At 31.4% G+C, this 57,671-nt stretch carries 34 protein-coding genes (2 of these 34 running past the window's edge); 5 read left to right on the forward strand and 29 right to left on the reverse strand.

All coding sequences use genetic code 11. From position 1 onward, the window contains the following. From PHEL85_RS15490 to PHEL85_RS15500, 3 genes are all read left to right on the forward strand, one after another. On the forward strand, positions 1–603 hold the end of the coding sequence (locus PHEL85_RS15490; protein WP_036827270.1) for a two-component regulator propeller domain-containing protein. Its footprint begins 3,504 nt before the window's first position; only the last 603 of its 4,107 coding nucleotides appear in the window; its start codon lies off the left edge, out of view; the stop codon is at positions 601–603. Positions 604–714: 111 nt separating this feature from the next. Then, a complete protein-coding gene (locus tag PHEL85_RS15495; protein ID WP_200882366.1) occupies positions 715–2,067 on the forward strand; it encodes a sulfatase in 1,353 nt (450 codons plus the stop codon). A gap of 324 nt (positions 2,068–2,391) precedes the next feature. Next, complete coding sequence (locus tag PHEL85_RS15500) at positions 2,392–3,543, forward strand: leucine-rich repeat protein (protein ID WP_036827275.1); 1,152 nt, start codon at positions 2,392–2,394, stop codon at positions 3,541–3,543. Positions 3,544–4,021: 478 nt separating this feature from the next. Here the strand turns inward: PHEL85_RS15500 and PHEL85_RS15505 are convergent, their stop codons facing one another. The 29 genes from PHEL85_RS15505 to PHEL85_RS15650 form a co-directional block, all read right to left on the reverse strand. Beyond that, entirely contained in the window at positions 4,022–4,207 is a 186-nt protein-coding gene (locus PHEL85_RS15505; protein WP_036827277.1) for a hypothetical protein, read from the reverse strand. 37 nt (positions 4,208–4,244) lie between these two features. Further along, complete coding sequence (locus tag PHEL85_RS15510; protein WP_036827280.1) at positions 4,245–4,487, reverse strand: Sip1-related alpha-galactosidase; 243 nt, start codon at positions 4,485–4,487, stop codon at positions 4,245–4,247. A gap of 28 nt (positions 4,488–4,515) precedes the next feature. Next, entirely contained in the window at positions 4,516–4,770 is a 255-nt protein-coding gene (locus PHEL85_RS15515; protein WP_162179441.1) for a hypothetical protein, read from the reverse strand. Between the two features lie 56 nt (positions 4,771–4,826). After that, positions 4,827–5,912, reverse strand: coding sequence for a glycoside hydrolase family protein (locus PHEL85_RS15520; protein WP_036827286.1), 1,086 nt, complete (start codon positions 5,910–5,912; stop codon positions 4,827–4,829). A gap of 55 nt (positions 5,913–5,967) precedes the next feature. Beyond that, positions 5,968–7,626: a hypothetical protein gene (locus PHEL85_RS15525; protein ID WP_156109259.1), complete on the reverse strand. Its 1,659-nt coding sequence runs from the start codon at positions 7,624–7,626 to the stop codon at positions 5,968–5,970. 11 nt (positions 7,627–7,637) lie between these two features. Next, positions 7,638–9,290, reverse strand: coding sequence for a hypothetical protein (locus PHEL85_RS15530; protein WP_036827290.1), 1,653 nt, complete (start codon positions 9,288–9,290; stop codon positions 7,638–7,640). A gap of 20 nt (positions 9,291–9,310) precedes the next feature. Further along, on the reverse strand, positions 9,311–10,948 hold the full coding sequence (locus tag PHEL85_RS15535) for a hypothetical protein (RefSeq protein WP_036827293.1): 1,638 nt from the start codon (positions 10,946–10,948) through the stop codon (positions 9,311–9,313). 204 nt (positions 10,949–11,152) lie between these two features. Further along, complete coding sequence (locus tag PHEL85_RS15540) at positions 11,153–12,664, reverse strand: sulfatase-like hydrolase/transferase (protein WP_316931390.1); 1,512 nt, start codon at positions 12,662–12,664, stop codon at positions 11,153–11,155. Between the two features lie 6 nt (positions 12,665–12,670). Beyond that, positions 12,671–15,007, reverse strand: a complete 2,337-nt coding sequence (locus PHEL85_RS15545; RefSeq protein WP_052108609.1) for a glycosyl hydrolase family 95 catalytic domain-containing protein — start codon at positions 15,005–15,007, stop codon at positions 12,671–12,673. 197 nt (positions 15,008–15,204) lie between these two features. Next, entirely contained in the window at positions 15,205–17,025 is a 1,821-nt protein-coding gene (locus tag PHEL85_RS18025; RefSeq protein ID WP_081965166.1) for an alpha/beta hydrolase-fold protein, read from the reverse strand. Between the two features lie 12 nt (positions 17,026–17,037). Next, positions 17,038–18,492, reverse strand: a complete 1,455-nt coding sequence (locus PHEL85_RS15560) for a sialate O-acetylesterase (protein ID WP_036827296.1) — start codon at positions 18,490–18,492, stop codon at positions 17,038–17,040. Positions 18,493–18,562: 70 nt separating this feature from the next. Then, positions 18,563–19,573: a family 43 glycosylhydrolase gene (locus PHEL85_RS15565; RefSeq protein WP_036827299.1), complete on the reverse strand. Its 1,011-nt coding sequence runs from the start codon at positions 19,571–19,573 to the stop codon at positions 18,563–18,565. A gap of 24 nt (positions 19,574–19,597) precedes the next feature. After that, positions 19,598–21,064 (reverse strand): GDSL-type esterase/lipase family protein, encoded by a 1,467-nt coding sequence (locus PHEL85_RS17465; protein WP_200882367.1) that lies wholly within the window; start codon positions 21,062–21,064, stop codon positions 19,598–19,600. Between the two features lie 75 nt (positions 21,065–21,139). Next, on the reverse strand, positions 21,140–22,720 hold the full coding sequence (locus PHEL85_RS15575) for a sialate O-acetylesterase (RefSeq protein ID WP_036827301.1): 1,581 nt from the start codon (positions 22,718–22,720) through the stop codon (positions 21,140–21,142). A 6-nt stretch (positions 22,721–22,726) separates the two neighbouring features. After that, positions 22,727–23,704, reverse strand: coding sequence for a glycoside hydrolase family protein (locus tag PHEL85_RS15580; protein ID WP_200882368.1), 978 nt, complete (start codon positions 23,702–23,704; stop codon positions 22,727–22,729). A 116-nt stretch (positions 23,705–23,820) separates the two neighbouring features. Next, the gene (locus tag PHEL85_RS15585; protein ID WP_052108611.1) at positions 23,821–25,791 is read right to left on the reverse strand and encodes a sulfatase; all 1,971 of its coding nucleotides are present in this window, start codon (positions 25,789–25,791) and stop codon (positions 23,821–23,823) included. A gap of 224 nt (positions 25,792–26,015) precedes the next feature. Next, on the reverse strand, positions 26,016–28,382 hold the full coding sequence (locus tag PHEL85_RS15590) for a PDZ domain-containing protein (protein WP_036827306.1): 2,367 nt from the start codon (positions 28,380–28,382) through the stop codon (positions 26,016–26,018). A gap of 23 nt (positions 28,383–28,405) precedes the next feature. Continuing rightward, entirely contained in the window at positions 28,406–30,013 is a 1,608-nt protein-coding gene (locus PHEL85_RS15595) for a sulfatase (protein ID WP_036827309.1), read from the reverse strand. A 4-nt stretch (positions 30,014–30,017) separates the two neighbouring features. Beyond that, complete coding sequence (locus PHEL85_RS15600) at positions 30,018–31,937, reverse strand: glycoside hydrolase family 97 protein (protein ID WP_081965167.1); 1,920 nt, start codon at positions 31,935–31,937, stop codon at positions 30,018–30,020. 30 nt (positions 31,938–31,967) lie between these two features. Then, positions 31,968–33,542, reverse strand: coding sequence for a sulfatase family protein (locus PHEL85_RS15605; RefSeq protein WP_036827961.1), 1,575 nt, complete (start codon positions 33,540–33,542; stop codon positions 31,968–31,970). Between the two features lie 10 nt (positions 33,543–33,552). After that, complete coding sequence (locus tag PHEL85_RS15610) at positions 33,553–36,153, reverse strand: fibronectin type III domain-containing protein (RefSeq protein ID WP_036827311.1); 2,601 nt, start codon at positions 36,151–36,153, stop codon at positions 33,553–33,555. 244 nt (positions 36,154–36,397) lie between these two features. Further along, positions 36,398–38,050 (reverse strand): T9SS type A sorting domain-containing protein, encoded by a 1,653-nt coding sequence (locus PHEL85_RS15615; protein ID WP_081965168.1) that lies wholly within the window; start codon positions 38,048–38,050, stop codon positions 36,398–36,400. Positions 38,051–38,063: 13 nt separating this feature from the next. Further along, positions 38,064–39,596, reverse strand: coding sequence for a T9SS type A sorting domain-containing protein (locus PHEL85_RS15620; RefSeq protein WP_036827316.1), 1,533 nt, complete (start codon positions 39,594–39,596; stop codon positions 38,064–38,066). Between the two features lie 427 nt (positions 39,597–40,023). After that, positions 40,024–42,159 carry a glycosyl hydrolase gene (locus PHEL85_RS15625; protein ID WP_036827318.1) on the reverse strand — a complete coding sequence of 712 codons (2,136 nt, stop codon included), beginning with the start codon at positions 42,157–42,159 and terminating at the stop codon, positions 40,024–40,026. A 50-nt stretch (positions 42,160–42,209) separates the two neighbouring features. Continuing rightward, complete coding sequence (locus PHEL85_RS17470; protein ID WP_052108612.1) at positions 42,210–44,378, reverse strand: glycosyl hydrolase; 2,169 nt, start codon at positions 44,376–44,378, stop codon at positions 42,210–42,212. Positions 44,379–44,845: 467 nt separating this feature from the next. Further along, positions 44,846–47,500, reverse strand: coding sequence for a glycosyl hydrolase (locus PHEL85_RS17475; RefSeq protein ID WP_052108613.1), 2,655 nt, complete (start codon positions 47,498–47,500; stop codon positions 44,846–44,848). A gap of 405 nt (positions 47,501–47,905) precedes the next feature. Next, the gene (locus PHEL85_RS15640; protein ID WP_081965170.1) at positions 47,906–50,074 is read right to left on the reverse strand and encodes an alpha/beta hydrolase fold domain-containing protein; all 2,169 of its coding nucleotides are present in this window, start codon (positions 50,072–50,074) and stop codon (positions 47,906–47,908) included. 27 nt (positions 50,075–50,101) lie between these two features. Continuing rightward, positions 50,102–52,273 carry an alpha/beta hydrolase fold domain-containing protein gene (locus tag PHEL85_RS15645; RefSeq protein WP_036827322.1) on the reverse strand — a complete coding sequence of 724 codons (2,172 nt, stop codon included), beginning with the start codon at positions 52,271–52,273 and terminating at the stop codon, positions 50,102–50,104. 43 nt (positions 52,274–52,316) lie between these two features. Further along, a complete protein-coding gene (locus PHEL85_RS15650; protein ID WP_036827325.1) occupies positions 52,317–53,852 on the reverse strand; it encodes a sulfatase family protein in 1,536 nt (511 codons plus the stop codon). Between the two features lie 291 nt (positions 53,853–54,143). Between PHEL85_RS15650 and PHEL85_RS15655 the strand changes: the two genes are divergently transcribed. Together PHEL85_RS15655 and PHEL85_RS15660 are read left to right on the forward strand one after the other, a co-directional pair. Further along, positions 54,144–57,215 carry a glycoside hydrolase family 2 TIM barrel-domain containing protein gene (locus tag PHEL85_RS15655; protein ID WP_036827328.1) on the forward strand — a complete coding sequence of 1,024 codons (3,072 nt, stop codon included), beginning with the start codon at positions 54,144–54,146 and terminating at the stop codon, positions 57,213–57,215. Positions 57,216–57,429: 214 nt separating this feature from the next. Next, positions 57,430–57,671, forward strand: partial view of a SusC/RagA family TonB-linked outer membrane protein gene (locus tag PHEL85_RS15660; protein WP_036827331.1) — the 5' portion only. It continues 2,845 nt past the right edge of the window; 242 of the gene's 3,087 nt are visible here — the first part of the coding sequence; it begins with the start codon at positions 57,430–57,432; its stop codon lies beyond the right edge, outside the window.

Raw genomic sequence — 57,671 nt, forward strand, 5'->3', positions numbered from 1 at the left:
TTAATGCCTATTGAAGATGGAATATCAATGCTAAAACGTATCAAGAAAAACCCAGAGATAAACAAAGTTCCAATATTTATGCTTACAGCTAAAAACTCTGAGGAAACAAAAATTGAGTGTTTAAGCTTAGGAGCAGATGATTATATAGAAAAACCATTTAGTCTAGAATTTGTAAAATGGAAAATTAAAAATGTATTAACTTCTAGAAAACTGCTTAAAGAAAAATATAGCAAGCAAATTAATATTGAACCTTCTGAAATTGAAGTTGATTCAAATAACGATAAATTCATTCGTAAATTGGTAACGATTATAGAAAACTCAATGAATGACAATCTATTAAGTGTAGAATTCCTTGCATCTGAAGTAGGAATGAGCAGAGCTAATTTGTATAGAAAACTACAAACTATTTTAAATGACACACCTGTAAATTTCATCAAAAAGATCAGGTTAAAACGTGCAGAACAACTCTTAAAGAAAAACGAACTTTATCTATCTGAAATAGCTTACATGACAGGTTTTAACAATCAAAAATATTTTGGAAAGTGTTTTCAAAAAGAATACGGAATGAGTCCAACAGAATATATAAAAAAACACACAATTTAAATAAAAATCATGCCTTTAAAAGCTAAAAACCTCCTATTTATACTTCTGCTCCTATTCATTATAAGCTGTAAAAAAGAACAAGAAAAAAAAATAAGAAAACCAAATATTATTTTGATTAATGTTGACGATCTTGGCTGGAAAGATCTTGGTTTTATGGGTAGTACTTATTACGAAACTCCAAATATTGACGCATTATCAAAAGAAGGGCTTGTTTTTAATAATGCTTATGCAGGCGCTGCAAATTGTGCTCCAAGTAGAGCTTGCTTAATTTCAGGTTTAAATACACCTAGACATGGTGTTTTTACAGTTAGTCCTTCTGATAGAGGAAACATAAAAACTAGAAAACTAGTTCCAATAAAAAACACAAAACACCTTAACAATACTATTTATACACTACCAGAAATGCTTAAATCTGCTGGATATATAACTGCTAGTTTTGGTAAGTGGCATGTAGGTGATAATCCTTTAAAACAAGGAATTGACTTTAATATTGGAGGTAGTAGTAAAGGAAATCCAGGTAAAGGAGGGTACTTCTCTCCATATAATATTGATTTTATTAAAAATGGCCCAAAAGGGGAATACCTAACTGATAGACTCACCAATGAAGCAATATCATTTGTAGAAAAATTTAAAGACTCAACATTCTTTGTTTACTTGCCATATTATACTGTACACACTCCTATAATGGGAAAAGAAAAATTGGTTGAAAAATTTAAAAACAAAAAAGGCTTCAAAGGTCAAAACAACCCAAAATACGCTGCAATGGTTGCTTCAATGGATGAAAATATTGGTAAGCTATTGACATCTATAAAAGCAAATAACTTAGAGAATAATACGTTAGTTATTTTCACTTCAGACAATGGAGGTATTCGTGCTATTTCTCATCAAGATCCTTTAAGAGCCGGAAAAGGATCTTATTATGAAGGAGGAATTAGAGTTCCGTTAATTATAAAATGGCCAGATAGTATTGTACCAAATACGTTTACAAATCAGAATGCTTCAAATTTAGACTTTTACCCAACATTGCAAAACATAGTTCAACCAGAAAAAAGAGCAACATTATTAGACGGTTTAGATTTAAATTCAGTGTTAAAGGGAGAACAAATAATCGATAGAGATATATTCTTTCATTTCCCAGTTTATCTTCAAGCTTACAAAAAAGGAAAAGACGAAAGTAGAGATCCTTTATTTAGAACAAGGCCTGGTTCTGTTATTATTTCAGGAAACTGGAAATTACATCATTATTTTGAAGATGATGCTATTGAACTTTATAATTTAAAAGATGATATAAGTGAAAAAAACAACATTACTGATTTACATCCTAAAATAACAAACGAACTTTATGAAAAGTTAGAATATTGGCGATTTAAAACAAATGCTCCTATTCCTTCGGAAAAGAACCCTAGTTATTCTTTAAAATTTGAAAAAAATAAAATAAGTAATATCAACAAAACAGATCTTTAATCATAAGTAATTGTAAGCCCTTTTAAACTTAATTCTAATGAAAATCAACCAATAAATGCAATTATTTATACGGTAACATTTTCCAGTACAGCAAAAGAATGAAATATTAGAAGTTATTAAATTAAGAAGAAATAAAAAATTAAATTAGTATTATTTAAAATCTGATTTAATAAACACTGGAATTATAAAACATACGCCTTTATAGGCTTAGCTTTATAATAATGCAACATTTTCACCCACAATATGATACCATTTTAGACTAAAAAAACTAAGTAATTTTTTAACTTTATACTTTATAAATTCTAATCTTAAAATATAAATAAAATGAAAAAAACATTACTATTATTTGTTACAATATTATCTGTAACATTAACGAAGGCACAAGCTATAGGTGATACATTTACAGTAAATGATATTAATTATGAAGTAACCGCTATTGACCCTACAAACGAGGTACAAATTGTAGGAAATAGTGTTACTACAGATGCATTAACGATACCAGCTACTGTAGATGATTCAGGAACTACCTATAACGTTACCTTTATCAAAAATAAATCATTTTCTAATGTAGCAATTACATCTTTAGTTGTTGAAGGTGATACTGAAATTGATTGGCAAGTGTTTAACGCTTGTCCTAACCTTGTAAGTGCAGATCTTTCTAATATTACTTCAGGTGTTGGTTTAAACTCGTTTGTAAACTGTCCTTTATTGGAAACAGTAGATCTTAGTAAAGCAACATATATTGGTAAACTATCTTTTAGTAAATGCCCTAAATTAACAACAATAGACCTTAGTAACTTAAAAGAAGTTGGTATACAAGCTTTTTTAAGTGCTACTTCACTCACATCTATAGATTTACCTGCAGCAACTGTTCTTGGCGGATTAGCGTTCTGGAAATGCACAAATCTTAGTGATATAAATATACCTGTAATGGATTCAATTGCTCCAGGTGCTTTTAATGCTACAGGAATTACAACTTTAACGTTACCTGCCACACTAAACTCTCTTCCAGGGACTAATACATTTAGAAACATTCCAGCTTTAGAAGAATTAATTGTAGAATTTGAAACTCCTTTTGTTCTTGAAATAGACGAAGATGGTCTTGATATGTTTTCTCATCAAGCTTTGTACGCAACGGCTCCTAAATTAATTGTACCTTTTGGTACTTCTACAGCTTTTGCTGCTGAAAACGGATGGGATATATTTAATATTGTTGAAGCAGATGAAATATTAAGCTTAGATTCTCAAGCTAAAATATCTTTAAATGCATATCCAAATCCTGTTGTAGATAAATTATACTTTTCTACAAATGATGTTTTTTCTGCAGAAGTTTATAATATTTTAGGAGCTAAAGTAAGTTCTCAAAAAGTTACAGATGGTGTAGATTTATCTCAACTTAATAAAGGTATTTATTTTGTAAAAGCTAAAAATAATGAAGGTTTAGATTTCAAAACGATTAAAGTTATTAAACAATAATTAGTTTTTCTTTAAAATAAGAAGGAGTAACTTTATAGAAAAGTTACTCCTTTTTTTTATGCCTTTACTTTGACTAATTCAATTTTATAAAGTATAATTACTTATGCAATTGGCAATCTTAACTAATAGAAATCATTTTAAATCTATCTAAGACATACAAATAATAATTATTAAGAAATACTTTTATTATATATAGATCATCTCTTAAAGGTTTAAAAGCCCCCGTTTTTAAATTCACCAACAAAACCTAATAATGGAAGAATAAGACAATCTTATTAAAGTAAAGACCTTCATATAAAAATTGAAATTATCTAAACATTACAGAATAAACAAGTTAATTTTGGAATTATAAATCATTCCAATAATAATTATTAATATAAATAGTGTTCTTCTCATCTTTATTATATATCTATATAGATGTTAGTTCCCAAAGTCCTTTATAAGGCTGTATCATTCCTTCTGCATTGGGGGTAATCTCTTAAAGATATTGAAGACTTGATAACGGTTCCTCTATTAAATTCACCGCCATAATAATAGCTGACTTATTTTTAAGCGGAGCAATTACTTTAAAAGCTTTTTTACCTACATAAGGATCTTGTTCTAAACTTTCTGGTAATGGAACTCCAGGAGCCAATGTTCCTATAATTTCTCCATCTTTATACATTAAAGGATTAAGATACGTGTCGTCAATATTTTTAGTTTCATCTGATAGATAAAATAGGTCCTCCAGAAATTGCTCTAGAAACAGCCATTAAACGTGCTGTTTCTTTAAAACTTGTATGAAACATATCTTGATCTAACCAATGTACATGCCCCAACCAAAGTGCATTGGTAAAGTTTTGTACAATAGTTAAATCTGTACGATTTAAATCGGTTTTATAATCAACGCTTGATCTAATTACATTGCTATATGTTTTATTAAAAACATTAAAATTCTGAAACATTATGAAACCAAAGAGCCTCCATTCTATTTCATGAGGCTTTTACTTCAGAAAAAGGACGATAATACATCCCTTTTTGATATTCTGGTAATTTTAAAACAATATCAGCAATAACACCGCTATTATTGGGCGTAAGTAATTTTTTTTCTATAGTAAAAACCCCATTTCCTGAAAGATTATTTAAATCTAAAGATTTTGGGATTTCTATTAACTTGTAATTGCTTATTTCCTTTTTATACTTTTTTTCATCGCAAGCATTCAAAAGAAATATTGAAAATACTATCAAAAAGATTCTCGAGTTGTTGCTAAAAATTATCATAAAAAATCTAATTATTTTTTCTTCTAATATTTTAACACATAATTATTTGTACCATCACTACCATCTAAAGCCACTCCACTAGGGCAATAAAGATATTCAGGTTCATTATTTGCATCCATTAATAACTGAGGTCTTTCTAACTTCACCTTTTTACCTCCGTAACGTACATTCGCTTCTCTTGGAAAATTGCCTTTCAAATAAAAATCTTGATAATTATGAAAACCTGATAAAGGTTCGGCGTTAAATTGAAGTCCATCTTCTGATACCCAAAGTAAACCACCACCTTTTTCTAATATTCCATGATTGTCTGTAGTCATTAAGCATATTTTATTTCTCCATAAAAAAGCATTCCCATCTTCTATTCTGACTTCATTAGTAGTAATTGGGTCTGGTTGGATAACATACGGTCCTTCTAACTTGCTAGAGATAGCAACTCCCATACTCACTTTGCCTTTAGTACCAGATTTCGCTTTAAAATACAAAAGGTATTTTCCATTAGGATGTTTTATCAAACTAGGGTTGTTAACACCAAGTCCACTGTTTGCACACCAAATAGCAGTATCGCTAGGAGGGCTAAGTAAAGGTGTGTTCTCATTAGGAACTGCATTCCATGGTCCATGAATACTATTACTTGTTAGCATTCCAATTCGCTGACTTGGTCCATGTTTTTTTGCGCCATCATTAGCTATAAAAACTAAAACGTATTTATGGTCTATTTTTTTAATACTTGGATTGTGAAAACCAGCAGCATTCCATGTATCATTACCTTTTCCTTTTGCTACAACTTCTACAAATTGAAACGGTCCTTCAGGTTCTTTTGATACATAATGTGCAATTTCACTATTGTAACGCCATGCTTTTTTAAACGGTGTTTCTGAAGACCATCTTGCAGAAAAAAGATGAACATTACCTTGCTCATCTCTTATTGGAGAGCTTCCCCAAACGTCATAACCAGGTTCATTGATTGCTTCACCAACAAACTTCCATTGATCAGACATGGCAGTTGGAGAGGCTACTTGTTTTATTGCTTCTTTTCTATTATTTTTTTGTGATTGACAAGAAACAATAAATATTGAAAGCAGAATGGTGCTTACTATTATTTTTTTCATTAATGATTTATTAAAAAAGTTTAGATTATTTAATTCAGAGCAAACTAGTGCTGTTTTATTCTGTTATCTTAAATGAAACATGGGTAAATGAACCTGTTGTTATGTCTATAAGAAATTGATTTTCTTCTATAGGTTTTATAACAAAAGATTCTCCTTCAGGTTGATCATCATCATCCCATTGTGTTACAGTTATATTACCATCAATTTTAAAACCATCTAGAATCCCTACAGGGTATTCTTCGTAAAAAGGTGGTATAAAAGTTTTACATGGACTCACAGTGTTAATAAAAAACACATTTACTTCGTTACCTCTTATATAGGCTCTACTATGAAGCTTCTCCCTACTTAGTACTTCTTCACCATCATGATCTAACATTCTTATAGGTTGTGAACCAATCAAAGCTTCAGTATATGCTCTGGTAATATAATTCCATGGAGCATTACCTCCAGATAGAGGGTAATCCCACCAGCTTACTAAATCTAATCCAAGATCAGTCCAATCAAACATACATCCAATAGCAAGTTCAGAAGTCCAAATTTCTCTATCTTTATTGTGGTCAGCACTACATCTAAGAGCATCCCAATGCGCTTCAGTAGCCCAAGCTTCACGATGTTTATCACTTTGAGCTAGTTCATATTCGTATTTTAAATCTGGATGATTAGTTGTATTATGATGATTCAAATAATAATGATTTCCAAATACGTCATAGCTATCTTGTCCATTAATATTGTATAAATCATCAAAAGATCCAGCTTGCCCCAATGGTTTATAGAATTCTGGAGCCACAATTTGTGGTACCACATAACCAAGTCTTGCTGTTCTTGCTCTTAATGTATCAACAGCTATCGTAAAATCTGTAACATCCATTCTAGCAGCCTCTTTATCAAAAGCAACATAGTTTACTTCGTGTCCATGTTCATGCATAAACTCAACATAGTCAACAATCAATTGTGCATATTTTATAGGATTAGGCACAGTTGGCGCCTCTGTTGTTACCCAATCAGGAAAATACTCAGCTTTGTCTGATGTTAAAACTTTTAAACCTAAAAAAATCATAAAAGGTTCCGTACCATAATAAGATGCTTTAGCATTTTCTATAGATGTTAAAAGAGTTGTGTAAACACTTTCTACCACCTCGCCTTCTGCAGGATGTCCTCCATAGGCATCACCACAATATAATGGAACTCTAAGACCATTCATTTTAGCTTGACCTTCACCTTGACCAAAAGCTAATTCTGCATTACTGATATTACCTAAAGTTCCAGCGTTATGATTTAAATCTAACATATGGTGTTTTGTAACCCTCCCAAATTTTTCAAGTGGGGATATGGTTGCTTTATTTACATATGTTGCCTCTTCATAATCAACAATTTCCACAGTGTAATCTTCAAAACCTTCACTAGAATGAAGTCTAAATTTTTCTGTAATGCTCCATTGACCAATTCTTGTATTTGGATTTGGAGTTATTATTGAAACATCATCTGAATATTTATAAGTAACAGACGTAATTTCTAACGGATCTTTTACATCGGGTAAGGATATCATTTTAGTATCATTATCTATAACTCCAATAGATTTTTCTCCAGATAATAATGTTACATCAAATTGAGTGAAATTCAATTCAATGTTGTCTATTTCCTCATTGTCTGATTCAGGTTTACTACAGTTTACAAATAGTAAAATCATGATGATTAACAGATAAATTTTTCTCATTATATAGTGAGTTATTGTACTATTTTAAATGTAAGTTGAGTTACAGAACCTGTAGGCATATCAATAAGTAGTTGATTATCTTCTACAGGTTTTATAACACTATACTCTCCTTCAATACTAGTATCATAGTCTGTATTTTCATCATTAATACTCTCTCTCCATTGCCTTGAAGTTACATTCCCATCAATTTTAAACGAATCAAGAATACCTATAGCGTAATCTTCATAAGACATCGGTACTAAACCTGCAGTGTTGGGGTTTATAACGTTAAGTAAAAACACATTTACTTCGTTACCTCTTAAATAAGCTCTTGTATGAAGTTTACCTTGAGTTAAGGTACTTTCGCCATCATGGTCAATCATTCTAATAGGGGTAGATCTATGAATAGCATCTGAAAATGCTCTCATAACATGATGTCTAAATTTAGAACCTCCTGATATTGGATAATCCCACCACATAAATGCTTCCATTCCAAGATCTGCATGATCAAACATTATTCCAAGTGCAGACTCTGCAGAAAAAAGGTCACCATCACCATTCCAATGTGGTTCTGTAGCCCATGCCGGACGTGTTTTATCCTTTTGTGAAAGGTCAAATTCATATTTGTATTTGGCAAAACCTTCTTCATTATGATCTCTTTGATAATAGTGATTTCCAAAAACATCATATCTGTCTTGATACCCTTTATCATATAGTTCATTCATCCAACCATTATTAGTGTCTCCTTGAGGATCCAAAAGTTCTGGAGCTACAATCTTAGGCACTACATATCCTAATCTTGCTGTTTTTGCTCTTAAACTATCTACAGCTATTTTAAAATTATCAACACTCATTCTAACTGTTTCTTTATCTATAGCAACAGCATCTATAGTATGTCCTTTTTGCCCCATAAATGTGATAAAATCAACAATTAATTGCGCATATTTATCAGGATTTGCTACATCAGATTCTTCTGTTGTAACCCAATCAGGGTAAATTTCATCTTTATTTGATGTTAATACTTTAATTCCTAGAAAAATTATAAATGGCTCACTTCCACTATAAGCCGCTTTGGCATTAGTTAATGATATTAAAGGTCTTTCATAAACACTTTCTATTACAACACCTTCCTCTGGATGCCCACCATAAGCATCTCCACAATAAAGAGGAAACCGTATACCATTCATTCCCTTCTCTCCAAAAGCAATATTTGCAGTAGCAACATTTGATGCTTTAGTTGCATCTCCGTTAAGATCTAACATATGGTATTTTATATAAGTCCCAAATGTCTCAAGAGGTGCTATAGTTGCTTGATTTTCATATGTAGGCTCTTCATAATCTGATATTTCTACAGTGTAATCTTCAAAAGTTTCACTAGAATGAAGTCTAAATTTTTCTGTAATTTCCCATTTACCAATCCTTGTATTTGGATTTGGAGTAACTAAACTAACATCATCTGAATATTTATATGTAACAGATTTAATATTAATAGGGTCTACTATACCAGATAGAGATATGTGATTGTTAACATCATCGATAACCCCTATAGATTTCACTCCAGAGGTTAATGTTACATCAAACTGAGTAAATTTTAGATCAGCATTGCTAATTCCTTCATTTTCTGTCTCTTTACTGCAACCTACAAATAGGAAAACGGATGTAAGTAATATATAAATTTTTTTCATTTTTGGTTTTATTCTTTGTTTTATTCTTTAATTTTAAACGTAAGCTGAGTAAAAGTACCTGTTGGTATGTCTAAGAGGAATTGTTTTTCTTCAATTGCATCTACTAAGATAACTTCTCCTTCAACTTCTGAACCAACTACTGAATCATCTTGCCATTGTCTCACTGTTACTCTACCATCAATTTTAAAACCATCTAAAATCCCTACCGCATAATCTTCATAAGACGCTGGTACTATACCTGCAATATTTGGATTTACAACGTTAATTAAAAACACATTTACTTCATTACCTCTTAAATAAGCTCTAGTATGAAGTTTACCATTCGTAAAAGTTTCCTCTCCATCATGATCAAGCATTCTAATTGGTATGGAACCAAGTATGGCTCCTGAGTATGATCTCATAATAGGTGATTTTATTGTAGTACTACCCTCTATTGGATACCCCCACCACATAAATGCGTCTAATCCTAGATCTGTATGATCAAACATTACTCCAAATGCAGATTCTGTTCTAAAAATACTTGAATCATTATTCCAGTGTGGCTCTGTGGCCCACTGTGGACGTGTTCTATCACTTTGAGCTAAATCGAACTCATATTTTAATTTAGCAAACCCCGCAACAGTATGATCTCTTTGATAATAATGATTTCCAAAAATATCATACCTGTCTTGATATCCTTTATCATATAGCTCATTCATCCAGCCATTACTAGTGTCTCCTTGAGGGTCTAAAAGCTCTGGAGCTACAATCTTAGGTACTACATATCCCAATCGTGCTGTTTTTGCTCTCAAACTATCCGCAGATATTTTAAAGTTATCAACACTCATTCTAACAGACTCCTTGTCAAACGCAATTGCATTTATTGTATGTCCTTTTTTGTCCATAAACGCTATGAAATCAACAAGTAACTGAGCATATTTATCAGGAATAATTCCATCATCATCAGTTGATACCCAGTCAGGATAATACTCATTTTTATTAGAAGTCAAAACTTTAATTCCTACAAAAATCATAAAAGGTTCACTTCCACTATAAGCTGCCTTTGCATTTTCAAGAGATTTTAAAGGTTTTGCATAAACATCTTCTACTACTACACCTTCCTCTGGATGTCCTCCAAAAGCATCTCCACAATAAAGAGGGAATCGGATACCATTCATTTTTTGATTACTAAAAGCTTCAAAAGCAGTGCTTTCTTCTTTAGCTTTATCAGGGTCGCCATTAAGATCTAGCATATGGTATCTTACAGTAGTCCCAAAAGTTTCTAGTGGAGATATTGTTGCTTGATTTTCATATACAGGTTCCTCAAAGTCAGGAATTTCTACAGTGTAATCTTCAAAGCTTTCACTAGAGTGAAGTCTGAATTTCTCTGTAATTTCCCATTTACCTATCCTTGTATTTGGATTTGGAGTAATGATTGAAACGTCTTCTGAGAACTTATATGAAACAGATACAATTTCTAAAGGGTCTTTTACATCATATAATGAGATGTGTTTGTTATCATTATCAATAACTCCAATAGATTTTTCTCCGGATGATAATGTTACATCAAATTGAGTGAAATTTAATTCAATATCACTTATCCCATCATTATCGGGTTCAGCTTTGCTACAACTTATAAAAACAAAAATGGTTATAATTAAGATGTAAATTTTATTCATAATTGGTTAGATTTTTTAAACGAAATTAAATTGTGAAAACACTATACTTATTAATCGACTAAAATATAATAATAGAGAGATATCCTTATCTCAAAAAAAGGGGGGGAAATGTTGCATTTTTAATAATTAAATTCACCTTTTGTCGTTTCTATCTCTTTTAATTCATGAACACAAAAAGTTATTACCATAATTAATACAAATACACTATTCAGTTCGTGACCATATATAACTATCATTCAAAAGTTCTTTATATCTTATTTCAAGTTCTTTGTACATACGATCAAATACTTCCGGATTTTTGAGAACCAAATCTTCTGTCTCATTAACATCTTGTTTGAGATTATACAACACAAAATCGGTTAGTACTGCTTCTTTTACAAGATTTTCATTTCCATTATGTATGTTTCTCAACTTAGGCAAATAGCCATCTTTATTTTTAAGTTGAGCCATAATTTTCCAATCTCCATCGCGCATAGCAATCACCTGACTGTTTGTAGCATTGTAAAAACTCCACAATAATGGTTTTTCACGTTGCATATCTCCCATGTTTAACAATTGAGTTATTGATTCTCCATCCAATGCTTTCATTGGTAAATTAGCCCCAGATAACTCTGAAAAAGTAGGTAAAAAATCTAATGCAGAAATCACTGCGTTAGAAGTTCCTACAAAAGTCTCTTTTCCTAACCAATTGATAATACAAGGGACTCTAAATCCCGCTTCATTAGTCCATAATTTCATTCCTTTTAAATTGCCCGAAGAGCCATAACTTTTGTTAGCCTTGGCGTATCTATTTAAAGTTTCTGGGCCATTATCGGAAGTAAAAATAACAAGCGTGTTCTCATCATATCCATTACTTTTTAGATATGAGATTAGCCTTCCAACAGCAATATCTACATTTTCTACATTTGCAAAATATTCAGCTTCCTCTCTGGTAGTTGCATACTGAAGATATTTCTCTACCAGAATTTCAGGTGATTCAACAGGTTCATGTGGTTCATGAAAGGCTACCTCTAAGAAAAAAGGATTGTCTCCTTTCTTTTGTTCAAGCCAATCGATAGCTTCATCTACAACTATTTGACTACTAAAACCATCTAAAGCACCCACAACTTCACCATTTCTAATAAAGTTATTTGGGTTTTTATGTGTTGGAGATGCATTATTATGAGTAGCAAACCAATGTTCAAAACCGAAGAAATCTGGTTGTGGCTGTTCTACAGAATTAAATAAAGAACTACCATGCCATTTTCCTACTAAACAGGTGTTATAACCAGCTGCTTTTAGGAGCCCTGGAATAGTTTCCTCTTCAGGCCGTAAATGCACAAGATCCTTTAAGTCACCTCTTTGATTTCCCCCACCAACAATAAAATCATACACACCAGCTCTATTTGGACTTCTTCCTGTTAATAATCCTATGCGAGAAGGAGAACAAACAGGAGATGTGCTGTAAAAGTCCGTCAATTTAATACCTGAAAGTGCTAACGAATCAATATTTGGAGTTTTTATATGTGGATGCCCATAAGAGGTAAGGTCACCATATCCCAAGTCATCGCATAAAAACAGTATAATATTGGGATGCTTGGGGTTTTCTATAATAATATTCGGCTCTTCCGAATCATCGTCTATTGTATTATTTTCCACATCTGTTTCACACGAAACAAATATTGAGAAAAAGATACTTATTATAACCCTTTTGAAATAATTCATTGATATATTCATATTGGTTTAATAATTAAATTCTAAAACCTCTCCTTTTTTAGTATCTATTTCTTTAACGTCATTGTTATATCGTAAATTTAAAGTATTCCCCAACTTAGATTTAATAGTTAAAGTTTTCAGTTTCCCTAACTCCCAGCTCATATCAATTTCAAACCCCTTTTTAGCAACGATTCCTTTAATACTTCCCGATGCCCAAGCTGAAGGTAAAGCAGGCAATACATGTACTTCTCCATTATGACTTTGCATTAGCATTTCTGTAATTCCAGAAACCACTCCAAAATTCCCGTCAATTTGAAAAGGAGGATGCACATCTAAAAGGTTTGGCAATGTAGATTTTCTTTGCAATGCTAAAATATTTTCATATGCTTTGTTCCCTTCTAATAAACGTGCATAAAAATTAATAATCCAAGCTCTACTCCAACCTGTATGACCACCACCTTTAGATAATCTTCCTGCAATTGTTTTTTTAGCAGCTTCAAACAATTCAGGTGTCTTTGTTTTCGAAATTTGATTTGATGGATGTAAAGCATACAAATGTGAAATATGTCTATGTCCTGGTTCGGCTTCTTTTAGCTCTCCTACCCATTCCAATAACCTACCATCTTTACCAATTTCAAGAGGAGGCATTTGTTCTATTTTCTGTTTTAAGATAGCACTAAAATCTTGATCTATATTTAAAATTTCTGCAGCCTTGATACAATTATTAAATAATTCAAAAACAATTTCACGATCCATGGTTGGCCCCATATTCAAAGTAGCTTTTTTACCATCTTTGGTTAAAAAATTGTTTTCTGGAGAAACAGAGGGACCTGTAACTAAAAGTCCTGTTTTAGGATCTTTCACCATAAAGTCAACAAAAAACAAAGCAGCTTCTTTCATAATAGGATAGGCATATTCTTTTAAATATTCGTTATCTTCGACATATTCATAATGGGTAAATAAATGTTGACAAGCCCAGGCGGCTCCCATAGGCCACATACCATATCTTGCCTTCCCAAAAGCAGCTGTAGCGTGCCAAATACCACTGGTGTGATGTGCTACAAAACCTCTAGTATTATATGTCTTTCTTGCGGTAATACGCCCCATTTCACGTAGGTTACCAATGTATTCTAAAAATGGCTCATGGCACTCCGCTAGGTTTGCCATTTCTGCCATCCAATAATTCATTTGAACATTGATATTGGTATGATAATCTGAATTCCATGGCGGTGTAAATCCTTTTGCCCAAATTCCTTGTAAATTAGCAGGTAAAGTACCCGGTCTAGAACTACTAATTAATAAATAGCGTCCAAATTGATATTGCAATTGTGTTAAGTAATTATCTGTAGCTCCCTTTTTTACTTTTTTTAAGCGTACATCTGTAGGAAGCTCGTCTCCATGACTATCAGAAATATTAAAAGAAAGTCTGTTAAATAAAGATTGATAATCAGAAACATGTCTTTCTAATAACTCTTGATAAGAAGAGTTTGCCATTTTATTGAATGTTTTATGATTTTCCTTTTCAGGATCTAATCCGCGATAATTACTAGAAGCAACCACTTTAATTAGGACTTCATCTGCATTGGAAATTATTAACTTTCCGTCTTTAATTTCAGAAGTTCCTCCGTTGGTTTCAAAATGAACAGTGGCATGAAATTTAACTCCATGACCATTTCCGACATGTTCAGAAAAATCAATACTATTTTCTGATAATGAAATTTTAGTTTGTTTATTTCGTTTCACCCAAGAAGAGATGTTTATTTTCCCTTGTTTATCTGCAGTGAATTTATACACCATCGCTTTATCAGAAAAACTAGAAAAATACGTTCTTGTATATTGAACATCATCATTTTTAAACTTTGTTGTAACAACCGATTTATTAATATCTAATTCTCGCTTATAATTACTAACAGCATCTAAATCAGTAGTTTCAATAAATAAATTCGCTAACATTTGATACGAACTTGTTCCTGTTGGCAAACGATCTGCTAAAATTTTATCTTGTACCATTGCCTCCGCTTCCATATATTTCTTATCGAATAGCAATTTTTGTATGGCAGCAATATGTTTACCTGCATCTTTTTTGTCTCGGTTATAATCTTTACCACCTGTCCAAATAGTTTCTTCATTTAAACAAATGATTTCCTTTTTAGGCGTACCATAAATCATGGCTCCTAAATTTCCATTTCCAATAGGAAGTCCTTGATTCCATTTAGTTGTTGGTTGGTTGAACCAAATTTTTAAAGGAGAAGTTTCTTTTACTTCTTCTGTTTGATTACAGCTAAAAAAAGTAAAAGCTATTAAGATTAAATAAGCAAACTTCTTTATAAATTTATTGTGGATTGTTATCCAATGTATTTTCATTCTGATTATTTATTTAGTTGATGTTCCTTTTTATTTTTCATAATTTATGTATTGAATCAAAAGTAAATAAAAGTACGCTCTACCAAGAAGTACAACGGTATCATACTTAGTGTAATAATGTTGCATATTACCCCAAAAAAGTAAACTCACCCTTAATTAACTACAGTTAGAACACTGTTATTACGTCATTCAAAAACTTAATTAGTGCTTTGTAGTGGTATAAAAATAGTATAGGAATCTTTTCCTTTTTTTATAGCAAGACACAAAACCGTTGGTTGATTATTTTCTAAATAAACAAAGGGACGTTCCATTCGGTTAGGAATTAAAAAAGAACCATCTTCAAGTTTTATTTTTTTAATAGCAATTTTATAATGCTCTGCTTTTTTCCAATTCAAACCATCTAAAGAAGTCATTAAACCAATATAAGAATGAGCATGAAAAACCGCATAAAAAACAGCTTGTTCTTTATCATACCACATCGAAACATCTTCTGTGTCTAAATTTCCTATAACAGGATTCGGTTGCATTACAAAATGACCTTCTGGAGATTTAGAAACGGCAATTGCCTGATTTCTTATAAATCTTTTCTCATTAGGTTTATCACCTTTAATTATTAAGTAATAATTGCCATCTTTTCCTTGACTAATTGCAGGGTTAACCGTAATATTTGCAATTGGCCCTGAGGGTTCTATCATGGCTTTGTCCATCCTTTTCCATGGACCATTAATCGAATTAGAAACTGCTACTCCAGTTCTTTGGTTTTTACGAAGCATTCCTCTATCAGTATCTTTTAAAGATTTTGTACTTAGCCTAACTAAATCATGATGCGTAAATTCTTTACCTCCTAAATTTGTAGCAATATAATATAGATAGTATTTCCCTTCAAAATATTTAATTTTAGGATTATGAGCCGTAATTTCATCCCAAGAACCATTATGACTGCCTTTCAGAACGGTTTCTTTATATTCCCAAGGTCCAATAGGTGTCTTTGAAACTGCGTGTGCTATTTCTGAAAAAGTCAACCATCCATTAAAAGTATATTCTCTTTTCCACCTTGAATAAAATAAATGATATTTGCCTTTTTCTCCCTTAATAATTGAGCCACCCCAATTGTAATACAAAGAATCACGAAAAATTCCTTCTTTTTTTAAAGGTTTAATTATTTTATTAATATCAAGGGTGTCTTTCGTTTTTTTCTGACTAAAAATCCAGTTGATCAATTCCTTCTCTTTCCAAGCCAATTCATATGAATTATGTCCTACATCTTTATAAATTGTTAATCGAGCTTTGTTCTTCTTTTGTTTATACAAAGACGCTATCATATCAGTTGATCCAGAAAGTGGCACTGTTGGGTCTTTATCTCCATGAAAAGCCCAAATTGGAATTTCATTTATTTTTTGTGCTATGGATGGATCTCCTGCTCCACATACTGGAACCGCCGCTGCTACAATCTCAGGATAATTCATAACAAAATTCCATGCACCATAACCTCCCATTGAAACTCCCATCACATAAATACGTTCTTTATCTACTGAGTTTTCTTTTACAACTTTATCAAATATCTTTTTAACTAATTTCATTGGTTTGCTAAGCGGAATATCTTTAAGTTTATAAGAACCTTTTTTCCAAGGGACATTTACCCATTGCTGTTTTTTAGGGCATTGTGGCATTAGAATAATACACGGGTTATCTTTTTGAACATCTTTGTCTATCCAACCTGCAACCCATGGTCGTAATTGTTTTAAGTTGTCATTTCCCCTTGAACCTGCTCCATGAAAAGCAAGAAGCAATGGATACTTTTTTTGAGGATTATAATCCGGTGGTAAAAATAATCTATAAGGCATTTTCTCACCATTTTCATCTGTATAAATATAGGCAGTAGAATTCTCTGCATAATAATCCTGATGATGTTGTTTAACAACCTCTTTATCTTCAGAGTTTAATCCATCTGAATAAGTAGTTTGAGCAATTGCAAACTGTGTAAATAGGTAAAGTAATAAAACTGTATTTTTTTTCATATTTAAACAACCTTATTTCTTAGCTTGAGTAGCCTCTGTCCAATTATCAGTTCTAAAAGAAGATGCTGGTAAAAGGTTTGTGTCATATAGAGTTCCATTAATCCAATTACGCCACGCATATCTAACAGCTACAGGATTTGTTACTTTATCACTCTTCACTAAGACTTTTCTTCTATTCACAATTTTTGATGTGGCAGGATAAAATACTTTATCTGCTCCTGCAATTTCAAAACCTGTTAACGCATCATACGCATACAAACCTTTCTCTGCGTTTTTAAAACTCAATAGGATTCCTTCATCTTTTTTCTCTAGTGATTTATAAATTGGACCACCATAATCTACAGTCTTATAACCATAGGTTTGATTTAGAGCATTAAATAATAACCTGTCTGCCACTTCTCTCTTTTTTGGTGGATGAATGCTTTTTTCATCACCAATATCCATTGTAATCGCAATTCCCGAATTCGGAATTAAATCTAAACATTGCAATTGTGCTTCTCTAATAAATGCAGTATTATCATTGGTTTGAAATACATCATTGTTATTGTATAAATAAGGCGCAATTTGTACATAATAAAACGGAAAATCTCCAATTCCCCAACGTGTTCTCCAATCTTTTACCATTGCTGGTAAATACTTTTTGTAATTATTAGGTTCCATACGATTACTCTCTCCTTGGTACCACAATGCACCTTTTATGGTATAAGAAGTTAAAGGGTTTATCATTGAATTATACAAAAGAGTTGAGACTTGATGTGGTTTTTTCTTAATATTTACATTCTCTAAATTAATCGTTTTAAAAAGACTAATTGCTTCTTTACTCATCCAAGATTCAATTTTACTTCCTCCCCAAGAGGTATGAATCATTCCTACAGGGCAATCTAATACTTCTTGTAATTGCTTACCAAAAAAGTAGGCTATTGCACTAAAATTTAATACACTTTCTGGAGAAGAATCTTGCCAACCAGAAGACTTTTTAAGTTTTTCTAAAGGTGTTTTTGACGCAACTGTACCAACACTAAAAAAGCGTAGATTTTTATTATTTGACTTCGCAATTGTTAAACCTCCTCCGTATGTTGGCTGACCATCATACCCCTTAAAAGACTGAAACATATTAGATTGACCTGAACACAACCAAACTTCACCAAATAAAATATTCTCTAATAAAATATCAGATTCTTTGCTGTTTATATTGATAAATTGAGGCTCTTTACTATTAGTCGTTTTTACTTCAATTCTCCATTTACCTTTATCATTAGCTTTAAAACTAATCTTCTTTTTTAACCAAGAAGTTTTTATGGTAATCTTCTCATTTGCATCTGCCCATCCCCAAAGAACAACCGTAGTATTACGTTGCAAAACCATATTTGAGGATACAATTGCAGGAAGCTTAACTTCTGCTTTAATTGATTGTTGAAATAATAAATTGAATACTATTATTATGACAATTAAAATAACTTTTCTCATTTGTTCTTTTTTTGATAATATGATATAACAACTAATTCTTACGAGTTTCTATATTTTCTATTTAGTTAAATTATTCTTTCATTTCAAAGCGAACTAAATAAGCGAATCCTTTCTTTTGAATCATTGAAATTCCCCAACCTGGAACTTCAGTTTTCAAATGCCCTTCTTCTAAATGTGGACGATATAACCCTGGTGCTTTCGGTATTCTTTTTAGGCTGTCTTGCAAAACTGAATAATGCTCACCATCTTTAGCATAATTTATTGTTGCATTAATAGAGGCAAGAGAAGCTATTCCTCCGTCTTTTTGCCAAATTAATACTTCATGACTTTTGTCTAACAAGTAGCCTTTATGTTTTTTAAAATGACCATCAGGTTTGTCTGCATACGCCACACTCATTTTAGTACGACTTGGTCCTTTCGTTCCATCAATAATTGATCTTCCTTTATAGAATAACCATATTTTATCATCTCTAACTAATAAACTTGCATCATCAATTCTAAAGCTATCAAAATCAGAAGCTACAGTACTAATCTCTAAAACCGGATTATTTTCAACTCTTACAAACGGACCATTTGGACTATCTGAAACTGCAAGACCAATAGCAGTAATATCTGTTGTAGAGTTACCTTCAAATTCCTTCTTTTCATTTCCTGGAGTTGGTTTTACACCTGTATAATATAAGTAATACTTGCTATTATGAACTAAGATATTTGGCGTAAAAACAGAATGACTGTCAAACGTGCCTTCTTTACCTAGGTCAAGCGCCATTCCTTGCTCTTTCCAAGTATGTCCTTCATCTTGTGATGTTGCATACCAAATAGTACCCCAATAACCAGATGTTACAGGACTATCCATACGAGTGTACCACATATAATAAGTATCATCTACCTTAATAATATCACTATTATCGCGTCTATTATGTACAGTATCTACACCAACTCCTGTTATTTTCTGATATGTAAATTTTACAGAACTTTTTTCAATTGCAACTTCTTTACGAACCTTTGCCTCTTTTTTAGAAGGTTTACAAGAAATAATGAAACAAACTAATGCTATTAGAATTCCAATTTTTAATTTCATATAATAAATAATTTAACAAGTAATTTATTTGATTTCTTTAGCTATTTTTTTTGCTAAAATCTTATATCCTTTTTGATTAAGATGAATACCATCAACAGTATATTTATATGCTTTTTTCATTAATTTATTTACATCAATCAATTTAACATTTTGCTCCTCTGCAATTTCTCTAATGATAGGAATTACCCAATCATATAAATGTTTGATACGTTTTTTTATTTCTGGGTCTCTACTTTTTGCGTGTTCATAAATTGGTAACGGAGTTAAAACATATATCTCTGCATTTTCATTCTTACGTTTATAAGTATTTATCAGTTTAATATATTGACTTTTAAACTCCTCTTGCGGTGTACCAATAAATTTTGTTTTTCTTGTTTTATCTAAACACCATTTTACATTTGCATCGTTTGTACCAAACATAATTAAAACAATATCTGGTGTGAATTTTAATGAATTCTTATATTCTTTCTTTTTAAAGTATGGATGATTTGTTCCTTCAATTAATGTTGCCCCACCTTTACCAAAGTTTTTAACCTGATAATTTTCTCCTAATTTTTCTTGTAAAAATTTTGGATACGTGGCCTCTGTATTACTATCTCCTATGCAAGAAACTTGTTTAATATTTTCAGCTAGCGTTGGTTTCTCTTTTAAATAACAAAGCTTTTCTAAAAACACATCCGTTTTATATGCAGTTAAATTGAAATATTTATTCCCTGTTCCTTTTCTAAAAAAATCGCCATTAAAAAACCCATGTCCCATATTATCTACAGCAACTAATTCACAGTCATTTCCTGCTTCTTTCATCAATCTTGTAAAACGTTCTGCATTTTCAAAAGGCACCGTTTTATCTTTTGTTCCATGAAAAATTAACATTGGTGGCATGTCTTTTTTTACTTGATCCGTTGGGGAAATTTCTGTTTCACGACCAACCACTTTTTTAGAACCATACCCTTTTAGGGTAGTGTCTGAAACAGGGTTATAAGCAACAACTGCGTTAGGCACAGAACTTACAGACAAATTCTCATCAACATTTTCTAAACCTTTTATTAAGGCTGTAGTTAATGCAACATGTCCTCCCGCAGAACCTCCACTTGCAACAATTTTATTAGGATCAATATTTAATTCTTTGGCATTTTCTCTAACCCAACGAATAGCAGATTTTCCATCTTCCACACACTCAAATGGAGAAGTACCATGTGTATTTTTCACTCTATACTCTGCTGATATTGCCAAAATACCTCTAGATGCAAAATATTTGCTTTGTTGATAAAATTGTTTTGGATTTCCTCCTACCCAACCTCCACCAAAAAAGAAGACTATTGCCGCTGTTGGTTTTTTAGAAATTTCAGGTTTAAAAAGGTGCAGATACAAACTATCTCCATTTACTTTTTTATACAAGACCTTACTGTCTGGAGTAATATTCTGAGCTCCAATATTAAAAATTGTACAAACTAGAATTAAAAACGTTACTATTACTTTTTTTGAATTCATTTTATTATTTAATTTTTTTATCGATTTATTTCTCATTAAGTATTCTAATTACTTCAGCAAAAGAAACTATAAAATCTAAGGTTTAAATGAATCTGTTCTAAAAGGGTAAGCAGGTAAATTAACTTCGTTTACCAAATTAACATTTGGTTTCCCTGTAAACGCATACCGAATGTAAAGTGGCTTCTCTAATTCTGGAACATTCAATATAACTTTCTTTCCTTTTATTTTAGCTTTTGCAGGAAACCATTTTCCTGAAGCATCTGATAACCAAAAACCTGTTGGAGCTTTACCGTCAATTGTTTTTAATTTTTTAGCATTATCAAAATAGACTACAATAGTGTTCTTTTTTATTTTCACCTTTTTAATAGTTGGTCCAAGCGCTTTTACTTTTTTATTTAAAACATCATGAAGCGCCATTAAAGACAAACGTTTACCTACGGGTAATTTATCTTTTGGATGAATATTTTTTTCATGGCCTAAATCAACAGTATTTATTACAGATGTATATGGTAATTCAATAACTTTTAATTGAGATTCTCGCATCCAAGCCCAAGAATGAGCATTTGGACTTTTAGGATTGATATTTTTACCAGAATCCAACACTTTACCATAACCAGGAAGCATCACAATTTGAAAATACATCTCTTCATTTTCCCAACCTTTTCGAAAGCGTTTAATCCATTCTTTTAATGTTTCATCATATTTTAATATCCCAGAATTTCTAGAAAACCAAGGTTCTTTAACCATACCATACATAGATTGTGTATTTCTTTCTCCCTGATACCAAACTAAACCTCTACAGGCATAAGGAATTAATGGATGCATCATTGCATTGTAAAGAACATTTGATTGTCTTCTTAAAAAAACATCATCAGCTTTATTCCAAGGTTTTGGTCCGTCTAAAATTGAAGTTATTTTATTTTTAGTTTTTGTATCTTCATCAAACTCATCCATCATAATTTTATAATGCGGTACAGTTTCTGTCATATCTCTAGGCATCCAAGCTTCTATAGATGAACTCCCCCAAGAAGTTAAGATAATACCCACAGGAACATTTGCAGATTTCTCTAAAAAATAAGCAAAAGAAAATGCAACAGCACTATTTGGGTGTTTAACTTCCCAAATACCTTCGCAAGTTTCTTGAGGTTCTAATGCAACCGTATTCTTTACTTTAAAGCTTCTTATATTTTTTGCTGATGGAACTAATTTCTTTACTTCTGGAGCACCATTTACAGAAAATTGCATGTTCGATTGCCCTGAACAAATCCAAACTTCACCAACTAGAATATCTGATATTGTTTTAACTTTTTCATTTAAAGAAGATGAAACAATCATTGTTTTTGGATCAAAACTTGCTTTTAAGGCACCAAATTTAACACTCCATTTACCATTAGAATCTGTAACTGTTTGTTTTTCTGAATTACCAAGCTGAACCTTAATAGTTGCTCCCACTTCTGCTTTTCCCCATACAGGAATTAACACATTTTGTTGCAACACCATATGATCTTTAAAAAGAGACCCTAATTGAAATGTTTCTTTAAAGTTTGTTTTTAAAGTTGACTTTGTTTGTGCAAGACTAGATTTATGGATTAATAAAACAAATAAGATTGATAAACAACGAATCATAATGCTTTTAAAGCTAAATTTTCTGTTCATCGATTTTTATTCAAAACTTATTTTAAAAACATGAGAACTACTTCCATAACCTGGTTTTGTTTGAACACCTGTAGCTAAATATAAATATGCAGGTTTATCATCGATAAAAAGAATTTGTGCACGTTCCATATGACCATCTTTTTTCCCTCTGTACGAAATAGCTTCTTTCAAATGTTCTTCACCTACATAATGTAGTAAATCTTCATAAGCACGTACTGTTTTTTCAGCAGGAAAAGAAAAACCATCTCCAGATTTCCATAATAAACCACCTCCTCTATTTCCTAATGAGCCTCTAAAATCTCGACTCATAAGATATACTGAATCCTTCATTGTAAATGCATACGCATCTTCTAGAGGCATTTTTTCTTCGGTTACTCTTGTAGGTTTTTGATCATAAGGCCCTTCAACTTTATCAGCAATAACAACACCATAAGAGTATACATATCCTTTAGGTTGTTTTCTTACTACAGATTTATGATATAAAAGATATTTACCTTTGTATTTTATTAATGATGGATTAGAAACTCCTAACCTAGCTGTATAGTTCCATACTTCAGGGTTTTTCGTTTGTCGTAAAATTGTTCCGTCTTCTTCCCCTCCTTTTGCAGGTCTCCAAGTATCGTTTAAATCATCGGCAACATACATAACTATACGTTGCGTTTTTAAATTATTGTTTTCGTTGACGATAAAACAAAGTTGGTATTGCCCATCTATATTACTAATGGTTGGGTTGTGTGGAGAATTGAAAAGACCATTTTTGTCTTCTACAGCAACTCCTACATATTTAAAAGGTCCTTCTGGATTATCACTAACATAATGACCAATTTCACAATCTTTAAACCAGCCACTAAAATTTTTCTGGGTTGATGTTGACCATTGTGCTGCATAAAGGTGCGTTTTTCCTTCCTTATCTTGTATTGGAGAAGAACCCCACACATGCATCCCCGCATTATCTGCAGCTCTACCTACATAATCAATTTTCATTTTTTTATTTTGCACACTACAACTGAAAAATACAGACAGTAATGTGATTAAAGCGATTTTTAGTAGTTTCATTTTGATAACCATTCTTTTAAATTATTCTTTAAGTTATTTATCGTTTAATTGGGTAAAGTAGGTGCCCAACCTTTAATTCTTTTCTTTTGAGTTTTGATAAATTTATTCGTTGTTTTAGAATTAAACAACTTATTCATTGATAGTTTACCAAAGTTTATAAGAATTCCTCTTGATAAAAATTTAATCTCTTTATTTGTACTATGCTCTGCAATGTATTTAATATCATCAATAAAAGGCACGACTAAATCACCTAACTCTTCTAAAGAAGAAAGAGAAAGTTGGTTACCTTTATTCGCTTGCTGAATAAGAATGGAAATACCTTTTTCTGGTTGCCCCGCTAAAGTAAGTGCTTCTGCAGCTGTTGCCGCTACTGAATTCCACTGGTCATCACATGCTTTCAGTAATTCTTTTGGAATCGTTTTTAAGTTTCCATAATATGCCATAGAAGCTAACCCTGAAGCTGCCCAGAAACGGAATTCAGGTCGTTCATGTTTCAAATACTTTATAAACACAGCCTTATCTAAAGTCTTTCCTAAAGATGCTTTCTCTACCAGATTATAAAGTTCATCTAAAGGATAATTTTCTGTTCTTACCCATTCATAAAGTGAAATACCACGACTTACAAATTCATCTCTCACAGCCTTTGGGAAAAACCCTAAATCTCGGGTTTCTATAATCTGTTTTGAAGCTTGCTTTCGTAAATTGATTAATATTTCGGCATAAGCTGGATCATCAGCTAAATTATTCATATTCCAAGGATCATTTTCAGAATCAAATAAAGCCTCGTTTGTTTTCGGTTCATAATAAGATTTGTGTTCTGGTTTGCAATTACCTTTGTGATATAAATCATCCCAAGCATTTTGAGATGGCATTCCCCATTGAAATGATTGTTTTAAACCATGAACTTTATAAGGCGTATAAAATTTTATGTAATGAAAATCTCCATCACTAATTGCACGAGAAGGGTCAAAATGAATACCTGTGTTGGTTCTAAAACAATGTGCATATTCACGTTTTTGCGCATTTGGCCCCATAAAAGGTTTCCCTTGCATATGTTCAGGTATTTTAGCTCCGGCAACATTCAATAAAGTAGGTCCAAAATCAGCAAATTCTACAATCTGATCGCTTTTATTACCTTGTAATGCAGGCAATAAGTGTTTCCATTTTTCTGGTGCTGATATGATTAATGCCGATCGAAAACCTGTTTCATAAGGAAAAGCTTTTCCTCGAGGTAAACAACCACCATGATCCGAAAAGAAAAAGATGATAGTATTCTCAAGCAATTTTCGTTTTTTTAAATCATCAATAAAAAAACCAACCCATTTATCTGCATCCTGTACACCATCTAGGTGTAATGCATAATCTGCTCGCATTTCTGGTATATCTGGCACATGAGGAGGAAGAACTACATCTTTCGGATTAATTCTTGATGGCTCTCTATTATCTATAGAAACAGATGTAATGCGACTCATATGAGTTGTCATATTATTAAATTGAGCAAAAAATGGTTTCCCTTTTCTATCTGCATCATTATAACTAACATTGGGTTTATCTTTAGACAGGTATCCACTCATTTTATCCCAAACCAACGGATAGTATTTTTTTTGAACTCCCTTTGTGATATTGTAATCGGTTTTACCAGCATTTACACAAAAATACCCCTCCTCACGTAGGTATTGAGGGAAAAAATATTGTTGTGGAACAATATGACTATTTCGATGCCAATCATTTCCGTAGGTAGTTGCATAACTACCACTTATTAAAGATGAACGAGCAGGAGAACATTGTGGTCCATTAGCAAATGCATTGTTAAACACCACCCCGTTTTTTGCCAAATAATTCAGATTAGGAGTTTCTATTGTTTTATTTCCATAAGCAGGGAAAAGATAAGGAGAACTATCCTCAACAACAAGAAACAAAATATTTGGCTGATTCACATTTTGAGCCTTGCTCCAAATACAAGAAAATACCATTAGTAACAAAGCAAACTTTAATTTAATTTTATAGTTATTCATAGTTTCTTATATGTTATATAAATTCTTTTTGAAGCTATTGATATTCCTTAATCAAAAAAATAGATTATTACTTATTATTAAGATAATGTTTGTTTTTTACCTACACCTTTAGTTTCGTACTTAAAAGTATTGCGAGAAATAATGTTAAACTATCCATATTAGATGTAATTTGATCTTTCATTTATTGATTTTACTTGAGATTATCTCATCTTTCACTTAAACAATTATAAAAAATCACTACTTAGTTTTATAGTTATTTCTTTCTGATTTCTAATTATTACAACTTTATTACTTCCTTTAGAAGTATTTTTATCAAAAATGTTTAGGAAATTTGATATATTTTTCACTTTCATATTTGCAAAACCAACAATAACATCACCTGCTCTAAGAGAAGATTTTATCAATTTACTGTTTTTATTAATCTTAACAATTATAACACCATCTAAACTGTGTGTTCCAAAAGAAGATTGTTCTTCAATGGTTTCTATATTCTTAATTGTTGCTCCTAACCATTGTTTGGTTTTTACTTCTTTTTCTTTTTCTGATTGAATTTTTAAATTAGGAATTTTAGGTTGTTTTGCAATTGCTTTCAATTCAGATTTTTGAACACCAAATTTATCCATAGGAAAATTTTTAAAGCCGATTTTTAATGCTGGAGAATCATCCTTGACTCTAAAATCTCCTTCTTTTGGATTTATAAACAAAGGATTTCCAAATAAACTATTTGCATCTGTTTTATTACGTTGTGCTTTTAATAAAGCTTGTTTGTTTGGAAACAAATTATAATCTATGTCTTTACCCCAATCTTTGATACGAACATTAGCATATCTCCTCATTACAATATTATTGGTAAACACATCTCCGCTTTTTGTAAACCACACATGTGGATGAAAAGTATTATTCACCATAATATTATTTTTAACCGTTCGATAATATCCTTCACGTAATTTTATTCCTCTATTCAAGCATAAATTATTATAAATCTCATAATTTGAAGAACCATCATCTAAATCGATATCCCAACCATGATCACATTTAAATCTATTATTTCTAATAATAGTTGTATGCATCGCATCCCACAAAGGCATTTTTGGGTTTTTTGTTACTAATTGACTTGATATTTCTCTTTTAGGGTACCAAAAACGGTCACGCCCCCAAGAATTAAAAGATCCATGATCACTCGTTTCTAAAACGGTATTAAATACATCATTATATTCAATAATATGTCCCCCCCAAGTACCTTCACTTACATTAATCCCTCCACGAGGCACATCATAAATACTATTATTTTTAACGTGAATTTTCATTGCCATAGAAATCTGAACACCCGCAACTTGCTTCTCAATACGCCCTATTCGATGGATCAAATTATTCTCTACAAGACTGCTAGAAGGGTATAGTTCGTTTTTTGGACCAACAATAGTATCCATCTCTTCGATGTCTATTGTTTCAAAATATTGAAATAATGGAGAACGCACTGCTGAAGAATCTCCAACAAAAGAAATGGCTGATGCTCCTGAATCGTGAATATAATTTCCTTTAATTTTTGTGTTTCTGTTATATCCGTTTACAAAAATAACGTTACCACCAAGGTTTGTAAATTCACAATCATTAATTGTACTATTTTCTGTTGCATCCAGCAATAAAGCTCCTCCTCTATAAATTGTCCAATCACTTCTTAACAGTGGTTCGTAGGTCTCCATAAAAGTTCTTGAAGCGTGTTGAAATTTTATTCCTGATATACTTATATTTTTTACAGGATTTTCTAAAGTTCCTTTAATTTCTATTAAATGTTTTAAAAGAGTTACTTCAATTTTAGCTTGATTAACATCAATCTTATTACTTTTCCAAACATATAGTTTATGATTTTTTTTATCTAGATACCACTCTTTTTCACTGTCCAATTCTTCAAAAATATTTTCTACCATTCTATATTTTGAATGCATTTCTGATGGACGATTATTTTGATGACCTCCTATCAAATTTAATTCTCCGTTTTCTTTAACTGATTCTATTTCATAATGAAAACCACCCCAACGCCCTTTATGTAAAGCGTGTACAAAACCACCTATCGGGTTTTTCCATTTTGAAATACGATCTTTATCAATTGCGTCAGCTGCAAAACCCTGCCAATAACCTCCGTTTTCATCATAGTTAGGATATCTTGCTAAGATTTGTTTTTCACCATTTATAAATAATTGATTAAAATCTAAATTTTTATCAATAGTAGTTACCAAAATATTGTCAGAAAAATGCTCCCATTTCGTTTCAATAACTTTAGATCCTTTAATAGAAACTTTATCCAATCCATCACCAATAATAGAAAGGTTATTTAATTGAGGTGTTATTTCTAAAGTTGAAGTTAAATGATAATCACCTTCTAAAAGATGAATATTGATTTTATCGTTTTCCTTCTTTTTAATTGATTTAGCACTTTCTAGAGCTTTTTCTATCGTTTTAAAGGGTGTCTCTTTCGCTCCATTATTTGAATTATTTCCTAATGGACTCACATAAATATCTATTTCTTGGTTTTGACAACCAAAACAAATAATAACCAATAAAGACAATACATAAAAAGTTGATTTTTGCATAATATTTTTTTGAAGAACCTTGTTTATTTAATGCTATTTATTTTTACTTCACTACCCCACCAATCTTTATTTGGCTGCCAATTTGGAGAAAGCATTTTTTTACGCTGCCTTTCTTGTCCTGCTAATGACTTCGTTCTTTGTCTTTCTAACCATTTTTCACGAGCAGCTTTATCCCACTCAGCATCAACCTCTGCATAATGCGTATCCATGGATTTTAACCAGTCTAAAAGTTGAGTTTCCATTTGTTTTGCAATTTCAGGGTTACTTGCTGAAACATCATTTCTCTCACCTAAATCTACTTCTAAATTGTACAATTCAGCATTCAAATTCTCCCAATAATAAATCAACTTCCATTTTCCTTTTCTAATGATAGAACTTGGTTCTCCCCCTTGATTCCCATAATGAGGGTAATGCCAATACAATGGTCTTTTATCAATATTCTCACCTAATAAAAGTGGCTTTAAACTTACACCATCTTTATGCGCTTCTGGTTTTAATGGCAAGCCAGATAAATCTAATAATGTTGGAAATAAATCTACTCCAGATACAGGTACACTAATACTTGCTCCAGTTTGTTTCATCCAAGGAACATCAATAAAATATGGAATTCTAGTTCCTCCTTCCCATTGATATCCTTTTCCACCTCTTAAAGTCAATTGATTGGTCGAAAAATTATCACCAGAAGTAACACCTCCATTATCCGAAGTAAAAACAACAATGGTATTTTTATCTAATTTTAAGTCTGTTAATGTTTTCATTACAGTTCCAATAGCTTCATCAACATGCTCTATTAAACCAGCATAAACAGGGTTATCTTGGTACTTTCTTGCAGGTAAAACGCGTTCCATTTCAAATCCATCTTCATGGATTCCCATTTTTTCTGCTTTGTTTCTATACTTTGTCCATTTTTCTTTAGTTGTTTGAATACCTCCATGAACTGCATAAAAAGAAAGGTAAGCTAGAAAGTGACCATCCTTATTTTTTGTTATAAAGTTACTTGTTTCTTGCGCTAATTTCATAGACAAATTCAACCCTTTTTCTTCCGGTAAATTTGGTAAAAATGGATTCTTGTATGGAGAAAAATACCCTCCATTTGGGCCTCCAGCGTCGTATCCTCCTATATTAACATCAAAGCCATGATCTGTAGGTAATGACCCTTGTTTTTTACCACCTAAATGCCATTTACCTGCAAAAAAAGTAGCGTAGCCTTCCTCTTTAAAAGCTTCTGCTAATGTAGTTGTGCTTGTATCTAAATGATCTTTATATTCTGGTGGCAACAATTTAGTATAACGTTTACGTTCTTTCCAAGCTTGTCCACTATTTCTTTTTCCTTCAAACTGTGTAATTCCGTGTCTTGCTGGGTATTGCCCTGTCATTAAACTTGCTCTAGAAGGACTACAAACTGTACAAGCTGCATATCCGTCTGTAAAAACAGTACCCGTTTTTGCAATTTTATCGATGTTGGGCGTTTCATAATACTTACTCCCCATAATACTTAAATCTGCATACCCTAAATCATCTACCAAAATGAATAAGATATTAGGTTTTTTAGGAACTTCTACTTTTTTGTCATCCTTTTTACAAGATGAAAACAAAAATAATACTACAATTATTGAAATTATATTTTTCATATCTTTAATTTAATTCTGGTCTAATCCACATACAATGACCTCCTCCTGGAGCCATTATTGCTTTAATGACATCTCCTTTTTTAACGTTTCCTTTTCTTATTTGATAAGCCTCTGGGTTTTTCATACCATGAGTCTCTTTTGTGTCTTCATAATAAATAATAGTATAATTTTCTCCTTCAGCTAAAAAGTCTAAACTTATGTCTAAAGAAACTCCTTTTTTACTAGCAACAGAGCCAACAAACCACTCCTCACCAAATCTTCTTGCTGTAGAAATATGATCATCGATTTTACTACTTAAAACTTTACTTTCATCCCATTTACCTACTGGCATTTTCTGAATAAATTCGAATAAATCTGCTTTTTTGCTATATGCTTCTGGCGCATCTGGCAGACAAACCAATCCACTAAAAACAACCAATGTTCTTGCTGCTTCAGAAACTACTGTTGAGAAATAGGTGTTTTTCTTTTTCGGCCCTTTTAATCTATCACCTTTATTAATACCTATTAAATCGAAGTTTCCATTATTCATATCTAAAGCCCCCTGAATTGCATTAATTAATGCCATTTTAATAAAAGTTTCTGGCGTAAAGGCTTTTCTAGAATCTTGTTGTGCATGACAGTATTCTCTAGTAATTGCATTTGGGAATGTTCTTTCTATTCCTGTAAAAGGAACAGGTGAATCATGAAAATCTACTAATAAATGGTTTTTTGCACTTTTTTGAATTGCATCACTTGTAAAAGAAACATTATTCCCCATAAAGCCATATTTAATACCACTCATGCCTAAAGACTCGAAGTAAGAAAATAATTCATCATCACCAAAATTACCTTTATGTCTATCATAATACAGAATTAGCTTGACGTCTTTTGTTTTTGCATATTTAGATACCTTTTCAAGATCTAACTTATCAGTAACATCAAAATGACCTTTTGTTACTTTTGTATACCAATTTGCATCAATTAAAAAGTATTCAATATTTTTTTCTGAAGCAAAATCAATAAATCTAATATAACTCTCTGTGTCTACTCCGTATACAAAACCATCTGCTGTTTTATAATCATGTACTCTCCAATCCCAAAGCGCTTTACCTGGTTGTATCCAAGAAGTATCTTCTATTTGATTAGGAGTTGCTAAATTAAGAGGAATGGTGTTGGTTACTAAATCTCCAATTTTTTCTTCAACTAAAATAACACGCCAAGGTGTTGTTACTTTTGTCCCTTTTAATTTTGTTTTATTTGTAGCAGCAAGTATGTTTTTATCTTTATTGAACTTAAATTTTATAGTTCCAAATTCTGGAGCTACATATAAATCTGATTCTAATATGGATACATAAGAATTATTAGAATTCTTAACAACCAAAGGGGTTTTTAACTTTGGTTGCTTTTTAACTTTACTTAATTTATCGATAGAAATTGGCCCTAATGGAGGATTTTCTCCATTTGGGGAATACAGTTTATTAGTACTATTTAAATTATACTCACAGTAAAAAGTTGCTTCTGTATCTTCATTAAATCCTTCTAACTCATATCTAAAACCAACTCCATTATTAAAAGCACGTACGTATAATTTGGCTTCTACTTTTTCTAATAAAACATCTAAAACAAGCTCATTATACTGATTTTTAATTTCGCTAAACTGCCCCCAAACTGGTTTCCAGTTTTCGTCTACACTTTTTATTTCTGTGTTAATTATTTTAGCAGAAACATTTGGCAATATTGATATTACAGAAGTATCTACAATTAGTTTATCTTGCCTATATAATTGATACACTAAATTACCTTCTACTTCCTCTAATACTATATTAATGGATGCGTCTGGAGATTTAATTTGCTTCAATTTTTCTTCTTTGACGCAAGAATTTATAAAAAAAACAATTCCGAGTAAAAATAAAAAGACAGTAATTTTTGATTTTATTTTATCCATTCTAATTTTTATTTCTATTTTCAATTGCTATTAATCAACAATAACTTTTACTTGCTTCCAACCTTCCATACCTTCATTTGTTTGAGTGGCTCCATTAGTACTTCTTCCTTCTAAAATAATTTTCTTTAAAGCCGCTTTTAATTCTGCTGCTTTTTTAGGATTACTAGCAATTAAATTTTTAGTTTCACTTATATCATTTTTGATATTAAACAATTGCATTGCCGGTAAATCTAATTTTTTCTTTCTAATTTCTTGAGGTTTTGGATAACTCCAACCAGCAGAACCTTGCGTTAGACACAATTTCCAGTCTCCGTGTTTTATTGCAAACGAACCATCTATTGAATGATACACAATATATTCTCTTATTTCTTTTGTCTTTTTATTGTTTAATAACGGTAACATGCTGTAACTATCTTCACCTTCTGTATCTTTAATTTTATAACCAGCGATATCTGCACAGGTTGCAAAAAAATCTGTAGTACCAATTGTTTTATCTGTACTTATATTTTTTAACGCATAGTTAGGCCATTCAACAATAAAAGGGACATGATGACCTCCTTCATAAATATCTGCTTTCATACCTCTAAAAACATAACTAGGATCGTGCTTAAACTTCGCTAATTCTTTAAAATCTGCTTTTGGAGAACACCCATTATCACTCGTAAAAACCAACAATGTGTTTTCTGAAATCCCCATTACTTGTAGTTTTTTTCTAATTTGACCAACCACATCATCTACTTGCATAACAAAATCGCCATACTCATTGGTATTACTTTTTCCTAAAAATTCATCCGAAGGTAAAATAGGTGTATGAGGCGCTGGTAAAGGAAGATATAGAAAGAATGGTTTATCTCCACTTGCATTATTTCCTATATAATTAATGGCTCTATCTGTTAAATCTTGTAATACCGTTTGATGTACAAAATCATCTGAAGTTGGGCCTTTTCTCCACACACCTTTTGGATCTTTATTTTGTGTCATTTTTGTAGGTACCATAGTTGGTATATCATTTTCTACATATACATAAGGAGGCATATCTAAAGACCCACAAAAACCAAACGAATAATCAAAACCATGTGTAGAGGGTCCGTTTTTAATAGGTTTTGTATAATCTACATCCTGAATTGTATGTAAATTATTTATGGTTCCTTTTTGCACTCCATTAAGAGCCCAATCCCATCCCATGTGCCATTTACCTATATAGGCAGTCTTATATCCTTGATTTTTTAAAACATCAGCAACTGTTGTTCTGTTTGGTGTAATTAATGATTTTGAATAGCCACCTAGTACACCTTTTTTCAAACTACTTCTCCAATTATAACGACCTGTTAAAATACCATATCTTGTTGGTGTACAAACTGCAGAAGAGGTATGTGCATCTGTAAACATAACCCCATTTGATGCCATTTTATCTAAATTAATAGTTGGTATTTTACTTTCTGGGTTAAAACTTTTGACATCTCCATACCCTAAATCATCTGCTAAAATATAAACAATATTAGGTGCTGTATTTTTAGTTGTGGTATTATTCTTATCCTTTACATTTTTACTTGTATTACAAGAAGTTGAAATTATTATAATCAATAAAAAAAGTACTCTTTTCATTTCGTTAAATTTAATCTGTTTTAATATTTCTATGTGGTAATTTACTAAATAGACTTTTCCCATTTGTATTGACAAATGCTTTTAATGCGTATTTTGATTTTTTATTTAACACCGAATTAGGTATAAACACTTCAAAAGTATTTGTTTTTTTCGATAAATTTCTTCCTTCAATTTTATTTTCCTCAACCGTTAAATAAGATATATTTTCTATTTTAAGTCCATAAGAATAATCGCCATCTAATAAAATATTTTTAAATTTTATCTTAAGTAAATATCCGTCTTTTTGCTTTTTAATACTCTTAATTTTAATAGAATATTCATCATCCGAACTAAATAATGTTGCTGTATTCGGATAAAAATTACTTTCACCTGCAGAGGTTTCAGCTTTCACTGTATAAAAATAAATTTCATCCTTTTTAGTTGAAGTATCTTTAAAAGAAGATTTTTTTATTCCACTTGCTATTTTATGGTATTTATGAAGTTCTAAACCTCTATACACATTATAACTTGTTTCTGGTAAAATCGAATCTTGTTCAATCCATTTTACAGAGACACTTCCACTTGGTTGTCTTATTGCTGATACATTTCTTGGACTATAAGGAACTTTTTTAGACAAACTAACTGTCTTTGTCTTTGAAAATTCTCCCAATCCATTTCCATTATAGGCTACTACAGAAAAATCATAAGGAACATTGTATTCTAATCCTTTTAATCTATAACCATAAACATTATTCGTTTCAATAATGCTTTCTTCCTTTGTATTTTTATTGATATATTTAATCTTATATCCTGATGCTTCTGCTACACTTTTCCAAAAAATGGTAGCCGTATTATTTCTTCTTGATATTTTAAATATTTCAGGAATTTCTGGTATATCATTTTTTATCAAAATTTTATTTGAAAAATCACTTACTCCTTGTTTATTTTCTGCACTCATTTTAAAATTATAAGTTGCTCCTTTATTCAAATTTGGAATCTCAATTGAATTTTCTGTTGCATCAACTTTAATTTGTTTGATGACATCACTAGAAACTTCTTTATAATTGATTGTATATTTTTTTACGTTTTCAATTGGCCCCCAAGTTAGTTTAATACTCCCTGATAGTATCTCTCCTTTGTAAATTGTTGGATTAGCAGGTTTGGTTACCAATTTAGATTTCCATTTAGCTACCGATACACTAAATGATGGAATATTAATTTTCCCTTTACTAAAAGTAACTTTCCTAATTTCTGTATTTTTAACCTTTATCGAATCTGCTGATATGAAATTTACTTCAATTTCTTTATTCAATTGATGACCATCAATTTTTATATCAAAGTCTTTTGATTCTTTTGTTCTGTTTGTAAAGACTAAATAGTCATAACCATTAATACCTCTATAAGCTTGTGTATAAAAACCAGTTTCAATTGCTTTTTTTAAACCCGGAGCTTTAAATCCGTTTGTAACATTAGAGTCAAAAATAAAATCTGAATGATTGGTTACATCATGATAAATCTCATACGCTTTTCCTTCTAATGTTTTATTTATTCCGGTTAAAACACTATCCGTATTTAGCTTTATTCCGTTTTTAAAAGCATCCTCAATTTGTTCATTTATATTTTTCTTAGGAGCATATTTACTACTTACTTCATGTGCTCCAACATACCAGGTATTTTTATGATTTAACTGACGCATTACATATTCAATATTATAAATACTAGAATAGATACCGTTTAAAGGTCTATTCCAAACACCAAATTCTGTAATAACCATTGGTACATCTTTCCAACTGTAATCTTCAATCTCTTGCATTGCGTTTGCTGAAGTAGCTTCTAAAAGTTTTGTATTTGCTCTCTTATATGCTTTTTCTACTGATTCTTTTTTACCAATATGCGGTGCATAAGAATGTTTCGAAAACACATTCCAATAAGCACCTTGCTCTTTTTGGTACTTATTAATTTCTTTCATAAAACCCCAAATACCATCCCAAGTATTATTTAAAGCAAGAAATGCATCAGGATAGATTTCTTTAATTGCATCTGCATGAGGTTTCATTTTTGCAGCATAATCGTACCCATCATTCCACCAATAACGTTCTCTATGAGGCACATAAAAATAAGGTTCGTTACAAAATTGCCAAGTAGCTACTTCAATATTGTTGTTCTTACAAAATCGTGCAAGTTCACGAGTCATTTCTGGAGTTTCCGTAAAACCATTAATTGTGATTACGAGTTTACCATTAATTTTACTTAACAATTGATACAAATCAATAATACGATGAGCACCTTTTACATCTAAAAAACTGTATCCTTTAAGGTATTCTTTAGGATGATCGAACATCATTGCATAATCAAGATCATAATGACCAGTTGCACTGCTAAAAGCGTCTCCCATTGTTCCTGAAAAATAACGAAGCCAACCTGGTTTTAATAGATGAACAGCTTTTCTAAAATCTGGGTGTAAATAACTCCAACTTTTATCTGCAATTCTAACATTAAATCCACTAGAACCAATTTTAATAGCGTGCCCGTTTTTAGTATCAATATTTATGACACCTTTATTTTCTTGTGAAAATGATACTTGAAAAAGTGTAGTCATAAAAAGTAGTAAAAATAATTTTCTACTATCCATTTTTTCTCTGGTTAATTGTTTTTAAAATTGACTTTAAGACACTGTTGTCTTTTGATAAAAAGGTGTTTTTTATTCTAACTCAAAAATATCAATTTTTAAAAAATTATAATTCTCATTTGAGACCTCTAAATGTTGCACTATTTTAGTTAAATATTTATTAACAGTGTTTTACACAGAATTCTTATAAAAAAAAGACAGCATCTATTGAAGGTGCTGTCTTAAAAAGTTGAAAATGATTTTCTATTTATTCTTTAATCACTTTATATGTTTTTGAAAAATTAATACCAATAAACTTTATTAAATAGATACCTTTTGATAATATGCTTGTATCAATATCAATCTCTTTAGAATTCGTTTCAACCTTGTTATTTAATATTTCTTGTCCATTAATATTGTAAATGAAATAATTTTTAAAACTTGCATTTGGAAAAGTTATTTTTAAATTATCTGAGAATGGATTTGGAGACATAATTACTTTGATATCTTCATAATTTTCTACGGATAACTGTACTGACTCATACACTTCTACCTCAGCTAAATTCAATGCTCTACCATCTGTAGAATCTGATTCAATTCTAACAATTCTCCCTGATTGATTTACCTCCATAGTAACAGATGGATCTGGATAACTTGTATAGGTTTTAGAAAAAGTAATTGCTCTATTATTATCCATAACATACACAGTAAAATTCTCTAACCTATCCTTACAACAATTATCTGTTCTGTTATATATTCTAATAAATCCTATTTCTTTATCCCCTCCTAAATCTACTTCCCAGTAAGGAGGTGAATCACTACCACTAATAATTGATAATGAATTATCTGTAAGAAGTCCATCAGTAATTCCATCAATTGCTTTATCTGCTGTAGCTCCAGAAAATCCAACAGAAGATTGTGTTGCCGTTCCATCAGGAGCAATATTAACTCCTAAATCAGATTCAGTTTCATCTTTTAAATACTTAGACATGTATGTTTCGTTAAGCGAAGTTAAAGCACCACTATCTTTAAAGATATTATTCCCTGAATTATATATTACTAAACCATCTACTTTATTAGCTATAGCAGCATCTATTCGTGTTGTTGTATCTCCATCTCTACCAATACTGTTATTTACTTCAGAATCCCAAACAGGTAAAGGATTAGAAACCCCACCTGTTGTATTATTATTAGCCGCTGCAATAAAAGTAGCCCAAGAAGAATCGTTAGATCCTAAATTATGACTTGATGCGACTGTAATATATTCTCCTATATTCGAATTATTTAACATATCTATAGATGCTGGAATTCCCCAAGAACATGGACCTATTAATTCAGGTACATTTGGAATTTGTCCTGCAGCAAAATAAGATTCCATATTTGTTTTTACACTACTATATATTTCATTTATTTGAGCAGCTGTCCATGCACCACCAGGTCTTCCATCTTCATTAAATGGATTGATCCACTTAAGACCAGGATAATCCAAAGCAAACTGAGAAACAGTACTAATTACTGTAGCAGTTGCTGCAGCATTATTGTTCGTTGCGATAAGATCTGCACTCAAAAGCGTACCACTGGCTATTCTACGTGCACCCCCATCTTGTGCTGGGTTTGCATAGATTAGAAAACCTTGTGCTTTAGCTTGTGTAAAAAAGTATTGCATTATATCTTCATCATAATCCCAACCTGCAGGGAAAATTGGAAGGCGAATACCATTTACTTTCATAGTGGTAAAACCTTTTAGTAAATTATCGGCCTCTGCCTCTGTTGTAATGTCCTTAGTTATAAATCGTTGTTTAACATCTCCAAGAACGTAGTCCATGTCATTGGTATAAATAGTTTGACTAAACGCAATACTATTCATTCCAATAAACAATAAAATGAAAAAACTTTTAACAATTTTAATTCTTAGATACATACTTTCTATTTAATTAATTCTTAATTACCTTGTATGATTTTGAAAAAACATCACCATTTAACTTCACAAAATAAATACCTTTAGATAAATTACTAGTATTTATATTCACCTCTTTTAAACTATCATCAATTTTATTACTTAAAATTTTCTGTCCGTTAATATTGTAAATTATGTACGAGTTAATACCTGTATTTGGAGAAACTATTTTTAAATTATCTGAAAATGGATTTGGATACATAAAAACATTAACATCTTTATAACTTATTGTAGACAAAACTTCATCAGATCCAAAAACCTGTACCTCTGCAAGTGTTAAAGGTGCTGTAGCATTTAATTGAATTTTAACAATTTTTCCAACAACACCTTCTGTATTAACTATAATTGAAGGATCTGGAAATGATGTAAATGTTTGTGTAAAAACTTCTACACCGTTATTATTAATTACAGATACTGTAAAATTTGACATATTTGCTTTACAACAACCATCAGTTCTATTAAATACTTTAATATTATCGATTGTTTTATTTGCTCCTAAATCTACCTGCCACCAAGGATTTTCCTCTACATTTGTAACAGTAACTGAACCTCCTCCATAGTTACCATTTGTATCTCCATCAATAGCAAGAAGTGCTTCTTTGTTAAATGATGGGTTTGTAGAAGACTGTGTAGCTGTTCCGTTAAGAGCAAGGTTAATTTCTGGTATTAAATAAAGCTCCATCGCTTTTTCTCCTGTTGCATTTACAGAACCAGTAGTTAAACTAACTGTATTCCAAGAGTTGTATAAAACCAAACCGTCTACTTTATTTTCAATTGCTCTCTCTAAACGTGTTCCGCTTTTTACAGCATCATCTGGAAACTTATCATTATGATTTACTTCAGAATCCCAAACAGGAAAATTATCTTTATCTGCTTCAGCAATAAAATCATCCCAAAGATTATGATTAAATCCTAAATTATGTGCAGTAGCAACAGTTATATAATCTGCTATGTTTGTTTTTTGAAACATATCTATACCCGCAACAAGACCCCAAGTACAAGGACCTATCAATTCAGCTCCATTTAAACCGTGAGTATAAAGTCTTAGATATATTTCATTGATTTGACTGATACTCCAAGTACTACTAGTTGCTCTTCCATCCTCATTAAAGGGGTTAATCCACTTACAGTCTGGATATTCATTTGAAAACTCTATAACTCTATTAACTAATTCATCAGTTGCTGCTTGAACTCCATTTACAGCAACATCTTCTCCCTCATTAGCCCCATTTCCATTAAGCATATTATTTGCAACTCTTTTACCTCCACCACCTTGAGCTGGATTTGCAAAAATAACAAAACCTTGAATTAAAGCTTGAGCATAAAAATAATCCATCATTGGTTTATTAGGATTCAAATCGATCCCATCTACACCTCTTCCAAAAAGAGGAATACGAATACCGTTGGCTCCCATATTTTTAAACCCTAACAAAAGATTATCTGCTTCTGTTTCTGTTGTAATTTTATTAGTAATAAAAGCTTGCTTTGTATCTCCCAAAACATAGTCCATATCATTTACATACTTTTGACTAAAAGCACTAAGATTAAAGAAACAGATTATTAAAATAAGAATTACTTTTTTGAAAATTATTTTGCAGTTATTTTGTATCATTTGTTCTATATTAATTAAGCTCATCGCTATTAATTACAATATATAAATCATTTTTTGTATGTCACAAAAACAATCCATTATTTCAATTACAAAATAAACACTTTTTTCTTTTGTAAAATTCTCATTTAGGGAGTTCATTTGTTGCTAAAAAAATCATATTAAACTGATTTTAAACACAGAAGAAAATATCTCACAAACAAATATAACAGCATATTTATAAATGCTGCTATATTAATATAATTAGGTATTAAATAAATTTTAGATGATTAAACATCTTATTAATACCTTTAAATAAAATAGTTAAACTTATTAACCTTATCAATATCTATTCAATAATAATTTTCTTGGTAAAATACCCTAAATCAGAATCTATTTTCACAAAATATAAACCACTAGAAAGCTTACTAACATCAATTTTTGTAGTTGAATCTGATACTTTTTTCACCAATTGTCCTGCTGTATTATATATTGTTAATTCTATACTTTCATTTTTAAACTCACTTGAATATTTCAAGTTAAAAATCCCATTTTCTATTACTGAAGGATAAATTAAAAATTCTGAAGAGATTGAATTATCTTCCACTGATAACACTTCACCTTGTTCATAAATTTCTTGTGTATATGCAATAGGTGATTGATGATCACGATACATAATTCCAGAACTACTTAAAGTTACAGGGTTACGAACAGTCATTAATGAATAAATAGGTTTGTCTGGTTGCCAAGTAAACACAGCATAACGCTCTATAAAATCAGTATCATCTAACATATTTATATAAGATTCTAATCCATCACCTGCTGCTTCATTCGAGGCAGGTTGACCAGTCCAAGTAGCACCATAATTAAATTCTTTTATCCAGATAGGTCGTTGCCATTTATCATGAATCGCTTTTAGCCAATTATAAAAATTTGTTGGTGTCGTTTTTTTGTAATAATGCACAACAATATAATCTACACGATATCCTTTTGCTAACGCCTTTGTCATAAATTCATCACGCCAAACACCACCATTTGCATTGTCTTTATTCGCCGGTGAACCTAAACGCAAACCAGAAGCCAACATTGCTTCATATTTTTCAATAGCCTTATCAACAGTCATATTAGCTTGACTAGCTCCATCAGGTTCGTTGAACGCCATATAATGTGCGATATCCATTCTATTACCTAAAATTATTGCATTTGCAACAGAACCTCCACTCCACTGATTAGGTACAAATTTGGCATCACCCACATCTTCACCTGAAGTACCCCAGTTATAATGCCATGAATTGTCAAATTCTACGATTACATCTGTACCTTTACCTGCCATTCCTTTCTTATGAACATCAAACCAAGGAGAAACACGGATAAATGAAACTTTCTTTTGTAAATCTACGGGTAGAATAATTGCTAAATCATTATCAGCAGCTACATATACTTTACTTGCACCCGTACCATTTATGTTCTCTGCAAAAGTTACCATATATCCTTTTTCTAAAGTAAAAGATGACACCCAATTATCATAAGCACCTAAAGTACCATTATAGTAACCAGCATATATTTCATATTCCTCTCCTGAAAAATTATAATCAGAATAAATTTTAAGAATAGGATCGTTTACCAAGGATGTAGTAAAAATATCTTGTGCATTATTAAGCTCTAATATTGCATCATCAATTATATTAGCAGCCGAATTACAATCAGCAAGTATTGTATTTACATTATCTATTACCAACTGAAAAACATCAGCTGAAGATTGCGGATATTGATTATAACTATCTCCTATAATAGCAGCAGAAAGTAAACTTTCTGCTATTTTAACATCACTTGTTAACAATAAACGATTTTCTTCGCCACTTAATAAAGAAATATTATCAAAATAGAATTGACCATTATTAGCATACATATAAAGTAACTGAATATCAATTTTAGCAATATCTTCAGCATCTTCTAAAAAAGGAACATCCGCTATCATTAGTTCTCCATTAACATAAATATCAACTTTATCTAAAGCAAAATCAATTTGAGTAGAAATTGTAAAGTTTGTATTTGCAGGAAATCTCGTTGCAGGTTCTCCAGCAACAAAACCACCAGGAACTCCATTCTCCATTGAAGTTGCATATTCAATGTTAGCATTTCCATTACCTAAAATAATAGTAGATAAATACTTACCTGTAGATGAAATTAAATGCACCCTACAATCCACTGAGGAACGTGTAGCAGAAACATCAAAAGAAAAAGAAGAATTGTCAGAAGTAGGATTAAAAGTATGATACACCGAAGGCATATCTATATTATGATCAAACTTTAATTTTCCATCAGTAACGGTAACTCTCCCAGAAGTATTGTATTCTGTCCAACCAATAGACTGAGTAGTGCCGCCTTCAAAAGTATCATCAACCACACTTCCACAAGAACTTGTTTGCGCATAATTATTTGTAGCAAAAAGAAAAGCAATTATATATAAAAATTTTAGTTTCATTTCTTTTGAGTTTAAAGTTTAGTAATCTTTTTTCGATAGAAAAAGAACATTTATTGTATAATAATCTTTTTAGTAAAGCTTCCTAAATGAGATTCTATTTTAACAATATATAATCCACTAGAAAGTGTTTTTACATCTATTTCTGATTTTAATCCAACTATTGTTTTTACCAACTGTCCAACAGTAGAATAAATATGTATGGTACTATCTTTAATTTCTTCTGAATATCTTAGGTTAAAAACACCTTCTGTTATTACCGTTGGAAACATTAAAACTTTAGATTTAATCAATTCATCATTTACAGATAATTGTGCTCCTTGTTCATATTCTTCTTGAGTATATGAGGGGTTTTGTGATTCAAGATCTCGATAAAATTGCCCTGTAATATTTAGCTCTCCATCAGTAACACCACCAATACCTGTATTTTGTCCAAAGAAATAATACCAATTGTAACGTTCTATAAAATCTGCTTCTTCAAGGGCTTCTGTTAAACCTTTTATATTAGAATAACCTTGTTCTACTGTAAGATTTGCAGATCCAAAATTTGGGTTACCATAATTATATTCTGTAACCCAAACAGGAAGATCGTATCGATCATGAAGTGCCTTAAAACGTTCTAAAAAGGTAGACTTAGAACGACGTACATAATCATGTGCTGGTATAAAATCTACTCGATAACCACGTTCTACACAACCGTCCATAAATTCTTGAATCCAAGCACCATCATTAAAAGAATCACTTGTTGCACTATATTGCACGTTCTCTACTCCAGGTGCACCCAATCTAAGGCCTGAAGCTAACAGTTTTGGATAAGCTTCTAGAGCTTCTGCTACTGTCATATTGGATTGACCTTCGTTATCAGGTTCATTAAAGGCTAGAAGATGATTGAATGACATATTTTGCCCAGTTTCTTCCATTATTTCAAGTGATGTTCTAGAATCACCTCCACTCCAAGACATTGGAACAAATTGAACTCCTTCTGCTTTCTGATCGGCTAATCCCCAACTATAATGCCAAGTTGTGTTATAATTATCTGCTGAACTCCATTTTATATCTCCTCCTAAGCTTCCTTTTTTACCCACAGGATACCAAGGACTCACTCGTATGAATGAAATTGTATTCTGTAAATCAGCAGGCAAATTGATTTCTATTGCATTATCTTGAGCAATATATATTTTACTAAAACCTAACCCATTAATATCTGCTGCAAAAGTTGCCATGTATCCTTTTTCTAAAGTAAAGGAAACGCCCCAATCTTCGTAAGCACCTAATCCACCATTATAATATCCACAATAAACTTCGTTTACGCTCCCTGTAAAATTGTACTCACTGTATATTTTAAGAACAGGATCATTTATCCTAGAAGCTTCAAAAACATCTTGTGCAACTTGAAGTTCTGAAATAACAGTATCTATTGCTGTAGATACTGAATCACAATCAGAAAATATTGTATTTGCATTATCAATTACCAGTTGAAAAGCATCGGCAGCAGCTTGTGGATATTGATTATAAATGTTACCTATAGGTGCAGAACCTAATAAACTTTCAGCAGCGTTTATATTACTTGTTAAAAGCAAACGGTTTTCGTCTCCACCTAATAAAGAAATATTATCAAAATAAAATTGACCATTATTAGCATACATATAAAGTAACTGAATATCAATTTTAGCAATATCTTCAGCATCTTCTAAAAAAGGAATATCTGCTGTCATCAACTCTTCATTAACATAAACATCTACTTCTTTAGAAGCAAAATCAATTTGAGTAGAAATTGTAAAGTTTGTATTTGCAGGAAATCTCGTTGCAGGTTCTCCAGCAACAAAACCACCAGGAACTCCATTCTCCATTGAAGTTGCATATTCAATGTTAGCATTTCCATTACCTAAAATAATAGTAGATAAATATTTTCCTGTTGAAGAAATCAAATGCACGCGGCAATCCACTGAGGAGCGTGATGCTGACACATCAAAAGAGAAAGTAGCATTCTCAGAGGTTGGACTAAAAGTATGATAAGCCGAAGGCATATCTATATTATGATTAAATTTTAATTTACCCGACTCAACCGTAATTCGTCCAGAAGTATTGTATTCTGTCCAGCCATTAGATAAGGTTGTCCCATCATCAAAAGTATTATTTACAGTTACTCCGCAGGTATTGGTTTGCGCAAAGCTATTAATAGAAAAAAGTAATGCTATTATGTACGTGTAATTTAGTTTCATTGGTTTTAATGTTATAATTTAAACTTAATAGTAACCTAACACTTTTAAAAAATGTTTTTACATCTTACTTGTAACAAAATAAAGATTTACAATTAGTTTAAAATTCTCAATTAAGGAGTCAATTTGTTGCTGAGATTTTAAAGAATTACCTTTTATCAAAAAGATATTTACATTGATCGATAGCTCGTTATTTACCAATACTGATGGATAAATCTTATCCTTAGCAACCATTCTTAATTTCAAATTATTGAAAACAGTATTTTACTATATAATCTAAAGGTTTTAAAATATCTATTTAGATTTTTATCAAAAAAATGCAACATTGTTCTTAGAAAATTTATCTAACTTTTTATTACAAGTCTAAAATAAACTCAAAAGAAAACAATCTAAAAACAAAAAAAGGTAGCAATTTAAAATCACTACCTTTTATTTATTAATTCTGTAACGTTATTTTAGTGGATTAAATTCTATTGAACAAGAATTTTCCCTCTTTCCATTGATTTAATATTTTGAGCATTCATATAAGTGGCATGAAAAATAAAAATACCTTTTTGTTTTCTTGACGGAACCCATGCTTCCTCCATATTAGATGTAGTGAATATAAGTTGTCCACTTAAGCTATAAATATTCAAAGTATAATTAGATCTATTTTCTAATAATGTTAATGGTTCAAAATTAGGATTTGATGAATCAATTAGACTTGGGTAAAGTAATCTTGATGTTGTTAACGTTTCTATTTCAACTTTTTTTAAAGTAGAACTTTTTGATTGGGTACTAAATCCTGAACTATCATCATTAACAGACGTTAATTTCCACTGTACAAATGTACCATTCCAACTACTTGGACCTACTGAAACTTCTTGAGATCCATTTATATTTAACCTTGTGTTGAGTTGTCTATTCTGAATAAACCAGTTATCTCCTATAGGTATTAGCTCCCATTGTACCAAATTACCAGTAAACGAAGAGTTTATGATTCTAACAGAAGCTTCATCATTTACAGTAGTAGACATTGCTTGTAACTTCAATCCATTAGCAACATTCTGTATATAATAATAACCATTACCTGCATCTATAATATCCCAAAACCCTTTCCATCCAGTTACATCTGTTCCTGAAGTTAATACATCTGTATCTTCATCATTAGTTCTTAATCTTACGTCTGTAGCAACATGGTCTATAAAAAATCTATTAGGTTGGCTAACAGGTTCAAATTCCCCTTCGTATACGTCTTGAGTATATGAGGGGTTTTGTGATACCAAGTCTCTATAGAATTCTCCAGTAATATTTAGTTCGCCATCTGTAATACCACCTATACCTGTAGATGACCCAAAGAAATAATACCAATTGTAACGTTCGATAAAATCAGCCTCTTCAAGAGCTTCTGTCAAGCCTTTTATATTAGAGTAACCTTGCTCTACTGTAAGATCTGCAGATCCCATGTTTGGATTTCCATAGTTGTATTCTGTTACCCAAACTGGAAGATTATATCTGTCATGAAGGGCTTGGAAACGTTCTATGAAGGACGATTTGGAACGACGTATATAATCATGAGCTGGAATAAAATCAACACGATAACCACGTACTACACATGAGTCCATAAATTCCTGAATCCAAGCACCATCATTAAAAGAATCATTTGTTGAGCTATATTGTATATTTTCAACACCAGGAGCACCTATTCTAAGACCAGAGGCCAATAGTTTAGGGTAAGCCTCCAAAGCTTCTGCTACTGTTAAGTTCGACTGATCCGAGTTGTCGGGTTCATTAAAAGCCAAAAGATTATTAAAATTCATATTCTCTCCAGCTGACTCCATATTTTGTAGCGATGTCCAACTGTCAGCTTTACTCCATGCCATTGGCACAAATTGTAGATCTTCTGTCTTTTCTTTATCTAATCCTAACCCCCAATTGTAGTGCCATGTGGTATTATAATATTCTGGTTCAGTCCATTTCACATCATTTCCTAAGGCTCCTTTTTTACCTACAGAATACCATGGACTAACACGTATGAATGAAATAGAATTTTGCAAATCATTAGGTAAGTTAATTTGCAAGTCATCATCTTGAGCAATATATATCTTACTAACACCTAAACCATTGATGTCTTGTGCAAAAGTAGCCATATACCCTTTTTCTAGAGTAAATGATACAGCCCAGTCTTCATAGGCTCCTAAACCTCCATTATAATAACCACAATAAACTTGATATTCATCACCAATTAAATCAGATCCATTATACATTTTTAATACAGGATCATTAACTCTAGAAGCTTCAAATGTTTCTTCCGCTGTTTGTAGTTGAGCAATTGTACTATCTATTGAAGTAGAAGAAGCATTGCAGTTAGAAAGTACTGTATTTGCTGTGTCAACTACCAATTGAAAGGCATCTGCCTCAGATTGTGGATATTGATTGTAAATAGTACCTATAGATGCGCTACTTAGTAGGTCTTCTGCCAATGATACATCACTTGTTAGCTGTAAACGATTTTCCTCTACATTAAACAAAGATATATTATCAAAATAAAACTGACCACTATTGCTATACATATAAATTAATTGAATATCAATTTTAGCAGCATCGCCAGCATCTTCTAAGAATGGAGTATCAACCTTAACAAGAACTCCATCAATATAAAAATCAACTGTTTTAGAAGTAAAATCTATTTGAGTAGAAATAGTGAAATTTGTATTACTAGGGAAACTCACAACGGGGACTCCTTCTATAAAGCCACTTGGGACATCACTTTCCATTGTGGTTGCAAATTTTATAGTTGCATTTCCTTTACCCAAAGCAACACTAGATATATATTCTCCTGTAGAAGACAATAAATGTACTTGACAATTTACAGCTGTACGCGTAGCTGATACATCAAAAGAAAAAGAAGAATTTTCAGATGTTGGTGTAAAAGTAGTATAAGCAGAAGGCATTGTTGAATTATGATCAAACTTCAATCTATCAGAGTCTAATGTAACTTGACCTGATGTGTTGTATTCTGTCCAATTTGAGGGTAATGCTCCAGTACCATCAAATGTTTCGTTGATAATTGTTCCACAATCATTAGTTTGCGCAAAATTGTTAATGGTGAAAAAAATGACCATTAAATAAAATAATTTTTTCATATTGGTAAAAGTTTAAGTTAGCATTATAATCAACAACTGTATTAAACTGATAATCAGAGTTGAATTATAAATATTCTTTAAATTAAACATTTATAAATGAAGTAAAAATATCAATTTAGGGGTAAATTTGTTACTATATAATTGTAGATTATTATATGTTTTCGTTTGAATATTTACAAAAAACACCTTCATATATGGCATTAAATGTATTTAACAGTATAGAAACATAAGTTATTTACATCAAAATAAGCATTTAAAAACGAGTTAAAACTCTTAATTAAAAGAGTCTTTTTGTTGCAAGAGATTTAATAACTTAAAATATAATGAAGATCATTACATAACTGATTTACTTTTATTATCTAAAAATTAGTAAATAATTTTCACATTATAAATATCTATTTTTAATTATTTTATAATAAATTTTAGCAAATTTGAAGTTTGATTATCAAATGTTTTCAAAAAATAAACACCTTTTTTTAAATTACTAGTATCTATATTAAACGTCTTTGAACTATTCTTTGGATACAATGAAGTATTTAACACTATTTGACCTAAATAGTTTATTATCTGAGCATCAAGTTTTTCCGAACTAACTTTTGAATTTAGTTGTAACGTAAGCGTATCTCCTATGTTTACAGGATTAGGGTAAACAAACATTCCTATTTCCTTTTTATTTACAATACTCACACTTAAACTCTCCTCTTCCTTAAGCCTATCGTTTATAAAACCAACCATTTCAATTAAAACATCTTCATAAGCTGGTTTTCCTTCATTAAAAAAAGCATGAACTTCTCCTGGGTAAACAACAGTTTCTCCATTTCCTCCTTTAGCATTTATAGCATCTGTAAACAGAGTGCTTTGGCGAATATCTATAGTTGTATCAGCATCTCCATGCATTAGTATAGCTGGAGTTGGTGTATCAGTTAATTGATTGATTGGTGAGTTGAACACCTCACTTGGAATGTTTTGTTTGTAATTGTTATTTGTACCAAAATCCCCTGCATCATTCACAAAATCATAGATTCCGTTAAAACCAATAAATCCAAGTACATTATTTTCTTCTGCTGCTATTGCTGCTAATGGAGCACCGGCAGATCCACCACTAAAAAATACTTTTGTCATATCAAAATTGTAAGTTTCTGCATTCGCTAAAGCCCAATCATAGGCAGTTTGTACATCTTCTCTAGCTAAAGAAAAAGTACCACTAGAACCAGAACATCTATAAGAAATAGACAATGTTGCAATCCCTAAATTTTCTGCTAAATAATCTCTGTGAGGAGAGTTTGCAGCAAGAGATGTTTCTTGAGACCCTCCAGACCAACCACCACCATGTACCCAGATATGCACAGGGAATTTTTCAGTTGTATTTTCGTCAATTACAGGTGTAGTTAATTTTAAAGACAGTTTATGACCAACTATAGGGAAATCTACAGTAGCTATTGCTTCCAGTTCTATGGTATTATCAAATTCAAAAACTTGATCAGCTTCCACAATAAAACTAAATGAATCTCCTTGCTCTAAACCAATTGCAATGTCATCTACAGATTTAAGAGTTTCTTGTATTTGAACAGATACAAATCCACCAGCTGGCCAATTTACATCAGGTAAAAAAGTAAGTATATTAGACGGAGATAATGTCCAAGTACCGCTAGTTTCAATAGTACTTTTGTTTACATAAACTTTAGGATAATTTGAAGTTATTACTTCTACATCTTGACTAAACGATATTTGTATAGCTCCATTTTGGGGTAAATTGGTACGACTCTCAGGTAAAACCTCAGTTATTGAGAATTCTGCTGTCACAAGCTCTGCATATTCTGTAGCTAGTCTATTGTATTCATTCTGAAACGTTGTTGAATCAAGATTTTCGTCATACATTGTTAATTCTACAACTTCCGTATGGTTGTACGTTTGTGCACCTGCTACTTCTTCAAAAATATTAAATTTAAGATCTTCATTAGCGTTGGTACGCATTGTTTTTGTAATAGTACCTGAAGTTACGATAGGAGAAGTGCTATCGAAATATTGATAATTTCCTGAGGCATCCATTGAAAATCCAAAAAAGAAATAAGCATCTGCAGGTATTTCATTTGCTCCTATATTTACACGAGTATAGTTTGGTCTTGCATAATCAAATCCAATCTTACCATCTTGTAATCTTACAAATCTAATTCCGTAACAATTAGCAAATCCTCCACTCATATCATAGTTTCCTAATAAAGATGCTGGTTTGCCTGTGTTTATATTCTCAGCTTTACCAACATAAAAAACACTATAACTATTGTCTGAAACATAGGTGCTGGACCCTTCAAGCTCTAGAAAAGAACCGTCTTTATTAAAAAGAACTGTTGTTTTTCCAGGGTAAGTTTCCTGTGACTCTTCGGCACCAAGGTTAGTGTCACTTTGTGTAGCACTCCCATAACCTACAATTTGATTTTCCCAAAGAGTAACAGAACCTAAATTGTCTGCTACAATTCCTTTAGCATTCTCTAAAGACAATACTTTTGTTTGACTAAACAAACTTGATGTTGAAAGAATGAATATAAGAGTGAAATGTGAAATGTTTTTCATCATTTTTTATTTAATGATTTTAAACTTAAATTACTGAATTACGAATTTTAAAGTTTTTAAGTTGTGATTATCAATTATATTCAAAAAATAAATCCCTTGTTTTAAATTACTAGTATCTATATTAAATATCTTTGTCCCATTTATTGGGTACAACGATGTCTCTAGTACAGTTTGACCTAAATAATTTATAATTTTAGCTGTAATTATTTCAGAATTAAAATCTGATTTTAATTGAAGATTATCTCCTTTTTTAACAGGATTAGGATATATTATTCCATTAATCTCTTTATTTATAGTACCAACACTTAAAGATTCTGCTTTTTTAAGTTGTTCTGTCATAAAATTAGCCATCTCATAAAAACACTCTTCATGGTATTTTTTATCTCTACTAAAGAATGCATGAACTTCTCCAGGATATATGATAGCCATTGCATCACCTCCTTTAGCATTTATAGCATCAGCAAAATTTATACTTTGATTATGTGAGATTGTATTATCTGCATCACCGTGCATCAATATAGTTGGAGGAGGATTGTCACTTAAATTAAAAATAGCAGAGTTTTCAGTTTCACTAGGTACATCTTGCTTGTACCAATTTCCTGCACCAAAATCTCCTGCATCATTCACAAAATCATAAATTCCATTAAATCCAATATATCCTAGAATGTTAGGTAATGTTTGAGAGGCTAATGCTGCTAAAGGAGTACCTGCAGAACCTCCACTGAAAAACACCTTTGTCATATCTAGATTGTAAGTTTCTGCATTGTCTATAGCCCATTGGTAAGCGGTATATACATCTTCTAAACCATAAGAAAAAGTACCTCCGGCACCTACGGTTCTATATGATATAGATAGAGTTACAAACCCTAAGCTTTTTGCTAAATAATCTTTATGTAAAGAATAATCAGCACCAGAACTTTCTGCTGTTCCTCCAGCCCAACCACCACCGTGCACAAAAATATGAACAGGGAATTTTTCAGTTGTATTTTCAGTTATAGTAGGAGTCGTTATTTTCATTGTTAATTTATGACCCACTATAGATTCTCCTGTTCTAGCTATATAATCTATGATAGCTATTGGTTCTTCTAACTCATAACTTTCAATAGGAAAAGTTTCCACTGCATCTACTATAAAACCATAGGAATCTCGTTTTGCTAAACCAATAATAGCATTATCTGTAGATCTAAGCCCTTCTTGTATTTTTAGGGTAACTAATGATCTAGCTGGCCATCTTTCGGTAGGTGTAAACGTAAGAACATTAGAAGGTGATAAAACCCAATTACCAGTCGTTTCAGTTTCACTTTTGTTTATATAAATTTTTGGATATTCTGAAGTTTCATCAATAGCTTGATCAAACGTTACTACAATTGGAGCATCTCTTGAAATACCTTCTCGAAAACTTTCATCATTAGGCAATACATTGGTAACTTCAAATTCAGTAATCACAAGTTCGGCATATTCAGTAGCCAATCTATCGTATTCATTTTGAAAATCCGTAGTACTAAGCACATCATCATACATGGATACTTCTACAACCTCTGTGTGATTATAAGTATGTCCTCCATCTCTTTCTTCAAAAAGATTCAATTTAAGGTCTTCGTCTTGACTCGGAACCATTGTATCGTTAATCTTTCCTGTTTTTATTGATGGATCGCTACTATCAAAATATTTATAATTTCCAGAAGCATCCATGGTAAATCCAAAAAAGAAATAATCATCACCGGGTATATTGTTTAAAACGACACGAACATAATTTGGTTTTGCATAATCAAAAACAATACTACCATCGGCTAATCTTAAAAACCGAATTCCAGAGCAACTGTTAAAATTTCCAGGAACATCATAATTCCCTATTAAGGATGCTGGCTTCCCTTCTGGATTAGCTTTACCTGCATAAAAAACACTATATGTATTGTCTGAAATTGACGTATTTGAACCTTCTAATTCAAGAAAAGAACCATCTTTGCTAAAACCTACATTTACTTTTCCGGGATAAGTTTCGAATAATTTGTCACCACCTAGAGCTGCATTACTTTGTGTAGCATCTCCATATCCTTCAATTTGATTTTCCCAAAGGGTTACAGACCCTAAGTCATCTGCTATAATTCCAGTATTATTTTCTAATGATACTACTTTGGTTTGACTAAAAATACTTGAAGTAGTTATTATTAGTACGTAAAAAAAATGTAATTTATATTTCATGATGTTTTTATTAAGTTTTTTGAATCTATTTTATATTTGATAGTTATTTTTTTAGCTTTTTAAAAAGCTGAATCATTTCTCTTAGCTTTTCAGGATTTTCGTCTGCTAAGTTATTTTGTTGACCCATATCTTTTTTAACATTGTATAATTTGTATTCTGGGGTACTTCCTGTTTCTGTACCAACTTTTTTATTGATAGATTTTCCTTTATACGGAGGAATCATCATCCAATCTCCACTTCTTAAAGCTGTTTTAGAATTTGCTTCAATAATTAAGTGATCTCTACCTTTTTTATCTTGCCCTAGCAAAGTGCTTAATAATTCTTGACTATCTGTTGTAGTTTCTTTTATATCCACTAAATTTCCTAAAGAGGCTAATAAATCCATTTGACAAACAATGGCATCAGATACGTTGGGTTTGATATGATTTTTCCAATACGTAATAAAAGGTACACGAGTACCAGCTTCAAACAAACTGTATTTACCACCACGTAAACCTCCTTTAGGATCGTGTTTTCCTAATTTTTCTACAGCATCATCATAATAACCATCGTTTAAAACAGGACCGTTATCGCTAGAAAAAACAATCAATGTGTTTTCTAAAATTCCTTCTTCTTCTAAAGTTTTTACAAACTCACCAATACACCAATCGGCTTCTAAAATAACATCACCTCTTGGTCCCATTCCAGATGTTCCTACAAAGCGTGGGTGAGGAGTTCTAGGTACGTGTGGTTGTTGCATTGCATAATAAAGGAAGAATGGTTTTTCTTTATGTGTTTTTACATAGGTCTGTGCTTTTTTCAAGAAGTGATCTGCCATATCGGTATCTGTCCACTTTGCAGCTTCACCACCTTTCATGTATCCAATTCTAGGAATTCCGTTTACAATACTATTATTGTGTCCGTGATGCCATTTCATGGTTACCATTTCCGGATTAGATTTTGCTGTAGGTTGTCCTTCAAAGTTCTTTTTATAGTTTACTTCAATAGGATCATTTTTATCTAGGTTTACAACGTTTCCATTTTCAATATATACCGTAGGAACTCTATCTTGTGTGGCTGCCAAAATATAAGATTCATCAAAACCAACTTCGTTTGGACCTGGTTTTACAGTTTCATTCCAGTTTACAAATCCATTTCCTAAACCTAAATGCCATTTTCCAATAATAGCGGTTTCATATCCTGCTTTATAAAGTAGTTTAGGTAAAGTTTGTTGTTGAGTATCTATTAATAAAGGAGCATCACCTGTTAATATTTTCGCGTTTTTATTTTTCCAAGGATACATTCCTGTTAGCATTGCATAACGACTTGGTGTACAAGTAGCAGATGAAGCATATCCATTTGTAAACTTTATCCCTCCTTTTGCTAATGCATCTATATTTGGAGTCTCTAATTCTGTTGCCCCATATGAGCTTAAATCACCATATCCTAAATCATCAAGATATATAATAACAATATTTGGTTTTTTATTTTCTATATCGTTCTTTTTTAAAGAATCCTGATTTTTACTTTTACAACTTATATTAAAAAAAAACATAGAAGCAATTGCTAAAAGTGATACTGAAAATTTTAATTTTATCATTTCCTTTTAAATTGAAAATTGTTTAATTTTTTAATATCTGATTTTCATCAGAAACGGCAAACTAATGTACTTGCCACAAACTTAACCTGTTTATTTGTTATAAACTTCTCAATAAAGGGGGTAAAATGTTACGCTTATCTATTTTTTTTATTAAAAAAACAATAAAACAACATATATTGTCCGTTTTACAAAAAATTTACTCTTTTGCAACATTAGTAGGTACATTTTGGAATTCAATAAGGTTCTTTAATTGATACTTTTGTTTTTATTATACTAAAAAGACAATAAACAATGAGCTTCAAAAATTTTACATTCCTTTTTTTTCTCAGCTTTCTCATCTCAGGATACGCTAATAACAATACCCCTAAAAACGATCCCCTAAAGAGACTTAACTTTGACTCTAATTGGAAATTTATTCAACAAGACGTTTCAGGTGGAGAACAGATTAATTTTGATGACACTTCTTGGAGAACTTTAGACCTACCGCACGATTGGAGTATTGAGGGAGAATATAATGAAAGTAATCCAATGGGAGCACAATGTGGGTATTTACCAGCAGGTTTCGGATGGTATAGAAAAACAATTACGGTGCCTCAAAATTGGAAAGGAAAGCATATAGAAATTGCTTTTGATGGTGTATTTATGAACAGTACTGTTTGGGCAAATGGAAAAGAATTAGGAACTAGACCTTATGGTTGGGTTTCTTTTGCTTACGATATTAGTGAAGCAGTAGCAACATCAAAAACCATAACCTTTGCAGTGCGTGTAGATAATGATAAACAACCTTCTGCTCGATGGTATACAGGTAGTGGAATTTATGCTCACACTTGGATCGATATTAAAAATAATATTCAAATAAAAAGAGACGGAATCTTTGTAAGAACAGAAGGTGATAACGTTTTTGTAGAGACAGAATTATTTAATAAAAACGATAACTGTGAAAAAGTAAAAGTAATCACCTCTATTGTTGATGAAAATGGAAAAATTATTACTTCTACCAAAAGTAAAATCAAACTAGAAGAAGACGCTCTTGTAAAAACGAATTTAGAAATTCAGAGTCCAAAACTTTGGTCTACAAAATCTCCATATTTATATACTTTAAAAACGGAATTACTAGTAGGTAAAAATGTAGTAGATGTTATAGAAACTAAATTTGGGGTTCGTGATATTGAATGGAAAGCAGAAACAGGAATGTGGTTAAATGGTAAAAACATAAAACTACAAGGTGTTTGTAATCATCAAGACGCCGGTGCATTAGGATCTGCGGTACCTTATAAAATTCTAAAATTTAGAATTCAGCAATTAAAAGATATGGGTGTAAATGCTATTAGAACAGCACACAACCCACAAACACCTGAGTTTTATGACATCTGCGACGAACTAGGAATGCTAGTAATGGATGAGATATTTGATGGTTGGCACAAAAAAGCAAAAAATGATTATGGAGCTCATCATTTTGACAAATGGTGGAAACAAGATTTAACAGATTGGATTAAAAGAGATAGAAATCACCCATCTATTGTTATTTACAGTGTTGGTAACGAAACTCGTGGCAAAATTGCTAAAGATTTGGTAGCAGAATGTAATCTTTTAGACCCTACAAGACCTGTTACTTCCGGGCATTCAGGATCTGAATACATGAATGTTTTAGGAGTTAATGGAGGAAGTGAAAAGAAAGGTTTTTTACAAAACTTAGAGAAACATCAGAAAGGAAAAGTATTTATCGGTACAGAAAACACTCACACTTGGCAAGTAAGAGGTTATTACAGAACTAAAACATGGTTTAGAGATGGTTTTCCTAATAAGAACCAAAGACCTTATTTTATTGCTGACTTAACAGAAAAAGAAGTTTTTACACACGATTGGATTGACCAAGCTAGCAAAAAAAATAGAAAACAAATTTTTAACTCAAGTTACGACAATGCTACTGTACGTGTTTCATCTCGTTTAAATATTGAGCAATTAAGAGATATTCCAGCGTATGCAGGTTCTTTTCGCTGGACAGGTCATGATTATATTGGAGAGGCAGGTTATGTTCATGGAGGTTGGCCATTTAGAGCTTTTATGGGAGGAGCTATCGATTTAGCTAATTTTGAAAAAGACCTATTCTACTTATACCAGAGTCAATGGACAACCAAACCTATGGTACATATATTACCACATTGGACACATCCAAAAATGAATTTAGGAACTGAAATTCCTGTTTGGGTGTATTCTAATTGTGATGAAGTAGAGTTGTTTTATAATAACACATCATTAGGAAAACAAAAACCAGGAAAAAACTGGGAAGAAATGCAATGCCAATGGCTAGTAAAATGGCAACCAGGAACCTTAAAAGCATTAGGGTATAAGGATGGAAAAGTTGTTTCTGAAGAAATTATAAAAACAGCAAATCAACCTGCTAAAATTCAATTATCGATTGATGGGGCGTCATTAAACAACATCAAAAATGATATTGTTCAAGTTCGAGTATCTTCAACTGATAATGATGGGGATTTTTATCCTTATGGAGAAAACAGAACTTATTTTAATGTATTTGGAGCAGGTAAAATAAAAGCATTAGATAATGGAAGCCCTGTAGATGTAGAACAACACGTAGGCCCTAATCACAGAAAAGCATTTTATGGATTGACTCGTGCTTACATTACTAGTACAAACCAATCAGGAAACATTAATTTATTGGCAAGTAGTATTTTGGGAGAAAAAAAATTAATTACTTCTAATAAGATAAGTATAGATACTAAGATTATCAACTTAAGAGGTACTAAGATTACTCCTAAAATAGATATTTATTACACTACAAATGGAGAAACTCCAACAGTAAGATCATTACCCTACAAAGGAAGTTTCGATATTGAATTAGAAACAACTGTAAAAGCATTGGTAGTAGTTAATGGAAAACCAACACAAATATTAGAAGAAAGATTTAGTAAAAAAGAAGGTTTTACTTGGAACAAAACCGTAGAAAATAATGGTTTAATAGGAGAACAAGCAGAAGAAGCACTATTACACAAAGCTATCATTTCATCTAAAGGAGCAAACTTTAAAGGTAAAGGATTTGTAAGTATGACTCAAAAAGGAGCTTCTATTTTTTGGTATCAAGAAAATGATGGAGGAGCTGGTAATGCAGATTTAAACATTCGTTATAGTTCTAAAATAAAAAATGCTTCTGGAAATTATATTAAGATTACTATAAATGATAAAATAGTGAAAAACAAGTTCTTTTTACCAAATACAAAGGACATAGGAAAGTCATGGAATAACGTAAAATTTACCATAAAAATTAATCGTGGTGCTAATACAATAAAACTAGAGTCATTAACGGATAAAGATCTTTTAGTTGATGAAATAATAATTAATTAATTTTAACTAGAACATTTTTTTTAAGAAAAAACACCAATATTACAACAACTTGATTTACTGTTATTTAAGCATATCATTAAACATTTTCGTAACATTTTAACCCCTTATTTGAGAATAAAAAAGCACATAAATAAGTTAATTTTGTACACATGATAATCAAAGGAGATTTTTTAATAGGTTTAAATAAACTAAAAACCCAAAAACTAAATAAATTATGAAATTAAAGATAATTACACTTTTTCTATGCTGTTTTAGTCTTGTTTCGGCTTGGTCACAATCTGTTGTTTCAGGTAAAGTGACAGATGAATCAGCAATGCCACTACCCGGTGTTAGTATTATAGTTAAAGGCACCACAACTGGAGTCTCAACTGATTTTGATGGTAATTATAAAATTACTGTTAAAAAGGGACAGATACTACAGTTTTTGTATTTAGGTTTCAAGAATCAAGAAATTAC

The sequence above is a fragment of the Polaribacter sp. Hel1_85 genome, from assembly GCF_000766795.1.
Lineage (GTDB): Bacteria > Bacteroidota > Bacteroidia > Flavobacteriales > Flavobacteriaceae > Polaribacter.

What these genes read in the sequence shown, in the direction of transcription:
- PHEL85_RS15500 (WP_036827275.1), top strand. Translation starts at nt 2,392, where the DNA reads ATGAAAAAAACATTACTATTATTTGTTACAATATTATCTGTAACATTA.
- PHEL85_RS15505 (WP_036827277.1), bottom strand. Translation starts at nt 4,207, where the DNA reads ATGTATAAAGATGGAGAAATTATAGGAACATTGGCTCCTGGAGTTCCA.
- PHEL85_RS15510 (WP_036827280.1), bottom strand. Translation starts at nt 4,487, where the DNA reads ATGTTTCAGAATTTTAATGTTTTTAATAAAACATATAGCAATGTAATT.
- PHEL85_RS15520 (WP_036827286.1), bottom strand. Translation starts at nt 5,912, where the DNA reads ATGAAAAAAATAATAGTAAGCACCATTCTGCTTTCAATATTTATTGTT.
- PHEL85_RS15525 (WP_156109259.1), bottom strand. Translation starts at nt 7,626, where the DNA reads ATGAGAAAAATTTATCTGTTAATCATCATGATTTTACTATTTGTAAAC.
- PHEL85_RS15530 (WP_036827290.1), bottom strand. Translation starts at nt 9,290, where the DNA reads ATGAAAAAAATTTATATATTACTTACATCCGTTTTCCTATTTGTAGGT.
- PHEL85_RS15535 (WP_036827293.1), bottom strand. Translation starts at nt 10,948, where the DNA reads ATGAATAAAATTTACATCTTAATTATAACCATTTTTGTTTTTATAAGT.
- PHEL85_RS15540 (WP_316931390.1), bottom strand. Translation starts at nt 12,664, where the DNA reads ATGAATATATCAATGAATTATTTCAAAAGGGTTATAATAAGTATCTTT.
- PHEL85_RS15545 (WP_052108609.1), bottom strand. Translation starts at nt 15,007, where the DNA reads ATGAAAATACATTGGATAACAATCCACAATAAATTTATAAAGAAGTTT.
- PHEL85_RS18025 (WP_081965166.1), bottom strand. Translation starts at nt 17,025, where the DNA reads ATGAAAAAAAATACAGTTTTATTACTTTACCTATTTACACAGTTTGCA.
- PHEL85_RS15560 (WP_036827296.1), bottom strand. Translation starts at nt 18,492, where the DNA reads ATGAGAAAAGTTATTTTAATTGTCATAATAATAGTATTCAATTTATTA.
- PHEL85_RS15565 (WP_036827299.1), bottom strand. Translation starts at nt 19,573, where the DNA reads ATGAAATTAAAAATTGGAATTCTAATAGCATTAGTTTGTTTCATTATT.
- PHEL85_RS17465 (WP_200882367.1), bottom strand. Translation starts at nt 21,064, where the DNA reads ATGAATTCAAAAAAAGTAATAGTAACGTTTTTAATTCTAGTTTGTACA.
- PHEL85_RS15575 (WP_036827301.1), bottom strand. Translation starts at nt 22,720, where the DNA reads ATGAACAGAAAATTTAGCTTTAAAAGCATTATGATTCGTTGTTTATCA.
- PHEL85_RS15580 (WP_200882368.1), bottom strand. Translation starts at nt 23,704, where the DNA reads ATGAAAATTGATTATGTAGGTAGAGCTGCAGATAATGCGGGGATGCAT.
- PHEL85_RS15585 (WP_052108611.1), bottom strand. Translation starts at nt 25,791, where the DNA reads ATGAATAACTATAAAATTAAATTAAAGTTTGCTTTGTTACTAATGGTA.
- PHEL85_RS15590 (WP_036827306.1), bottom strand. Translation starts at nt 28,382, where the DNA reads ATGCAAAAATCAACTTTTTATGTATTGTCTTTATTGGTTATTATTTGT.
- PHEL85_RS15595 (WP_036827309.1), bottom strand. Translation starts at nt 30,013, where the DNA reads ATGAAAAATATAATTTCAATAATTGTAGTATTATTTTTGTTTTCATCT.
- PHEL85_RS15600 (WP_081965167.1), bottom strand. Translation starts at nt 31,937, where the DNA reads ATGGATAAAATAAAATCAAAAATTACTGTCTTTTTATTTTTACTCGGA.
- PHEL85_RS15605 (WP_036827961.1), bottom strand. Translation starts at nt 33,542, where the DNA reads ATGAAAAGAGTACTTTTTTTATTGATTATAATAATTTCAACTTCTTGT.
- PHEL85_RS15610 (WP_036827311.1), bottom strand. Translation starts at nt 36,153, where the DNA reads ATGGATAGTAGAAAATTATTTTTACTACTTTTTATGACTACACTTTTT.
- PHEL85_RS15615 (WP_081965168.1), bottom strand. Translation starts at nt 38,050, where the DNA reads ATGTATCTAAGAATTAAAATTGTTAAAAGTTTTTTCATTTTATTGTTT.
- PHEL85_RS15620 (WP_036827316.1), bottom strand. Translation starts at nt 39,596, where the DNA reads ATGGACTATGTTTTGGGAGATACAAAGCAAGCTTTTATTACTAATAAA.
- PHEL85_RS15625 (WP_036827318.1), bottom strand. Translation starts at nt 42,159, where the DNA reads ATGAAACTAAAATTTTTATATATAATTGCTTTTCTTTTTGCTACAAAT.
- PHEL85_RS17470 (WP_052108612.1), bottom strand. Translation starts at nt 44,378, where the DNA reads ATGAAACTAAATTACACGTACATAATAGCATTACTTTTTTCTATTAAT.
- PHEL85_RS17475 (WP_052108613.1), bottom strand. Translation starts at nt 47,500, where the DNA reads ATGAAAAAATTATTTTATTTAATGGTCATTTTTTTCACCATTAACAAT.
- PHEL85_RS15640 (WP_081965170.1), bottom strand. Translation starts at nt 50,074, where the DNA reads ATGATGAAAAACATTTCACATTTCACTCTTATATTCATTCTTTCAACA.
- PHEL85_RS15645 (WP_036827322.1), bottom strand. Translation starts at nt 52,273, where the DNA reads ATGAAATATAAATTACATTTTTTTTACGTACTAATAATAACTACTTCA.
- PHEL85_RS15650 (WP_036827325.1), bottom strand. Translation starts at nt 53,852, where the DNA reads ATGATAAAATTAAAATTTTCAGTATCACTTTTAGCAATTGCTTCTATG.
- PHEL85_RS15655 (WP_036827328.1), top strand. Translation starts at nt 54,144, where the DNA reads ATGAGCTTCAAAAATTTTACATTCCTTTTTTTTCTCAGCTTTCTCATC.